The organism is Chromobacterium indicum (assembly GCF_039708975.1).
Taxonomy (GTDB): domain Bacteria; phylum Pseudomonadota; class Gammaproteobacteria; order Burkholderiales; family Chromobacteriaceae; genus Chromobacterium; species Chromobacterium piscinae.
In genome coordinates, this window is record NZ_JAYFSJ010000004.1 from 56,344 (window position 1) to 112,672 (window position 56,329).

At 66.6% G+C, this 56,329-nt stretch carries 51 protein-coding genes (2 of these 51 running past the window's edge); 36 read left to right on the forward strand and 15 right to left on the reverse strand.

Annotation, left to right across the window (positions count from 1 at the left end; translation table 11 throughout):
* The 8 genes from VA599_RS06680 to glmS all read left to right on the forward strand — a co-directional run.
* Positions 1-482: the 3' portion of a F0F1 ATP synthase subunit delta gene (locus tag VA599_RS06680; protein ID WP_021474887.1), read on the forward strand. Its footprint begins 55 nt before the window's first position; the window shows 482 of its 537 coding nt (coding positions 56-537); its start codon lies off the left edge, out of view; the stop codon is at positions 480-482.
* A gap of 8 nt (positions 483-490) precedes the next feature.
* Positions 491-2,035 (forward strand): F0F1 ATP synthase subunit alpha, encoded by a 1,545-nt coding sequence (atpA, locus tag VA599_RS06685; RefSeq protein ID WP_021474888.1) that lies wholly within the window; start codon positions 491-493, stop codon positions 2,033-2,035.
* A 39-nt stretch (positions 2,036-2,074) separates the two neighbouring features.
* The gene (gene atpG, locus VA599_RS06690) at positions 2,075-2,941 is read left to right on the forward strand and encodes a F0F1 ATP synthase subunit gamma (protein WP_104945492.1); all 867 of its coding nucleotides are present in this window, start codon (positions 2,075-2,077) and stop codon (positions 2,939-2,941) included.
* Positions 2,942-2,981: 40 nt separating this feature from the next.
* Positions 2,982-4,379 carry a F0F1 ATP synthase subunit beta gene (gene atpD / locus VA599_RS06695; protein ID WP_021474890.1) on the forward strand — a complete coding sequence of 466 codons (1,398 nt, stop codon included), beginning with the start codon at positions 2,982-2,984 and terminating at the stop codon, positions 4,377-4,379.
* A gap of 11 nt (positions 4,380-4,390) precedes the next feature.
* Positions 4,391-4,813 (forward strand): F0F1 ATP synthase subunit epsilon, encoded by a 423-nt coding sequence (locus tag VA599_RS06700; RefSeq protein WP_021474891.1) that lies wholly within the window; start codon positions 4,391-4,393, stop codon positions 4,811-4,813.
* An 81-nt stretch (positions 4,814-4,894) separates the two neighbouring features.
* Positions 4,895-6,259 (forward strand): bifunctional UDP-N-acetylglucosamine diphosphorylase/glucosamine-1-phosphate N-acetyltransferase GlmU, encoded by a 1,365-nt coding sequence (glmU, locus tag VA599_RS06705; protein WP_346788032.1) that lies wholly within the window; start codon positions 4,895-4,897, stop codon positions 6,257-6,259.
* 167 nt (positions 6,260-6,426) lie between these two features.
* Positions 6,427-7,221, forward strand: a complete 795-nt coding sequence (locus tag VA599_RS06710) for a DeoR/GlpR family DNA-binding transcription regulator (RefSeq protein WP_021474893.1) — start codon at positions 6,427-6,429, stop codon at positions 7,219-7,221.
* Positions 7,221-9,050 carry a glutamine--fructose-6-phosphate transaminase (isomerizing) gene (gene glmS / locus VA599_RS06715; RefSeq protein WP_346788033.1) on the forward strand — a complete coding sequence of 610 codons (1,830 nt, stop codon included), beginning with the start codon at positions 7,221-7,223 and terminating at the stop codon, positions 9,048-9,050. The genes VA599_RS06710 and glmS overlap by 1 nt, the downstream gene beginning before the upstream one ends.
* 346 nt (positions 9,051-9,396) lie before the next feature.
* Here the strand turns inward: glmS and VA599_RS06720 are convergent, their stop codons facing one another.
* Together VA599_RS06720 and VA599_RS06725 are read right to left on the reverse strand one after the other, a co-directional pair.
* Positions 9,397-10,179 (reverse strand): TIR domain-containing protein, encoded by a 783-nt coding sequence (locus tag VA599_RS06720; protein ID WP_225548283.1) that lies wholly within the window; start codon positions 10,177-10,179, stop codon positions 9,397-9,399.
* 307 nt (positions 10,180-10,486) lie between these two features.
* Positions 10,487-11,041, reverse strand: coding sequence for a TetR/AcrR family transcriptional regulator (locus tag VA599_RS06725; protein WP_346788034.1), 555 nt, complete (start codon positions 11,039-11,041; stop codon positions 10,487-10,489).
* 303 nt (positions 11,042-11,344) lie between these two features.
* On the opposite strand from VA599_RS06725, the gene VA599_RS06730 reads away from it, so the two are divergent.
* Positions 11,345-11,860, forward strand: a complete 516-nt coding sequence (locus VA599_RS06730; RefSeq protein ID WP_346788191.1) for a DUF2867 domain-containing protein — start codon at positions 11,345-11,347, stop codon at positions 11,858-11,860.
* 128 nt (positions 11,861-11,988) lie between these two features.
* Here the strand turns inward: VA599_RS06730 and VA599_RS06735 are convergent, their stop codons facing one another.
* Positions 11,989-12,555: a TetR/AcrR family transcriptional regulator gene (locus VA599_RS06735; protein ID WP_346788035.1), complete on the reverse strand. Its 567-nt coding sequence runs from the start codon at positions 12,553-12,555 to the stop codon at positions 11,989-11,991.
* Positions 12,556-12,716: 161 nt separating this feature from the next.
* On the opposite strand from VA599_RS06735, the gene VA599_RS06740 reads away from it, so the two are divergent.
* From VA599_RS06740 to VA599_RS06790, 11 genes are all read left to right on the forward strand, one after another.
* Positions 12,717-13,772: a sugar phosphate isomerase/epimerase family protein gene (locus tag VA599_RS06740; RefSeq protein WP_346788036.1), complete on the forward strand. Its 1,056-nt coding sequence runs from the start codon at positions 12,717-12,719 to the stop codon at positions 13,770-13,772.
* A gap of 18 nt (positions 13,773-13,790) precedes the next feature.
* Positions 13,791-14,669, forward strand: a complete 879-nt coding sequence (locus VA599_RS06745; protein WP_346788037.1) for an alpha/beta hydrolase — start codon at positions 13,791-13,793, stop codon at positions 14,667-14,669.
* Positions 14,670-14,671: 2 nt separating this feature from the next.
* On the forward strand, positions 14,672-15,610 hold the full coding sequence (locus VA599_RS06750; protein ID WP_346788038.1) for an alpha/beta hydrolase: 939 nt from the start codon (positions 14,672-14,674) through the stop codon (positions 15,608-15,610).
* 234 nt (positions 15,611-15,844) lie between these two features.
* Positions 15,845-16,315, forward strand: coding sequence for a chemotaxis protein CheW (locus VA599_RS06755; protein WP_346788039.1), 471 nt, complete (start codon positions 15,845-15,847; stop codon positions 16,313-16,315).
* A complete protein-coding gene (locus VA599_RS06760) occupies positions 16,312-17,811 on the forward strand; it encodes a CheR family methyltransferase (RefSeq protein WP_346788040.1) in 1,500 nt (499 codons plus the stop codon). The genes VA599_RS06755 and VA599_RS06760 overlap by 4 nt, the downstream gene beginning before the upstream one ends.
* Complete coding sequence (locus VA599_RS06765; RefSeq protein WP_346788041.1) at positions 17,808-18,344, forward strand: chemotaxis protein CheW; 537 nt, start codon at positions 17,808-17,810, stop codon at positions 18,342-18,344. The genes VA599_RS06760 and VA599_RS06765 overlap by 4 nt, the downstream gene beginning before the upstream one ends.
* 42 nt (positions 18,345-18,386) lie before the next feature.
* On the forward strand, positions 18,387-20,387 hold the full coding sequence (locus tag VA599_RS06770) for a response regulator (protein WP_021474908.1): 2,001 nt from the start codon (positions 18,387-18,389) through the stop codon (positions 20,385-20,387).
* Positions 20,384-21,427, forward strand: coding sequence for a chemotaxis-specific protein-glutamate methyltransferase CheB (gene cheB / locus VA599_RS06775; protein ID WP_346788042.1), 1,044 nt, complete (start codon positions 20,384-20,386; stop codon positions 21,425-21,427). Before VA599_RS06770 ends, cheB begins: the two co-directional genes overlap by 4 nt.
* A complete protein-coding gene (locus VA599_RS06780; RefSeq protein ID WP_346788043.1) occupies positions 21,424-24,327 on the forward strand; it encodes a response regulator in 2,904 nt (967 codons plus the stop codon). The genes cheB and VA599_RS06780 overlap by 4 nt, the downstream gene beginning before the upstream one ends.
* Positions 24,299-24,688 (forward strand): response regulator, encoded by a 390-nt coding sequence (locus tag VA599_RS06785; RefSeq protein ID WP_031295646.1) that lies wholly within the window; start codon positions 24,299-24,301, stop codon positions 24,686-24,688. Before VA599_RS06780 ends, VA599_RS06785 begins: the two co-directional genes overlap by 29 nt.
* Before the next feature lie 47 nt (positions 24,689-24,735).
* The gene (locus VA599_RS06790) at positions 24,736-26,205 is read left to right on the forward strand and encodes a CHASE3 domain-containing protein (RefSeq protein WP_346788044.1); all 1,470 of its coding nucleotides are present in this window, start codon (positions 24,736-24,738) and stop codon (positions 26,203-26,205) included.
* A gap of 102 nt (positions 26,206-26,307) precedes the next feature.
* Here the strand turns inward: VA599_RS06790 and VA599_RS06795 are convergent, their stop codons facing one another.
* Positions 26,308-26,961: a TetR/AcrR family transcriptional regulator gene (locus VA599_RS06795; RefSeq protein WP_199776207.1), complete on the reverse strand. Its 654-nt coding sequence runs from the start codon at positions 26,959-26,961 to the stop codon at positions 26,308-26,310.
* A gap of 75 nt (positions 26,962-27,036) precedes the next feature.
* Between VA599_RS06795 and VA599_RS06800 the strand changes: the two genes are divergently transcribed.
* On the forward strand, positions 27,037-28,410 hold the full coding sequence (locus tag VA599_RS06800) for a TCR/Tet family MFS transporter (protein WP_346788045.1): 1,374 nt from the start codon (positions 27,037-27,039) through the stop codon (positions 28,408-28,410).
* 366 nt (positions 28,411-28,776) lie between these two features.
* Entirely contained in the window at positions 28,777-29,661 is an 885-nt protein-coding gene (gene bla, locus VA599_RS06805; RefSeq protein ID WP_346788046.1) for a class A beta-lactamase, read from the forward strand.
* A 34-nt stretch (positions 29,662-29,695) separates the two neighbouring features.
* Here bla and VA599_RS06810 read toward each other — a convergent pair whose 3' ends face one another.
* Positions 29,696-30,784, reverse strand: a complete 1,089-nt coding sequence (locus VA599_RS06810) for an HPP family protein (RefSeq protein ID WP_346788047.1) — start codon at positions 30,782-30,784, stop codon at positions 29,696-29,698.
* 130 nt (positions 30,785-30,914) lie between these two features.
* Here VA599_RS06810 and VA599_RS06815 point away from each other — a divergent pair, with 130 nt between their 5' ends.
* Genes VA599_RS06815 through VA599_RS06825 form a run of 3 tightly spaced genes read left to right on the forward strand, consistent with a single transcriptional unit; the run spans position 30,915 to position 33,369 of the window.
* Entirely contained in the window at positions 30,915-31,364 is a 450-nt protein-coding gene (locus VA599_RS06815; protein ID WP_346788048.1) for a MarR family winged helix-turn-helix transcriptional regulator, read from the forward strand.
* Entirely contained in the window at positions 31,361-33,082 is a 1,722-nt protein-coding gene (locus VA599_RS06820) for a chloride channel protein (protein ID WP_346788049.1), read from the forward strand. Before VA599_RS06815 ends, VA599_RS06820 begins: the two co-directional genes overlap by 4 nt.
* The gene (locus tag VA599_RS06825; RefSeq protein WP_104945475.1) at positions 33,079-33,369 is read left to right on the forward strand and encodes a hypothetical protein; all 291 of its coding nucleotides are present in this window, start codon (positions 33,079-33,081) and stop codon (positions 33,367-33,369) included. The genes VA599_RS06820 and VA599_RS06825 overlap by 4 nt, the downstream gene beginning before the upstream one ends.
* Positions 33,370-33,417: 48 nt before the next feature.
* Here VA599_RS06825 and VA599_RS06830 read toward each other — a convergent pair whose 3' ends face one another.
* Positions 33,418-34,812: an MFS transporter gene (locus VA599_RS06830; protein WP_346788050.1), complete on the reverse strand. Its 1,395-nt coding sequence runs from the start codon at positions 34,810-34,812 to the stop codon at positions 33,418-33,420.
* A 160-nt stretch (positions 34,813-34,972) separates the two neighbouring features.
* On the opposite strand from VA599_RS06830, the gene VA599_RS06835 reads away from it, so the two are divergent.
* Entirely contained in the window at positions 34,973-35,899 is a 927-nt protein-coding gene (locus VA599_RS06835; RefSeq protein WP_346788051.1) for a LysR family transcriptional regulator, read from the forward strand.
* A gap of 32 nt (positions 35,900-35,931) precedes the next feature.
* Here the strand turns inward: VA599_RS06835 and VA599_RS06840 are convergent, their stop codons facing one another.
* The 3 genes from VA599_RS06840 to gcvA all read right to left on the reverse strand — a co-directional run bounded on the left by VA599_RS06840 (position 35,932) and on the right by gcvA (position 39,011).
* Positions 35,932-37,131, reverse strand: coding sequence for a patatin-like phospholipase family protein (locus tag VA599_RS06840; protein WP_346788052.1), 1,200 nt, complete (start codon positions 37,129-37,131; stop codon positions 35,932-35,934).
* Positions 37,132-37,140: 9 nt separating this feature from the next.
* Entirely contained in the window at positions 37,141-37,923 is a 783-nt protein-coding gene (locus VA599_RS06845) for a 3-hydroxybutyrate dehydrogenase (RefSeq protein WP_021478003.1), read from the reverse strand.
* A 209-nt stretch (positions 37,924-38,132) separates the two neighbouring features.
* Complete coding sequence (gcvA, locus tag VA599_RS06850) at positions 38,133-39,011, reverse strand: transcriptional regulator GcvA (protein ID WP_021478002.1); 879 nt, start codon at positions 39,009-39,011, stop codon at positions 38,133-38,135.
* A gap of 111 nt (positions 39,012-39,122) precedes the next feature.
* On the opposite strand from gcvA, the gene VA599_RS06855 reads away from it, so the two are divergent.
* A complete protein-coding gene (locus VA599_RS06855; RefSeq protein ID WP_346788053.1) occupies positions 39,123-40,415 on the forward strand; it encodes an adenylosuccinate synthase in 1,293 nt (430 codons plus the stop codon).
* 153 nt (positions 40,416-40,568) lie between these two features.
* Here the strand turns inward: VA599_RS06855 and VA599_RS06860 are convergent, their stop codons facing one another.
* Positions 40,569-41,339: a substrate-binding periplasmic protein gene (locus VA599_RS06860; RefSeq protein WP_346788054.1), complete on the reverse strand. Its 771-nt coding sequence runs from the start codon at positions 41,337-41,339 to the stop codon at positions 40,569-40,571.
* A gap of 189 nt (positions 41,340-41,528) precedes the next feature.
* On the opposite strand from VA599_RS06860, the gene dkgB reads away from it, so the two are divergent.
* The 5 genes from dkgB (at position 41,529) to VA599_RS06885 (ending at position 44,794) form a co-directional block, all read left to right on the forward strand.
* Entirely contained in the window at positions 41,529-42,326 is a 798-nt protein-coding gene (gene dkgB / locus VA599_RS06865; RefSeq protein ID WP_346788192.1) for a 2,5-didehydrogluconate reductase DkgB, read from the forward strand.
* Positions 42,327-42,431: 105 nt separating this feature from the next.
* Complete coding sequence (locus tag VA599_RS06870) at positions 42,432-43,268, forward strand: AraC family transcriptional regulator (RefSeq protein ID WP_031296653.1); 837 nt, start codon at positions 42,432-42,434, stop codon at positions 43,266-43,268.
* Positions 43,269-43,373: 105 nt separating this feature from the next.
* On the forward strand, positions 43,374-44,087 hold the full coding sequence (locus VA599_RS06875; protein ID WP_346788055.1) for an AzlC family ABC transporter permease: 714 nt from the start codon (positions 43,374-43,376) through the stop codon (positions 44,085-44,087).
* Positions 44,084-44,395: an AzlD domain-containing protein gene (locus VA599_RS06880; protein ID WP_021477996.1), complete on the forward strand. Its 312-nt coding sequence runs from the start codon at positions 44,084-44,086 to the stop codon at positions 44,393-44,395. Before VA599_RS06875 ends, VA599_RS06880 begins: the two co-directional genes overlap by 4 nt.
* 57 nt (positions 44,396-44,452) lie before the next feature.
* Positions 44,453-44,794, forward strand: coding sequence for an FKBP-type peptidyl-prolyl cis-trans isomerase (locus VA599_RS06885; RefSeq protein WP_021477995.1), 342 nt, complete (start codon positions 44,453-44,455; stop codon positions 44,792-44,794).
* A 375-nt stretch (positions 44,795-45,169) separates the two neighbouring features.
* Here VA599_RS06885 and VA599_RS06890 read toward each other — a convergent pair whose 3' ends face one another.
* The 4 genes from VA599_RS06890 to VA599_RS06905 all read right to left on the reverse strand — a co-directional run bounded on the left by VA599_RS06890 (position 45,170) and on the right by VA599_RS06905 (position 51,186).
* The gene (locus VA599_RS06890) at positions 45,170-46,804 is read right to left on the reverse strand and encodes a hypothetical protein (RefSeq protein WP_346788056.1); all 1,635 of its coding nucleotides are present in this window, start codon (positions 46,802-46,804) and stop codon (positions 45,170-45,172) included.
* A 205-nt stretch (positions 46,805-47,009) separates the two neighbouring features.
* Positions 47,010-48,554: a DHA2 family efflux MFS transporter permease subunit gene (locus VA599_RS06895; RefSeq protein ID WP_346788057.1), complete on the reverse strand. Its 1,545-nt coding sequence runs from the start codon at positions 48,552-48,554 to the stop codon at positions 47,010-47,012.
* 7 nt (positions 48,555-48,561) lie between these two features.
* Complete coding sequence (locus tag VA599_RS06900; protein ID WP_346788058.1) at positions 48,562-49,704, reverse strand: HlyD family secretion protein; 1,143 nt, start codon at positions 49,702-49,704, stop codon at positions 48,562-48,564.
* Between the two features lie 36 nt (positions 49,705-49,740).
* Complete coding sequence (locus VA599_RS06905) at positions 49,741-51,186, reverse strand: efflux transporter outer membrane subunit (RefSeq protein ID WP_346788059.1); 1,446 nt, start codon at positions 51,184-51,186, stop codon at positions 49,741-49,743.
* Between the two features lie 113 nt (positions 51,187-51,299).
* Here VA599_RS06905 and VA599_RS06910 point away from each other — a divergent pair, with 113 nt between their 5' ends.
* The 3 genes from VA599_RS06910 (at position 51,300) to VA599_RS06920 (ending at position 54,645) form a co-directional block, all read left to right on the forward strand.
* Positions 51,300-51,902, forward strand: a complete 603-nt coding sequence (locus VA599_RS06910; RefSeq protein ID WP_031296649.1) for a TetR/AcrR family transcriptional regulator — start codon at positions 51,300-51,302, stop codon at positions 51,900-51,902.
* A 16-nt stretch (positions 51,903-51,918) separates the two neighbouring features.
* The gene (locus VA599_RS06915; protein WP_021477989.1) at positions 51,919-52,485 is read left to right on the forward strand and encodes a DinB family protein; all 567 of its coding nucleotides are present in this window, start codon (positions 51,919-51,921) and stop codon (positions 52,483-52,485) included.
* Positions 52,486-52,710: 225 nt separating this feature from the next.
* A complete protein-coding gene (locus tag VA599_RS06920; RefSeq protein ID WP_346788060.1) occupies positions 52,711-54,645 on the forward strand; it encodes a methyl-accepting chemotaxis protein in 1,935 nt (644 codons plus the stop codon).
* Between the two features lie 522 nt (positions 54,646-55,167).
* Here VA599_RS06920 and VA599_RS06925 read toward each other — a convergent pair.
* A complete protein-coding gene (locus VA599_RS06925) occupies positions 55,168-56,073 on the reverse strand; it encodes a LysR family transcriptional regulator (RefSeq protein WP_346788061.1) in 906 nt (301 codons plus the stop codon).
* A 114-nt stretch (positions 56,074-56,187) separates the two neighbouring features.
* Between VA599_RS06925 and VA599_RS06930 the strand changes: the two genes are divergently transcribed.
* A protein-coding gene (locus VA599_RS06930) for an MFS transporter (RefSeq protein WP_346788062.1) crosses the window boundary here: on the forward strand, positions 56,188-56,329 show its beginning. It continues 1,280 nt past the right edge of the window; the window shows 142 of its 1,422 coding nt (coding positions 1-142); the start codon lies at positions 56,188-56,190; its stop codon lies beyond the right edge, outside the window.

Genomic DNA, 56,329 nt, shown 5'->3' on the forward strand with positions numbered 1-56,329 from the left:
CCACGGAACAGGGCAAGCTCGACCAGTGGTCGGACGCGCTGTCGTGGCTGGCTGCCATGGTGAACAACCCGGATCTGGCCCAAGTCGTCACCAATCCGAAACATACCGCACAAGAGGTTGAGGCGCTGATGCTGGATGTGCTCGGCTCGCGCGGCAACGATGACGTGAAACGCTTCATCGCCGCGCTGATCGAGAACGCCCGTTTGACGCTGCTGCCTGAAATCGCCGCGCAGTTTGAATTGCTGAAGGCGCAATCGGAAAACATCGTGGACGCCCTGGTGGAGTCCGCTTTTGCTTTGTCCGGTGAACAGAAAGCCGAACTGACCAACACGCTTTCCAAGAAGTACGGCAAAGCCGTGCGTCTTGACGTGCGTGAGAACGCCGACCTGATCGGCGGCGTTCGCGTGTCGGTGGGCGACGATGTCATCGACGCTTCCGTGCGCGGCAAACTGCAGGCAATGGCAGTAAGCCTCAAGAATTAGGAGAGATCATGCAGTTGAACCCCTCTGAAATCAGCGATCTGATCAAGGCCAAGATCCAGAATCTGGCTGAAGGCGCTGAAGTTCGCACCAAGGGCACGGTTATCTCCGTGACCGACGGTATCGTCCGCATCCACGGCCTGGCCGATGTGATGCAGGGCGAAATGCTCGAATTCCCGGGCAACACCTTTGGCCTCGCAATGAACCTGGAGCGCGACTCTGTCGGCGCCGTGGTTCTGGGCGAGTACGAGCACATCTCCGAAGGCGACGAAGTCAAGTGCACCGGTCGCATTCTGGAAGTGCCGGTTGGTCCGGAGCTGATTGGCCGCGTGGTCAACGCCCTGGGTCAGCCGATCGACGGCAAAGGCCCGGTCAACGCCAAGAAATCGTCCCCGATCGAAAAGATCGCTCCGGGCGTGATCGCGCGTCAATCGGTATCGCAGCCGATGCAGACCGGCCTGAAGTCGATCGACTCCATGGTCCCGGTTGGCCGCGGCCAGCGTGAGCTGATCATCGGCGACCGTCAGACCGGCAAGACCGCCGTGGCTCTGGACGCCATCATCAACCAGAAGGGCAATGGCGTCATCTGCATCTACGTAGCCGTAGGTCAGAAGGCTTCCTCCATCGCCAACGTGGTTCGCAAGCTGGAAGAGCACGGCGCGATGGGTCACACCATCATCGTGGCCGCCACCGCTTCCGAAGCCGCCGCCCTGCAGTTCATCGCCCCGTACTCCGGCTGCGCGATGGGCGAATACTTCCGCGACATCGGCGAAGACGCGCTGATCGTATACGACGACCTGTCCAAGCAAGCCGTCGCCTACCGTCAGATCTCGCTGCTGCTGCGCCGTCCGCCGGGCCGCGAAGCCTATCCGGGCGACGTGTTCTATCTCCACTCCCGTCTGCTGGAGCGCGCCGCGCGCATCAACGAAGACGAAGTGGAAAAGCTGACTGGCGGCGCCGTGAAGGGCAAAACCGGTTCGCTGACCGCTCTGCCGATCATCGAAACCCAGGCCGGCGACGTATCCGCGTTCGTTCCGACCAACGTGATTTCGATTACCGACGGCCAGATCTTCCTGGAAACCGACCTGTTCAACGCGGGCATCCGTCCGGCCATCAACGCCGGTATCTCGGTATCTCGCGTGGGCGGCGCCGCTCAGACCAAGGTGATCAAGAAGCTCGGCGGCGGTATCCGTCTGGCTCTGGCCCAGTACCGCGAGCTGGCTGCGTTCGCGCAGTTCGCCTCCGACCTGGACGAAGCCACCCGCAAGCAGCTGTCCCATGGTGAAGTGGTGACCGAACTGATGAAGCAGAAGCAGTTCTCCACCCTGTCCACCGCGGAAATGGCGCTGACCCTGTGGGCGGTGAACAAGGGCAGCTACGAAGACGTTCCGGTGAAGAAAGCCCTGGCTTTCGAAGCCGAGTTCCTGGCCAACGTGCGTGCCAACCACGCCGAAGTGCTGCAGGCCGTGAACGCCTCCGGTGATCTGTCTGCCGACAACGAGAAGGTACTGGCCAAGGCGATGGAATCGTTCAAGGCCGGCTACAGCTTCAACTGAGCCTTCGACTCAAGTCGTAGCTAGAGAAAGGTTCAGGATATGGCAGTCGGTAAAGAGATTCTCACCAAGATCCGAAGCGTGCAGAACACGCAGAAGATCACCCGCGCTATGCAGATGGTGTCGACCTCGAAGATGCGCAAAACGCAAGAGCGTATGCGCGCTGCCCGTCCTTACGCCGAGAAGGTGCGCACAGTCATGGCGCACCTCGCTCAGGCGAACGCGGAACTTGGTCACCCGCTGCTTGCCCGTCGCGAGACGATCAAGCGCGCCGGCATCATCCTGGTTTCCTCCGACAAGGGCCTGTGCGGCGGCTTGAACGTGAACTCGTTCAAGCGCTTCTTCGCCAAGGTCAAGGAACTGCAGGACGAGGGCGTCGAAGTCGACGTCTGCTGCCTGGGCCAGAAAGGCCTGGGAGCTGCCCAGCGCGCCCGTCTCAACGTGGTGGCAAGCGCGGTACATCTCGGCGATACGCCGAAGATGGAAAAACTGATTGGCCCGCTTACGGTTCTGTTCAAGCAGTACGCCGAAGGCGAACTGGATGCGGTCTACATCGTGTACTCCAGCTTCGTGAATACCATGAAGCAGGAGCCGGCACTTGAACAGCTGCTTCCGCTGACCCCGCACCACATGGTGGTGGAGCATTCGCACTCGTGGGATTACCTGTACGAGCCGGATGCGCCGACGCTGATGGAATTCCTGGTGCGCCGTTATCTGGAATCGGTGGTGTATCAGGCTCTGGCCGAGAACATGGCTTCCGAGCAGGCCGCGCGGATGGTGGCGATGAAAGCCGCCACCGACAACGCGGGCAACACCATCAAGCAGCTGCGCCTGGTGTACAACAAGGCGCGTCAAGCGGCGATTACGACCGAGCTGTCGGAAATCGTGGCCGGCGCCGCCGCGGTGTAGCCCACTTGCGGAACACAAAGTTTATTTTTAGGAAGCGATAATGAGCCAAGGCAAAATCGTACAAATCATTGGCGCGGTGATCGACGTGGAGTTTCCGCGCGACGCCATGCCGAAGGTTTATGATGCCCTGAAGCTGGTGGACGCCGACCTGACGCTGGAAGTTCAGCAACAGCTGGGCGACGGCGTGGTCCGTACCATTGCTATGGGTAGCTCCGATGGTCTGAAGCGTGGCATGGCCGTAGCCAACACCGGCGCACCGATTTCGGTGCCGGTTGGCGCCGCCACCCTCGGCCGCATCATGGACGTACTGGGCAACCCGGTTGACGAAGCTGGCCCGGTGGCTACCGACGCACGTCGCGCCATCCACCAGCCGGCGCCGAAGTTCGACGAACTGTCCGCAGCCTCCGACATCCTGGAAACCGGCATTAAGGTGATCGACCTGCTGTGCCCGTTCGCCAAGGGCGGCAAGGTGGGTCTGTTCGGCGGCGCCGGTGTGGGCAAGACCGTGAACATGATGGAGTTGATCAACAACATCGCCAAGGCCCACTCGGGTCTGTCCGTGTTCGCTGGCGTGGGTGAGCGTACCCGTGAAGGCAACGACTTCTACCACGAAATGAAGGACTCCAACGTCCTGGACAAAGTGGCGATGGTTTACGGTCAGATGAACGAGCCGCCGGGCAACCGTCTGCGCGTGGCGCTGACCGGCCTGACCATGGCGGAGCACTTCCGCGACGAGAAGGACGAAAACGGCAAGGGCCGCGACGTTCTGCTGTTCGTGGACAACATCTACCGCTACACCCTGGCCGGTACCGAAGTGTCCGCTCTGCTGGGCCGTATGCCGTCCGCGGTGGGCTACCAGCCGACGCTGGCCGAGGAAATGGGCCGTCTGCAAGAGCGTATTACGTCGACCAAGGATGGTTCCATTACCTCCATCCAGGCCGTATACGTCCCTGCGGATGACTTGACCGACCCGTCCCCGGCGACCACCTTCGCCCACTTGGACGCTACCGTGGTACTGTCGCGCGACATCGCCTCGCTGGGTATCTACCCGGCCGTGGACCCGCTCGACTCCACCTCGCGCCAGCTGGATCCGCTGGTGGTTGGCGACGAGCACTACTCGGTTGCCCGCGGCGTGCAGTCCACCCTGCAGCGCTACAAGGAACTGCGCGACATCATCGCGATTCTGGGTATGGACGAACTGTCCGAGGAAGACAAACTGGTCGTGGCTCGCGCCCGTAAGATCCAGCGCTTCCTGTCCCAGCCGTTCCACGTGGCCGAAGTGTTTACCGGTTCCCCGGGCAAATACGTGCCGCTGCGCGAAACCATCAAGGGCTTCAAGGCCATTCTCGCTGGCGAATACGACCACCTGCCGGAACAAGCGTTCTACATGGTTGGCGCGATCGACGAAGCTGCCGAGAAAGCCAAGACCCTTAACTAAGGAGAGGGCGGATGTCCAAGATGCGTGTGGAAGTGGTTAGCACCGAGCAACTCATCTTCTCCGGCGAGGCGGAATTCGTCGTCGCGCCGGCTACCGAAGGCGAGATCGGCGTCTACCCGCAACACGTGCCGCTCCTGACCCGTATCAAGCCCGGCGTGCTTCGTCTGAAGGTGCCGGGCACCAAGGAAGAAGTACTGGTGGCGGTGTCCGGCGGCATGATGGAAGTGCAGCCGAGCCTGATCACCGTGCTCGCCGATACGGCGATCCGCGGCGAGGATCTCGATGAGGCCCGCGCCAATGAGGCGAAACGCGCTGCCGAGGATGCCCTCAAGCGCGCGACCGACGACCTGAGCACGGCCAAGGCCCACGCCGCACTGGCGGTGGCGATTGCCGAGCTCAAGACGCTGGACTACCTCAAGAAGCGCGCTCACTGATTGCGCGAGACGTAATCGTGTATAGTGCTAGGCTGCCACGCAAGTGGCAGCCTTTTTCCGTTCTGGTGAAGCAAAAAGATCATGGATAGTCTGAGTATCGTCATTCTGGCTGCCGGCAAAGGCAAGCGCATGTATTCCTCCCAGCCCAAAGTCCTGCATCCGATCGGCGGCGAGCCGATGCTGGCGCGGGTGATCCGCACCGCGCGCGGCTTGAATCCGTCCCGCCTGGTGGTGGTGTACGGCCACGGCGGCGAGCAGGTGCGCGCCAGAATCCAGGATGCGGACATCGTATGGGCCGAGCAGGCGGAGCAGCTGGGCACCGGCCACGCGCTGAAGATGGCGCTGCCGCACCTGCCGGCGGACGGCAAGACGCTGGTGCTGTACGGCGACGTGCCGCTGACCAAGGTTTCCACGTTGCAAAGGCTGGAACAGGCCGCCGGCGAGGGCATGGCGGTGCTGACCGACGTGCTGGCCGACGCCAGCGGCTACGGCCGCATGGTGCGCGGCGCCGACGGCAAGCTGAAAGCCATTGTCGAGCACAAGGATTGCACGTCGGAGCAGTTGAATATCCGCGAGATCAACACCGGCATGATGGCGCTGCCGAATACGCGCCTGGCGGGATGGCTGAACGCGCTGAACAACGGCAACGCCCAGGGCGAATACTATCTGACCGACGTGCTGGCGCTGGCGGTGCGCGACGGCGTGGCGGTGGAAAGCGCTAGCGTCGACGCCAGTTGGGAAGCCGCCGGCGTCAACAACAAGCTGCAACTCTCGGAGTTGGAGCGCATTCTGCAAGCCAACCAGGCGCGCGCGTTGCTGGAAGCCGGCGTCACGCTGGCCGACCCGGCGCGCATCGACATCCGCGGCGAACTCAAGCATGGCATGGACGTCAGCATCGACGTCGGCTGCGTGTTCGAGGGCGCGGTGGAGTTGGGCGACAACGTGGAAATCGGCGCGCACTGCGTGTTGAAGAACGTGAAGGTCGCCGCCGGCACCCGGATCGCGCCGTTCTCGCACTTGGAAGACGCGGTGGTGGGCGAGGAATGCCGGATCGGGCCGTACGCGCGCTTGCGTCCGGGCGCGGAGCTGGCCGGACACGTGCACATCGGCAACTTCGTCGAGGTGAAGAAGAGCAAGATCGGCGACGGCTCCAAGGTCAACCACCTGAGCTATATCGGCGACGCCGAGATCGGCCGCAAGGTCAACGTCGGCGCCGGCTCGGTCACCTGCAACTACGACGGCATCAACAAGTTCAAGACCCTGATCGGCGACAACGTCTTCGTCGGCTCGGGCACGCTGATGGTGGCGCCGGTGCGTCTGGAGCGAGACTCCACGATCGGCGCCGGCTCGGTGATCAGCAAGGACACCCCGGCTGGCGAACTGACCGTGGCGCGCGCGCGCCAGGTGACGGTGCCAGGCTGGAAGCGGCCGCAGAAAAAGAGCTGATTCCGCTCGCGCGCAGGACTCGCGCCCGGCGTTTCTCCAATGGAGATCGCCGGGCGTTTTTCATGTGTTTCGGCTGGAGCCGGCAGCGCCGCTTTCTTTCGAAATAGGCCTTGCCAAGGCAAAACTTGCGCTGATATCATTCAAAAACTTTCGAAACGAAACTTGTGATGACAAAACGAAACACTCAGCAGCGCCGCCATGCGATTGCCGCGCTGGTGCAGGAGCGGGGCGAAGTCAGCGTGGAAGAGCTGACCCAGCGCTTCGCCACGTCCGAAGTCACCATCCGCAAAGACCTGGCCCTGCTGGAAACCGGCGGTCTGTTGCTGCGACGCTACGGCGGCGCGGTGTCGCTGCCCAGCGAAATGGCGGCCGAGCCGGATGTCGGCCAAGTTTCGAAACGAAAGCAGGCGATCGCCCGCGCGGCGGCGGAGCGCATCCGCGATCATAACCGCGTGATCATCGACAGCGGCACCACCACCAGCGCGATGATCCCGATGCTGGGCAACAAGCGCGGGCTGGTGGTGATGACCAACTCGCTGAACGTGGCCGGACAGCTGCGCGAGCTGGAAAACGAACCCATCCTGCTGATGACCGGCGGCACCTGGGACCCGCATTCGGAATCGTTCCAGGGCCAGATCGCCGAACAGGCGTTGCGTTCCTACGACTTCGACCAGCTGTTCATCGGCGCCGACGGCATAGACCTGGAGCGCGGCACCACCACCTTCAACGAGCTGGTGGGCTTGTCGCGAGTGATGGCGGAGGTGGCGCGCGAGGTGATCGTGATGGTGGAGTCGGAAAAGATCGGCCGCCGCATCCCCAATCTGGAGTTGCCGTGGGACAAGATCCACACCCTGGTGACCGATGACGGCTTGGCGCAAGACGCCAGAGACAAGATTCAAGCGAAGGGCGTGACGCTGATTTGCGCGCCCGCAGTTCAAGACAGCAGTGCAAGGAGAAAATAATGTGCGGCATCGTTGGCGCCATCGCCAAGCGTAATATCGTTCCCATCCTGGTGGATGGCCTGAAGCGTCTGGAATACCGCGGCTATGACTCGGCCGGCGTGGCCGTGCTGGTCGGCGACGAAATCCGCCGCGTGCGCCGCGTTGGCCGCGTCGCTGAAATGGAAAGCGCCGCCGCCGAGGAAAGCCTGCAAGGCCAGCTCGGCATCGGCCACACCCGCTGGGCCACCCACGGCGGCGTGACCGAATACAACGCCCATCCGCACATCTCCTTCGGCAAGATCGCCGTGGTGCACAACGGCATCATCGAAAACCACGAACAGCAGCGCCAGCGCCTGAAAGGCCTGGGCTACGCCTTCGAATCGCAAACCGACACCGAAGTGATCGCCCACCTAGTGCATCACTACTACCAGGCCGGCGACAGCCTGTTCGACGCGGTGAAGAAAGCCACCCGGGAGCTGACTGGCGCCTACGCCATCGGCGTGATCGCGTTGGATCGCCCGGATGAACTGGTGTGCGCCCGCATGGGTTGCCCGCTGTTGGTGGGCCTGGGCGAAGGCGAAAACTTCATCGCCTCCGACGTCTCCGCCATCCTGTCCGCCACCCGCCGCGTGATCTTCCTGGAAGAGGGCGACATCGGCCACCTCACCCGCGACGGCGTCAAGCTGATCGACAAAAACGACCAGGCCATCGAGCGCCCGGTGCATCTGTCCGACGTGTCGCTGGCATCGCTTGAATTGGGCCCGTACAGCCACTTCATGCAGAAGGAAATCCACGAACAGCCCAAGGCGCTGGCCGACACCATCGAAGCGGTGCAGGACGCCGGCTTCAATCCGGAACTGTTCGGCCAAGCCGCCGCCGCCATTCTGCCGCAGCTGGAAGGCGTGAAGATTCTGGCCTGCGGCACCAGCTACTACGCCGGCATGACCGCCAAGTACTGGATAGAAAGCATCGCAGGCCTGCCGTGCGACGTGGAAATCGCCAGCGAATACCGCTACCGCGACGCCTTCGCCAACCCCAAGCACCTGATCGTCACCATCTCCCAGTCCGGCGAAACGCTGGATACCATGGAGGCGCTGAAGTACGCCAAGGAGCTGGGCCACCAGTACGCGCTGTCCATCTGTAACGTGCGCGAATCCGCCATCCCGCGCGCCAGCGACCTGGTGTTCTACACCCGCGCCGGCGCTGAGATCGGCGTGGCCTCCACCAAGGCCTTCACCACCCAGCTGGTAGGCTTGTTCGCGCTGGCCGTGACCCTGGGCAAGACCCGCGGCCGCGTGTCCGCCGCGATGGAAGCGCAATACCTGGACGAGCTGCGCCACCTGCCGGGCAGCGTGCAACACGCGCTGAACCTGGAGCCGCAGATCAAGGCCTGGTCCGAGCGCTTCGCCGCCAAGGACGACGCGCTGTTCCTCGGCCGCGGCCTGCATTACCCGATCGCGCTGGAAGGCGCGCTGAAGCTGAAGGAAATCTCCTACATCCACGCCGAGGCCTACCCGGCTGGCGAGCTGAAGCACGGCCCGCTGGCGCTGGTGGACGAGAACATGCCGGTGGTGGTGATCGCCCCCAACGACGCGCTGCTGGAGAAGGTGAAGTCGAACATGCAGGAAGTGCGCGCCCGCGGCGGCGAGCTGTTCGTGTTCGCCGATGCCGACAGCCACTTCAGCGAATCCGACGGCGTGCACGTGATCCGCACCCCGCGCCATGTCGGCGTCCTCAGCCCCATCGTCCACACCATCCCGGTGCAGATGCTGGCCTACCATGTCGCGCTGTCGCGCGGCACCGACGTCGACAAGCCGCGGAACCTCGCAAAATCGGTTACGGTGGAGTGATGGACGCTAGCTAGGTTGACTAGAGCGAATAAAGTCCGTCGGATCTGAATAAAGTTCGTCGAAGTCTGACAAGAGTGAAGGGGCCGCTGGCCCCTTCTCTCTTTGTTATGTCGTATCAATTCTTTAGATGCCCGCTTTTCGGCCAAAGCGGACGGTTGATCTCGCCCTGATGGATGGCTGCTTCCGACCCACAGTTGACACCCGACAGTGAACATTGGTGTCGGCAAATCAGTCGTTCAAGGTTCTAGATGTCCGGTAAAGCACGGGGCGGCTGAGCTGGTTTCGCTGATCGGTGGGCTAGGGGGAGTAGATCACCTCCGTACCTCTGGGCATTCGAAACGGAGACTCAACCGTTATACATCGCCTTCAGTTCACGCAGCAGCAAGTGAAACGATGCTTCAATGCGACCCTTGGGGAACGAGCTATAGACGACACCACTCAGGTTGGTTGGGATGTTCACACCCTCCTCATGCAACAGGACAACTCGATCGCGACCATAGCGGCCTTGAAAGAATCCGATCTCGTGAAGCACGTTTTCTCTGGCGCGAACCTCTTCGCCCGCCGTGTCGTCTCCCGTCATCACTATCACCGCAGAGTCGCAGTTACCAGCGCTGTCGAATAACTTCTCAATGATTGTGCGACCAATGTTTGGCTGCTGCGCCAGCTCAATGGTTGGGAGCTGTACATCCTTCTCGACGTATTCCTGCACTGCGCGCCAATCATGAGACTTGCCGTGTGTGATAAATACGCACTTGGGTGCTGCTCGCACCGGCTGCTGTAGCTGGCTGTTCGCGCGTATCTCAAACACTTGATCGATGTCGCGGCTCAGCCGTTCAAGCTGCTGTCGGCCAAAGTAGTTCGGCTTAGGATCATTCGCGCTCAGCGCCATCTTCACGGCGGCCTCAGTGTCAATGGCCTGGAAATCACCGTACAGCTCAGGCAACAGTGTCTTCAGCTTGTTCACGTAGTCGTTTGCCTGGGCAAAGTAATGTCCGACCAAGTCCGGCTCATACTGCGCTCGCAGCCGTGTTTCTCCTTGGCTTCGATTGCGTGAGACGTTCTCGTTGAGCACGTCCTCCACAGCCTTCCTGATTCCAGCCAGTTTCGCCATCAAGGTTGCAGCGTTCATGGTTCCCTCCGCATTTGCTGAAATTGTGCGCCTCGACAGCCGTCGTGCGAAGCGGGTGCTATCGACGCCCTGAGCCGGCACTTGCAAGCCATTCGGCTACTATCCAAATCAGTAGAAATTTGCTGCCCGAAAGCCGACTGTCGCGAATGACAGGTCCTGGCCGTTAGCAGCCATGCTGGCACATAGGCATGGCCGTCAGCAAAGGCCGAGAACCAGTCGTCTGTCTTTACTTGGCTATCCGCCTTGTGCGAGGGGTATGTCGTTGATCTATCGCTAGCAGCGGCAGTTCGAACTTTCATCGCACACATCACGCGCGCCGGAGAAAATGCATTTTTTCAACGAAGGAAAGTGCGCGCTGCACGAAGTGGTTGAACCGTTCGGCATCGCGCCTCAGTCCGGCCTGTTGGCCGCCGATGAGGCATAGGTGCGCAGCCAGGCCCACCATTTCGGCTTCGCCAGGTAAGAGAGCCAATCGGCGTGACGTCTCAATTGCAAACGCCAGACGCTTTGCATCGACGCGCTGCTGGAACTCCGCAACTAGCGGGTCGTGCAACGCCCAGGCACGGATCGCCACTTCGCATCCGGTTTTTTTCTTTGCCGCGATGCTCAAATAGCGCTTCAGGGTCTCGCCCACGCCATGACCGTTGGCTGCGCAGGAAAGCATGCGATCCGTATACTCGTCTTCCCAGGTGGCCAATAGCGTTCGGACGAAGTCTTCCCGGTTGCGGAAGTGGTGATAGAACGATCCCCGCGTCACGTTCAGCCGACGCGCGAGGCTCTCTGCGGAAATGCCCCCATAACCGACTTTGTCGAGGGTATCGAAGCCCGCTTCGATCCAGTCGTGTCTATTCAGCGTGCGCATCGGCGTGCTCCATACAGGCTGTGTATGCCATGGGATAAGTTGATACGATGAATCACTTGGCATGTTATGTCATGTGAGAAACGGACGGTACTGATTCTCACGGAGATCGCCGTGAAAGAGGCCATCGCCACTGAACGCGACGGGATCATGTCGATGCTCGCATCCCGGGAGCGCCTGAATCGCGATCCGGCCGCGCTGTCGAAGCAATGATTGCTTATTCCGGCTCGTGCCGAATCGACGGGCGCAGAGCAACAAGGTCTAACGCAGGCTTACGCCAAGCCCAAATCATGGAGAGATTGCTTGATGATCAATGCCCATAAAGCTTATGCGATACCCGTGCCATCCGACAGCATCCTGGCGCCGCTTTATAGGGGTGCGGATCTGCTGGATGCTTATGCGGTGCAGTTACCGGCGGGAGCCGGCGACGATCTTGAAATGCTGGTGCGCGCGGGATTCGAGCCTCAGGCGTGGTGGGTTCGCGCGCTGACGCGGGTACGAGACATGATTATGGCGACAGTCGGCGTCAAATCGTCTCGCGCGGTGGGTATGGCGGCGGCGGCGCGGGGGCCGGTGATCGGTTTCTTTCCACTGTTGTCGAAGAGCGCGGGAGAACTGGTGATGGGCGAGGACGATCGACATCTCGACTTCCGGCTGGCGATCCAGCAGCGCGCCGGCGCGGCAGGCGGCAGGGAGCTCGTCATCGTCTCTGTGGTGCATTGCCATAACTTGCTGGGGCGGACCTACCTCGCGGTCATCACGCCATTCCACCGCGTAATCGCGCGGGCTAGCCTGGAGCGGGTGGCAAGACGGGCGGTTTGAGCGCAACGTGGACTTGACCCCGGCTGATGATGGGCCGGAGCGGCATGCGTAAGATCTGAAGCCCGCCGTTGCCGCGGGCTTTCTCAATGGCGCGCTTTCGAGCCGCTAATCAAACCGATCGACGCGGGCTACGCTTGGCCATCGTCGATGGGGAGCAGCGCCGCATCCAGCGCGGCCATGGTGGGAACCAGCATGGCCCGCAAGCGTTCGGCGCCGACGCCGTCGCGCGCCTGGACCGAAACGCCATGCAACAGCACCGCGTAGAAGTCGCCCAGGGCGGCCACGTCGGCATCTGGCTTCAATTCGCCGCGCCGCTGCGCGTCAGCCAGCAGATCGATGATCGATTGCGTGCGCTGGCGCCGGCGTGACGCCAGCCAGGCGATGACTTGGTCGTTTTCCAGCGCGCCGCTGGCGGCGGCGGACACCACCAGACAACCTTGCGGCTGGCCGGTTTGCGTGTAGGTTTCTATCGCATCGACGAACATGCGCTCGATCGCGGCCCTGACCGATTTTTCCTGCAGCATCGCCCGCTCGGCGAAGCCCCCCTGGCCGGACTCGTACAAGGCCACCGCCTCGCGGAACAGCGCTTCCTTGCTGCCGAAAGCGGCGTAGATGCGCGCCGACGCGATGCCTAGCGCATCGACCAGATTCGCCATCGACGTGCCTTCGTAGCCTCGGGCCCAGAAGGCTCGCATCGCTTTTTCCAGGGCCTGGTCTCGATCAAATTCTCTGGGCCGTCCGGCCATAGTTTGCTCACGGTTTGCTGTCGTGCGGTGGATTCTAGCGCATCCGCCTATTGACGCAAGCCATCTTCATCTCTATTCTTTGTCGATCGACAAATAATTGGAGTGGAAGAATGAAAACAATCAAGGGCCCGAGTCTGCACCTCGCTCAATTCAGCGATGCCGCCGCGCCATTCAACAGCCTGCCGGCGATTGCGGAATGGGCGGCGCAAACCGGCTTCAAGGCGCTGCAGATCCCGGCGTGGGACGAGCGGCTGTTCGATGTCGGCCTCGCGGCGGAAAGCCAGGCCTACTGCGACGACATTCAGGGCGCGCTGTCGGAGCATGGACTCGTCGTCAGCGAACTGACCACGCACATCTTCGGCCAACTGGTCGCGGTGCACCCGGCCTATGACAGCATGTGCGACAACTTCGCCCCGATGGCGCTGCGCGGCAAGCCGCAGGCGCGGACCGCATGGGCGCTGGAGAAGCTCGAACAAGCGGCCAGGGCATCGCGCCGGCTTGGGCTGACCGAGATGGGCACCTTCTCCGGCTCGTTCGCCTGGCCGTATTTGTTCCCGTTTCCGCAGCGTCCCGATGGGCTGATCGAAGCCGCCTTCGATGAATTGGCCAGGCGCTGGCTGCCGGTTCTCAATGTTTGCGACGAGCAGGACGTCAATCTTTGCTATGAGATCCATCCGAGCGAAGACCTGCACGATGGCGCGAGTTTCGAGCGCTTCCACGCGCTGGTCGGCGAGCACCCGCGCTGCAACATCCTGTTCGATCCGAGCCACTTCGTGCTGCAACAGCTCGACTATCTCGACTACCTGGACATCTATAAGGAGCAAATCCGGATGTTCCACGTCAAGGATGCCGAGTTCAATCCGAGCGGCCGGCAGGGCATCTATGGCGGCTACACCTCGTGGCTGGAGCGCGCCGGCCGCTTCCGCTCGCTGGGCGATGGCCAGGTGGACTTCAAGGCGATTTTCTCCAAGCTCGCGCAGAACGACTACGCCGGCTGGGCCGCGCTCGAATGGGAGTGCTGCCTGAAGGATCAGGAAGACGGCGCGCGCGAAGGCGTCGAGTTCATCAACCGCCACATCATCAACGTGACAAGCAAGGTCTTCGACGATTTCGCCGGCGCGGCAGTCGACCGGGCCCAGATCCACGCCATGCTGGGCATCGCCTGATAGCCACCGGAGAACATCATGAAACCATCCATTGAACGACACGATCACGACGACTATATCCACCGCTATGTCCGCATCGACGGCCAGCGCATCCATTGCGTCTCCGCCGGTAGCGGGCAGCCGGTGTTGCTGATCCCCGGCTGGCCGCAGACCTGGTTCGCCTGGCGTCATGTCATGCAAGCGCTGGCGGAAAAAGGCTTCATGGCGATTGCCGTGGACCCGCCCGGCACCGGCCATTCTGACCGCCCGCTGGACGGTTACGACACCGGCGCCGCCGCCGCCAAGCTGCACCGCGCGATGGCGGAGCTTGGCCACGAGCAATACCAGGTTGTCGGGCACGATGTCGGCATGTGGATCGCCTACGCGCTGGCCAGCGACTATCCGGATGCGGTCCGCCGGCTGGCGCTCGCCGAGGCGGTGATTCCCGGACTGGCGCCGGCGCCGGACATCTTCGCGCCGCCGGAACAGAATATTTTCCTGTGGCACTTCATGTTCAACCAGCTGACCGACTTGCCCGAGGCGCTGATTACCGGCCGCGAGAAGGCTTATCTCGATTTCATGTTCGACCGCTGGTCCCATCGCCGCGACCGCGTGGCCGTCGATGTCTATGTCGCGGCCTATGCGGCGCCCGGCGGGCTGCGGGGCGGATTCGCCTATTACCGCGCGATTCCCGAGACGATCAGGCAGAACCGCGAACGCGCGAAACGCAAGCTGGCGATGCCGGTGCTGGCCATCGGCGCCGAGCATGCGACCAACGATGCGCCGCTGGCGACCATGCGCGACAACGCTACGGATCTGCGCGGCATCGTGGTGCCGGATTGCGGCCACTTCATCATGGAAGAGGTGCCCGAGGCATTCATCGCGCATCTGGTGCCCTTCCTCGAAGGGAGGGCCTGAGCATGCCGCTGGATCCTCACATCGCCGACTTCCTCGCCGCGCTGCCGGCCGGGGGAGATAGCGTGTCGCTCGACGACATCCGCCGCGCCACGGAGCGGGACCTGTCGGCGTTGCACGGCCCCTTGCAGCCGGTCGCCAGGGTGGAAACCTTCACCGTGGCCGCCGGCGACGGGCATCCGCTTCGGGTGCGGGCGTACTGGCCGGAGCGCGCTGTTCAATCGGCGGCGCCGCAGCCGGCCATCGTGTTCGCCCATGGCGGCGGCTGGTGCCTGTGCTCGCTGGAACTCTACGACAACCCTTGCCGCGCGCTGGCCAACGCCAGCCAGTGCGTGGTGCTGTCGGTCGACTACCGGCTCGCTCCCGAGCACTGCTTCCCGGTTCCGCTGGAAGACTTCTACAGCGGCGTGGCCTGGGTTTTCGCGCAGGCGGAGCGACTGGGAATCGATCCCGCGCGGATCGCCGTGGGCGGGGACAGCGCCGGCGGCAATCTCGCCGCCGCGGCGTGCCTGTTGGCGCGCGACCGAGACGGCCCGGCGATTGCGCATCAGCTTCTGCTCTACCCGGCGCTGGACGATAGGCTGGCGATGGATTCGCATGCCGCCTATGCCGACGGCTACTACCTGACCCGGGACATCATGGCTTTCTGCTGGGAGACGTATCTCGCCGAAACCGGCGAGGGCAGGCCTGCCTACGCCGCCCCGATGCGGGCCGCGACGCTGGAGCGCTTGCCGCCCGCCACGATCCTGGCGTGCGAGTACGATCCGCTGCGGGACGAAGGCGAGGCCTATGCGAGGCGGCTGCGGGCCGCAGCGGTGCCGGCGCATGACGCACGGCTGGACGGCATGGTGCATGGCTGCATCCACATGCTCGGGCTGACGCCTGCCGCCGAGGCCTTGTTCAGGCGCTCGGGCATGCTGATCCGGGCAGCCCTGTCCGTCTGAGCGGCGCCGGATGCGCGGATCGGCCCGGCCGCGCGGCCCCGTCATCGGTAGCCGCAGGGGGGGCTTGCCTCCCGGCGGCTTCAACTGCGGAGTTATGCAATAAAGCTGATCTTCGGCAGGAATTTTGTGTAATCTTCATAAAGACGTCGGCCATTCTCTCATCATGCGAAAGGGAGTCCGGCCAGCATTGCGTGATGCGGGTAATCGTTCTGCTTGTCAGTGAAATGGATCCCCATGGCATTCGATGGCAAATCATTGCTTTCCGTATTGTTGTGCCGGAGCGGCTCCCGCCTGTGCGCGCTGCCGTTGACGCATGTGCGCGAAATCATGCGCGCCTTGCCGGTCGACCCGGTGCCCGCCATGTCTGATTTCCTGCTGGGGCTGGCGCTGATACGCGGCGTTCCGGTGCCTGTGCTCGATTGCGCGCGCCTGGTGGGCTCGGCGCTGTCGACGCGGGTATCGCGTTTCGTCACGTTGACGCTGGGCGAGCGCCAGCTGGCGCTGGCGGTGGATGGCGTCATCGGCGTGAGGCAACTCCCAGCCGCCGCGCTGGCCGACATCGCCCCGTTGCTGGACGGGAGCGACGATGGCCTGGTGCAATCGATCGCGACGCTCGACGCGGAGCTGCTGCTGGTGCTGCGCGCCGGCCGCATGGTTCCGGAAGACATGTGGGAAGCCCTGGCGGCTGGGGATGGCGAGCCATGAGCATCGAGCCATCGGCCGCCCAGGTGGCGCAATTCCGAGATCTGATCGTCGAGCGCCTTGGCTTGCAGTTCGACGAAACCAAGCTGGGCAATCTGGCGCGGGTGCTGGCCCGGCATGGGGGCCGAGACAACGCGGCCTATCTGGCGATGCTGGAGGCGGAGCCCGAGCCGTCCGAGGCTCTGCACCGGCTCGCGGTCGACCTGACCGTCACCGAAACGTACTTCTACCGGAATGGCGAGCAAATCCAGGCCTTTGCCGAGGTGGCGATGCCGGCCTGCCTGCAGGCGCGCCAAGGCCTGCCGGTGCGCGTGCTGTCGGCCGGCTGCGCCTCGGGCGAAGAGCCGTACACGCTGGCGATCGCCGCGAGAGAGACCATGGGCCTTGGCGCGGGCAGCGTGCAGATACGCGCCGTCGACGCCAATCCGGCCATGCTGGCCAAAGCGAGAGCGGCGCGCTATTCGGTCTGGTCGCTGCGCGAGGTGAACCCCGCGATGCGGACGCGCTGGTTCGAGCGCGATGGCGATCTCTACGCGTTGAGCGACGGCGTGCGCCGGTCGGTGCGGTTCGAGCAGCGCAATCTGGCGCGGGAGGACGCCGAATTGTGGGCGCCCGGCAGTTACGACATCGTCTTCTGCCGCAATGTGCTGATGTATTTCAGTCCGGAGCAGGCCGAGGCCGCCGTGGCGCGGATCGCGGAGGCCATCGCCCCCGGCGGCTATTTGTTCCTGGGGCATGCGGAAACCCTGCGCGGCCTGTCCAGCGATTTCCATCTTTGCCACACCCACGCCACCTTCTATTACCGGCGCAAATCGCAAGCCGGCGAGCCGGCGCCGGCGATGAAATTCAGCCTGCCGGCATGGGAAGGGGCGCCATTCCAGCCATTGCTGCTGAATGATCCCGCGTGGGCCAATGTGATCGCGCGCGCGGCCCAGCGCATCGATTCGCTGGCGGTGGCGGCGCCGCCAGCGGATTACGGCCAGTCCGCGCCGGCGCAGCCGGATTTGCACCATGCCTTGTCGTGCCTGCACAAGGAGCAGTTCGAGCAAAGCCTGGCCCTGATCGAGAAGCTGCCGCAACAGCATGCCGACGATCCGGACGTGTTGTTGCTGAAGGCCGTCTCGCTCAGCCAGAGCGGCGCGCTGGCGGAGGCGCAGAACATCTGCCGCGCATTGCTGGCGCGCGACGAGCTCAATGCCGGCGCGCATTATGTGCTGGCATTGTGCCGCGAAGAGGAGGGCGACAATCCGGCGGCGCTGACCCACTATCGCAGCGCCGCCTACCTGGATCCGGGCTTTGCGTTGGCGCGTCTGCATATCGGCGTGCTGGAGCGGCGGATGGCCGAGCTGGACGCGGCGCGGCGCGATCTGGCCCAGGCCCTGGTCCTGCTGCAGCATGAGGATCCATCCCGGCTGCTGCTGTTTGGCGGCGGCTTCCCGCGCAGCGCGCTGATCGACCTTTGCCGCGCCGAACTGACTGCCCTTGGAGGTCCGCGATGAGTCCCGTTCCGGCGCTGGCCGACAGCGCGGCCAGCTTGCGCGAAGAGTTCGACCGCTCGTTTTCGTTGGCGCCCGCGTCGCCGGCCGCCGGCCGCGTCAATTTGCTGACGATACGGATAGGGGGCGATCCGTATGCGATCCGGCTGGCCGATATCCGCGGTCTGCATGCCGATCGCCGCATTCTGGAGCTGCCTGGTCCGCTGCCCGAGCTGTTGGGCGTGACCAACTTCCGCGGCCAGATCGTGCCGGTGTACCAATTGGCCGCGCTGTTGGGCAAAGCCGCCGGCGCCGCGCCGCGATGGATGGTGCTGGCGCAGGCCAGCGCGCCGCTGGCGCTGGCCTTCGAAGCCTTCGAGTCGCACATCTGCGCCGACGCCGGGCAGTTGATCGCATCGGCCGACTCAGCCGGCCAGGGACGGCCGCGCGAGGGGGTGCGCACCGGGGCCGGCGTGGTGCCGGTGCTGGACATCGGCGCGCTGGCCGCGCAGATCGAAGCGCGCGCAGCCCATGCGTCGCAGGGAGCGCAGCCATGAGCGCGCGCCGCATCTCCATTCCGCGCAGTCCGGGAGCCCGCCATGGCTAAAGATCCCTACCGCTATTTCAGAATCGAGGCGCGAGAACTGGTCGGGCAGCTGAGCAAGGGCGTGCTGGCGCTTGAGCAAAGCGGAGGGGACGAGGAGCAGATCGCGCTGCTGCTGCGCTGGGCCCATACGCTGAAAGGCGCGGCGCGGGTGGTGAGGCAGGCGCAGATCGCCGACCTGCTGCATGGCGTGGAAGCGTTGCTGGCCCCGCTGCGTTCGGCCGGCGCGTCGCTGCCGCGCAGCATGATCGATCAGTTGCTGGCCGCCTGCGACCAAGTGAATGCGCTGCTAGCCCAATTGCCGTCGGCCGAAGCCAATGACGCCGGCGCCGCCGATCAGGCTGGAGCCGGCGACGAGAGCGGAGCCCTGCCGGCGCAGGACGCGCCGCAGCGCATCGTCCGGGCCGATGTGCTGGAGGTGGATGCATTGCTGGAGGGCTTGGGCGAAATCGGCGCCGAACTGGCCGGCATGCGGCGCGCCATCGGCGCGCTGGAGGCCTTGCGCGAGCTGGCGCTGGCGGGCGAGGCGGCGTCTCAGGGCGCGCTGGCGGCGCAACTCGACGCGTTGGAGCGGAGGATGGCCGGCGGAGCCGAGCGGATCGACCGCGAGCTGCGCCAAACCCGCGACGCCGCCGAACGGCTGCGGCTGGTCCCGGTCGACAGTATTTTCACCACGCTGGAGCGCTGCGCGCGCGACGCCGCCCACAGCTGCGGCAAGCAAGTCGCGTTCGATGCCAGAGGCGGGCAGCTGCGCATCGACGGCGAGGTGCTCGACGTGATGCTGGGCGCCTTGCTGCAGCTGGTGCGCAACGCGGTGGCGCACGGCATCGAGACGCCGGAGCAGCGCGCCGCCTCGGGCAAGGACGCGTCCGGCCGCATCGCGCTGGAGGTGTCGCGGCGCGGATACATGGTGTGGTTCCGCTTCCGCGATGATGGCCGCGGCATTGACCGGGACGCGTTGAGAGCGGCGCTCGCCAAGCGCGGCCAGCACGCGCCGGCCGACGATGCCGCCTTGCTGGCCAGGCTGCTGGAAGGCGGAGTGAGCACCAGCGGCTCGGTGACGGAACTGTCCGGGCGCGGCATCGGCATGGACGTGGTGCGCGCCGCGATGGGCAAGCTGGGCGGCAATGCCCGCGTCAGCAGCGATGCCGGCGGCACGACGTTCGAGCTGTGCGTGCCGTTGTCGCTGGCGGCGATGGAGGTGTTGCTGGTCGAAGCCGACGGCCGCGCCATGGCGTTGCCGCTGGATGCGGTGCGGGGCACGCTGCGGGTGCCGCGGGAGCAGGTGGTGCATTCGGAGGATGGCGGCGCCATCGTGTATGAAGGCCAACTGCTGCCTTTATTGCCGCTGGCCATCGGCGCGGCGGGGCGGGCCGCGCACCAGTGGTCGCCGCGCGCGATGACGGCGGTGGTCATCCGCAGCCGGGGCGCGTTGCTGGCGGTGGCGGCCAGCCGCCTGGGCGGGGTGGATAGCGTGGTGCTGCGCGCGCTTCCGCCGCTGATGACGGCCGATCCGATGGTGCTGGGACTGTATCTGGACATCGAGGGCGAGCCGCGCATGGTGCTTGACCCCGAGGAACTGGGCGGGGCGCTGACCCGCCGCAGCGACAGAGAGGCGGCGACGCCGCGCCCGCCTATCCTGATCGTCGACGATTCTCTGACCACCCGCATGCTGGAAAGCAGCATTCTGGAGTCGGCCGGCTACCAGGTGGAGTTGGCGGCTTCCGCCGAGGAGGGCCTGGAACTGGCGCGGCAGAACCGCTACGGCTTGTTCCTGGTCGATGTCGAGATGCCGGGCATGGATGGTTTCGGCTTCATCACGGAGGTGCGCGCCGACCCGCAGCTGTGCGATATCCCGGCGCTGCTGGTGACTTCGCTCGACACGGCGGAGCACAAGCGGCGCGGCAGCGATGCCGGCGCCAACGGTTATATTGTCAAGAACGAATTCGATCAGACGGCGTTTCTGGCGCAGATCGGGGAGCTGGTGCTGCGATGACGAAATTGCGGGTGCTGGTGGTGGAGGATTCGCTGACGGTGCGCATGTACCTGTGCGAGTTGCTGGAGTCCGACCCGGCTTTCGAGCTGGTCGGCCAGGCCGAGGACGGCAAGCAGGCCATCGAGCTGTGCCTAGCCTTGCGCCCGGATGTCATCTCGCTGGACATGATGATGCCCGTCATGACCGGGCTGGCCGCCACCGAATACATCATGGCTTATTGTCCGACCCCGATTCTGGTGGTTTCGTCCTCGGTCAACCGCGGCGAGTTGTTCCGCACTTACGAGGCGCTGGCCGCCGGGGCGCTGGACGTGATCGAGAAGCCGATGCCCGGGCAGGACCATTGGGGCGAGCACTATCTGGCCATGCTCAAGTTGGTGGCGAAGATCAAGGTGGTCACGCATTTGCGCGGACGCCGCGCCGCCCAGGAGGCGCCGCCGGCGGCGCCTTGCGCGCCGGCATCGCCGCGGCAGTCCATGCGGCTGGTGGCGCTGGGGGCGTCGACCGGAGGGCCGAGCGCCCTGGTCGAGGTGCTGGGCGGCCTGCCCGCCGATTTCCCGTTGCCGCTGCTGGTGGTCATCCATATCGCCGAGCCCTTCGGCCATGCCTTCGTCGACTGGCTGGACGACCATTGCGCGCTGGACGTGCGGCTGGCGCGGCATGGCCAGCCGCTGCCGGCGCGCGGCGTGGCGCTGGCCGCGCCCGGGCTGCATTTGCAAGTGCGCGGCGGCAAGATGGTTTGCGAGGCGGGGCCGGAGCGCCTGTCGTGCCGGCCGTCGGTCGACGTGCTGTTCGAATCGGTGGCGCAGGAATACGGCGCCGCCGCCGCCGCCGTGCTGCTGACCGGCATGGGGCAGGACGGCGCGCGCGGGCTGCTGGCGGTGCGCGCCGCCGGCGGGTTGACGATCGCGCAGGACGAAGCCAGCTGCGTGGTGTACGGCATGCCGCGAGAGGCGGCGTTGCTGAACGCCGCGCAGCGCATCCTGCCGCTGGCCGACATCGGCCCGGCGCTGGCCGCGCTGGCCGGGAGGCGCGCGTCATGACGGCCCCGGTGCTGATCGTCGACGACAGCCTGACGGTCCGGGCCGATCTCGAGGAGGCGTTCGCGGAGCGCGGGATGGCCGCCATCGCCTGCGCCTCGCTGGCGGAGGCGCGCGCCGCGATGGCGCGGCAGGCTGTCGGCCTGATGGTGCTGGATGTCATGCTGCCCGACGGCGATGGCATCGACCTGTTGCGGGAGGTGCGCGCCACGGCCGAGGGCGCCAGCCTGCCGGTTCTGGTGCTGTCTAGCGAGGCCCAGGTCAGCGACCGCATCCGCGGCATGCTGACCGGGTCAAACGATTATGTCGGCAAGCCCTATGACCGCGACCGCCTGGTGGCGCGCGCGGTGCAGCTGCTGGAGGCGGCGGGGACGCCGGTCGACGCCGCGCCGCTGGTGCAGGTGATAGACGACAGCCTGACTTACCGCGAGCAACTGGCAAGCTTGCTGCGCGAGCAGGGCTATCAGGTGGCGCTGGCCCATAGCGGGGAGGAGGGCTTGCGCGCGATGGCGTCGCGCCGGCCCGCGGCGCTGCTGGTGGACCGCATGCTGCCCGGCATCGACGGCGCCGCCGTGGTGCGCAAGCTGCGCCTCGATCCGGCCTTGCGCACCGTGCCGTGCATTCTGCTGACCGGGGCCGACGAAGAGGGCGCCGAGCTGTACGCTCTGGACGCCGGCGCCGACGCCTTCGTGCAAAAGGATGGCGACGCCGGCATATTGCTGGCGCGGCTGGCGGCGGTGCTGCGCAATGTCGACGGCGCAAGCGGCATGGCGCCGCAGCAGGCCGGACGGCGCATTCTGGCGGTAGACGACAGCGTGACCTATTTGCACCAGCTGGCCGAGGTGCTCGGCGACGAGGGCTACGACATGATCCTGGCCGAATCGGGCGAGCAGGCGCTGGCGCTGCTGAAGGTGCAAACCGTCGACTGCGTGCTGCTGGACCGCCTGATGCCCGGACTATCGGGCACCGAGACCTGTTCCCGCCTGAAGGGCGACCCGGCCACGCGCGACATTCCGCTGATCATGCTGACCGCGATGGAGGACAGGGCGGAAATGATCGAGGGCCTGTCGACCGGCGCCGACGATTATGTGCTGAAGTCGAGCGAATTCGACGTGCTCAAGGCGCGCGTGCGGGCGCAGCTGCGGCGCAAGCAGTTCGAGGACGAGAGCCGGCGCATCCGCGCCGAGCTGATGGACAAGAAACTGGAGGCGGCGGAGGTGCGCGCGGCGCGCGCGCTGGCGGAAAGCCGCGCCATCCTCCTGGCCGAGCTGGAGCAAAAGAACCGCGATCTGGAGCAGGCCAGCCGGCTCAAGTCCGAGTTTCTGTCCAATATGTCGCATGAGCTGCGCACCCCGCTCAACGCCATCATAGGCTTTTCCGACTTGCTGTCGCGCGGCGTCATCGGCCCGCTCAGTCCCAAGCAGAGCACTTGCGTCGGCCATGTGCTCGCCAGCGGCCGCCACCTGCTGGGTCTCATCAACGACATCCTGGACCTGTCCAAGGTGGAGGCGGGCAAGATGGAGCTGGCGCTGGAATCGATCGACGCCAACGCCGTGCTGCGCGGCTGCCTGTCCATCGTGCAGGACAGTGCGGCGCGGCGCGGCATCGGGCTGGAGTTTCTGCCTTGCGAGCCGCTGCAGCCGGTGAGGGTCGATTTGCGGAAATTTCGGCAGATGACCTACAACCTGCTGTCGAACGCCGTCAAATTCAGCCTCGACGGCGGCCGGGTGGTGCTGTCGCTGCATCGCGCGCGGCGCTGCGACATCGGCTACGGCGAGGATGAAATCTGGGCGAGCCGCCTGCTGCCGCTGCCTGAGGGGCCCGATCAGGAATTTCTGGAAGTGCGTGTGAGGGACAGCGGCAACGGGATCGCGGCCGCCGACCTGCCGGCGCTGTTCCAAACCTTCAGCCAGCTCGACTCTTCCAGCTCGCGCCAGCATGAAGGCAGCGGCCTCGGGCTGGCGCTGGTCAGCCGGCTGGCTGAGCTGCATGGCGGCACGGTCGGCGTCAGCAGCGCGCCCGGCCTCGGGGCGCAGTTCTCGATCTGGCTGCCGCTGCGCAGCGACGCGCAGGCGCCGCCGCCGACAGGCTCGGCGCGCCGGGTGCTGGTGATCGAGGACAACGCGCAAGCCGCCGAGCTGCTCCAGGTTCACCTGGAGAGCATCGGCTTCGCGGTGAGCATCGCAGGCGACGCCGGGACGGCGCTGGCCATGGCGCGCAGCGAAGTCCCGGATCTGATCACGCTCGACCTGCTGCTGCCTGACGCCAGCGGCTGGGTGGTGCTGGACGAGATCAAGAGCAATCCGCGGCTGGAAAGCGTGCCGGTGGTGATCGTCTCGATCGTGGCGGAAGAGATGAAGGCCTGCGCGATGGGCGCCGCGCAGCTGCTGCAAAAACCGGTGTCGTACCAGAGCCTGCGCGACGCGGTGTATGCGTTGGGACTGGGCCATGAGCGCGCGCTGGCTCCGACCGTGATGATCATCGACGATGCGATCACCTGCGCGCGGCTGAGCGCCGATCTGGCCGCGCTGAATTACAAAGTGCAGTGCCACACCGACGGCGCCGGCGCGCTGGCGGCTTTGCGGGATGCCCGGCCAGACCTGCTGATCGTCGGCCTCGTGCTGTCCGATATCAGCGGCTTCGAAGTGCTCGCGGCGCTGCGCAGCCCGCCCGCCGCGGACGTTCCCGTGCTGGTGTTGTGCGATGGCAGCGTCAGCGCGGACGACAGGCGGCGTCTGAGCGGGCAAGCGCTGCGGATTATGGAAAAAGGCAGTTTCGACCGGAGGCAGTTTTTGTTCGAGGTTGGCCGCGCGCTGCAGAAATCAGCGCGTCCTCCGGCTGCCGTGACGCCGACCGACCCGATACGCGAGGTGGATGATGGCACGCATACTGATAGTCGATGACACCCCGGGCAATATGGTGCTCACCAGCATCATGCTGGAAAGCGAAGGCCACACGCTGTTTTGCGCCGAGCGCGCGCTTCTCGGCATAGACATCGCCCGGCGGGAATTGCCGGACCTGGTGTTGATGGATGTCCAGATGCCGGAAATGGACGGCATCGCGGCGGTCGCCATCCTTAAGGACGATCCGCGGACGCGGGCGATACCGGTGGTGGCCCTGACCGCCTACGTGATGAAGGGCGACCGCGAGCGCATGCTGGCGGCCGGCTTCGACGGTTATATCGAAAAGCCAATCGATTATGTCAGTTTCATGGCGGAAATCAGGCGCCTGGTCGGACCGCAGCAGACTTCCGGGCAGGAATAATGCAAGGGCAGGCGGACCGATCCGCCGGTAATGGGAGTGGCTCAATCATGAATAAAAACCGGACCTTTGGCCAAAAGCTGGCATTCGGCTTCGCGGTATCGTCGGCTTTCCTGGTCGTGATCGGCATCGTGGCGTATTGGAGCATCTACGTGCTGATTGCCACCGCCAATTCGGTCACTCATACGCAAAAGGTGCTGGAGCATGTGTCCAGCCTGGTCAGCCTGATGAAGGACGCCGAGACCGGCCAGCGCGGCTATCTGCTCACCGGCGATCCCGCCTATCTGGAGCCGTTCCGCGCATCCGCCGCCGGCGTGCCGACGGTGTTGTCCGAGCTGCGCGCCCTGAGCGCGGACAATGCCGGCCAGCAGGCCAGGATAGGCCAGGCCGAGGCGCTGGTGAACAGCAAGTTCAGCGAGCTCAAGCGCACCATCGATCTGCGCAAGGCCGGCCATGGCAATGAAGCGCTGAAAATCGTTCTGAGCGGGGAGGGCAAGAAGTACATGGACGCGTTGCGCGCCGTGTGCGACCAGATCAACCGCGAGGAGCGCGAGCTATTGAGAAAGCGCGAGGAGGATTCGGACGCCACCTCCGGCGGCGCCAAGATGACCATCGTCGCCGGCACCGTTTTATGCCTGCTGTTCGTGATCGGCGCCGGTTTTTCCATCACCCGTTCTCTGACGGAACGGCTGGGAGCCGCGGTGGGGCATGTGCAGAGCTCATCGGCGGAGTTGCAGGCCGCCGCCACCCAGCAGGCGTCCGGGGCCAGGGAGCAGGCCAGCGCGATGAGCGAGATCAGCACCACCATCAGCGAGCTGGGCGTGACCTCGCGCCAGATCGCCGAAAGCGCCCAGCGGGTGGCGCAGATCGCCGAGCAGACCGCGGCGGCGGCGCGCAGCGGCGTGGGCACTGTGGAAAGAGGCCAGGAAGCCATAGGCGGCATCCGCCGCCAGACCGATCTGGTGGTCAGCCACATGCTTGATCTCGGACGAAAGTCGCAGGAGATAGGCGCGGTGCTCGACATCGTGTCCGAGCTGGCGGAGCAGACCAATATCCTGGCCATCAACGCCACCATCGAAGCTACCGGCGCCGGCGAGGCGGGGCGCCGCTTCGCCGTGGTGGCGGAGGAGATCCGCAAGCTGGCTGACCGGGTCGCGGCGTCCACCAAGGGCATCCGCACCCAGATCGACGATGTGCGCGGCGCGGTCAACACCACGGTGATGGCCACCGAGAGCGGCGCCAAAGCCGTCGATCTCGGGGCGCGCCAGTTTGCCGAAGTGGCCACGGCCTTCAAGCAGATTGCCGATCTGGTCAGCACCACCACCGAGGCGGTGCGCGAGATCGAACTGTCGACCAAGCAGCAGGCCACCGCGGCCGACCAGGTACGGACCGCCGTGTCCGAGGTGGCGCAGGCGACGCAAGAGACTGAAACCAGCTCGACCCAGACCCTGCAAACGGCGTCGCAGCTGGCCGGGTTGTCGATGGATCTGAGGCGTCTGGTTCACCCCCAGGCGGTCTGAGCGAGCAAGGGCCGGGCAGTCCTGTTCCGGCATCGGCGTGACTCAACGGAAAGGGGCCATTGGCCCCTTTGTTCTTTATCGCGGATAGCCCATGGCGCGGGCTCAGGCGTAAGGCGTGCCGGCCATCGCTGCGTTCAGGCCAATCGTCCCTTGGTCAATGATGGCGAGGAAAACGGCGTTGGCTTCCTCCGAGTCCTGTTTGTCTCTAAAGGTCCGGTGCGCCTGGATCAGGGCCACGGTCCACATCGCCAGCAGGAGGTGGGCGGCCAGATCCGCCGCAGGGTCGGGAGCTTCCTGCCCCGCGCATTCGGCCAGCGTCGCGGCGACGGCTCGAGCGATTTCGTCGCGTATCGCGCGGGCCCGCGCCTTCAGCGTTTCGCTGGCCTCCACCGTCTTGATGAAGCCTTGGCTTTCCGCCGAGAACCTGAGGTAAGGGCTTTGCTCCGCAAGCAAGCGGTAGGCGAGCCGGCGCAAGGATTCTATCGGCGAAACGCCTGGGGCGCGCTCTCGCAGCGCTTGCGCCAGGATGGCGCGTCCCTCTTCGTCGCGGTCGAAAAACATGTCCTCTTTGCGCGGGAAGTGGTTGAACACCGTCATCCGTCCGACGTCGGCGGCTGCAGCGATCTCATCGATGGTTACATGCTCGAAGCCCCGTTCCAGAAACAGGCGCGTGGCGGCATTGGAGATGCTTTGCCGCGTGGCGAGGCGCTTGCGGGAGCGGAGCTTGGGTGATGGTGTTGACATGCAGCGCATCATAGCATAGCTTTTTGTGTACTGAGTATATATTGGTACTTGGTATTTCCGTCGTGTGGCTGTCTGTGGGCATGCGCCATGCCGCCGCGGATGCGCGATTTTCGGCGCGAGACCGCATTTTCTTGGCCGGCGCATCGCGCTGGACGGGGAGCGGCGCCCGCGTTTGGCGATGCGTTTCCGCCGGGCCTCGAGCCGGCGGTCGCCAAGCCTGTTTTCAGCCATCGAGAGATGGCTTTCCTAGCGATGCAATCAATTATGAACAGACCTCTTGCCGTCATTTACGCCGCGATCTGCCTTGACGCCGCGGGCATCAGCCTCGTTTTTCCCATTCTGCCGCGGCTGCTCGGCGAAGTGACGCAGAGTCAGAATATCGCGGCGTGCATCGGCGTCATGACTGCGCTTTACGCGGTCATGCAGTTTGTCTTCGCTCCCGTGCTGGGCGCTATGAGCGACAGCCTGGGGCGACGTCCGGTGCTGCTGATTTCCCTGGCGGGCGCGGCGGTCAACTACGCCGTCATGGCGTGCGCGCCGCAGTTGTGGATGCTGCTGCTTGGCCGCGCCATCGCGGGCCTGAGCAGCGCCAATGTCTCCGTCGCCACGGCGTACATCACGGACATTTCGTCCGAGGAGCAGCGGGCGCGCCGTTTCGGCCTGCTCAACGCCATGTTCGGCATCGGTTTCATTGTCGGGCCGGTTTTGGGCGGGTTGCTCGGCGACTACTGGCTGCGGCTGCCCTTCATCGCCGCCGCCGCTCTGAACGCCTGCAATCTGCTGCTGGCCTGTTTCATTCTGCCGGAGTCCCGCGCGTCGTCTCCCGGGCGGATGAGCCTCGCCGCGCTCAACCCGCTGCGGCCATTGCGTTGGGTCTGTTCGATGAAAGGGCTGCAGCCCGTCATCCTGGTGTTTTTCGTGCTGAGCGCCACCGGAGAGGCCTACGGCACTTGCTGGGCTTTGTGGGGCTTCGACGCGTTCAAGTGGAATGGTTTCTGGATCGGCCTGTCGCTGGGCGCGTTCGGCATCTGCCAGACACTGGTGCAGGCGTGCCTGGCGGGACCAGCCGCCAGACGGCTGGGTGAGCGCTGGGCCGTGCTCGCCGGAATCGCTTGCGCCTGCGCCGCGCTGGCCGTGATGGCTTTCGCCAGCGAGGGCTGGATGGTGTTCGCCGCGATGCCGGTTTTCGCGCTTGGCGGCATGGGCACCCCGGCATTTCAGGCCTACGCCACCCGTCTGGTGGATCCGGCCCGACAAGGCCAGCTTCAAGGCGTGCTGGCCTCCGCCGTGAGCCTGGCGTCCATTGTCAGCCCGCTGGCGTTCTCGGCATTCTATTTTTCCGTGCAGAGAGCATGGCCCGGCGCGGTCTGGCTTTCGGTCGCGGCCGTTTACGCCATCGCGATTCCGCTGGTGGTGCTTGGCACCCGGCGCGGCGCGCCTGCGCCGCTGGCTAAGGCGTAGAGCCAGCGCAAAGACATTTCGCGTGCGGCGCTGTTTCTCCGGGGAGTGGTTTGATCAACCGTGCTTGGCAGAGAATGGCGGCTGCAGAAAGATCAGGCCTATCGTTTTCGGCGCGGAGCGGATGCGGTTGGTTTTCGAGAGGAGGGCGGCGAGAGGCATGCCGAATATCCAGGCATTCCGGTTGGGGCGTGGGTGGGTTACGGGTGTTACGGCTGGGGGGTTTTACTGCGGGGTGGATTGTTTATAGATTGCATGGGGCGTGCCTAGGGGCCGGACAAGCCCTGTCGGGATGGCTTGCGGTTGCAAGATATCAGGCCGATCCCGCGGCTTATCGCTGATCAGTCTGTTTACTCCGGGAGAGTTGAAGTGGGAAAGGGTTTGGCATGGGGAAAGATCATCGGCGCGGCGTGCGTTCTGCCTTTCTGGGCGGTTTCCGCCGCGCATGCGTTTGACGCGGATGGCCTGAAAAAGGCCGTGCAGGCGGAGGAAAAGACATTGCGCGCCAGAATCGGCGTGGCGGCGCTGGACGGCGGCGGCGGAGAGGCCTGGAGTTATCGGGGGGATGAGCGTTTCCCGATAAACAGCACATTCAAGGCATTCGCGTGCGCGGCGCTGCTGGCGAAGGTGGATCGGAAAGAGGCGGCTCTGGAGCAGACGGCATCAATCGATCAATCCATGCTGGCGGGCTGGTCGCCGATCACGGAGAAAAGGCTGGCGCCGCAGCGCATGACTCTGGACGAAGTTTGCCAGGCGGCGGTGAGTTATAGCGACAACACGGCGGCCAATGTCGTGCTTGAGACGATTGGCAGTCCGGCGGGCTTCACTGCTTTCATGAGGCGCATCGGCGACGAGCAGACCCGCTTGGACCGCACCGAACCCGACTTGAATGAGGGGACCCCCGGCGATCCGAGGGACACCACCACGCCCAATGCCGTTGTCGTCAGCTTGAGAAAGGTCATGCTGGGCGATGCGTTGTCGGCGGCATCGAGGGAAAAGCTGGGCCGATGGATGCGGGAGGACAGGGTCGCCGACGAGCTGCTTCGCTCTTCGCTGCCGGCAGGCTGGGAGATCGCCGACAAAACCGGGGCGGGAGGTTACGGCTCGCGGAACATCATCGCGGTGATCTGGCCGCCGGGAAGAGCGCCATGGCTGCTCGGCGTCTACGTGACGCAGACCGAGGCCTCCATGCCTATGCGCAACCAGGCGATTGCGAGGATAGGCGCGGCGTTGACGCAAGCCATCGGCCGCTGAGGGCCTTGAGCGGCCTCTGCCCGGCGGCGGCCGCTCAGGCGGGCCGCTCCAGTTGCTCGCGGAACAGCGCCGCGATCAGGTCGCCCTGCGCCACCAGGCCCAGCAGGCGTCCCTCGCCGTCCACCACCATGCTGTGCGCCACGCCGCGGTCGGCGAACGGATGGATCAGCCTCTCGATCGGATCGTCCGGGCGCGAGGTGTGCGGGCTGGTGTCCATCAACTGGCCGACGAGCGGCGCAGGATGCATGCCCGCCGCGGCCAGCAGCTCGCGCAGGCTGATCTCGCCCAGCAGCCTGCCGTCGGATGAGGTGACCGGCAGGGCGTCGAAACGGTGGTCGCGCAGCAGGGCCAGCGCCTTTTCGCTGCTGGCGGCCGCGCCCACGCTCAACACCTCGCTCACCATGAAGTCGGCGCAGCGCAGCGCGCCGAAGCGGCGCTGGTGCGATCTTTCCTCGGCCCGCTGCAGAATGTCCTCCAGATCGTCCTCGCTGATGTCGACCACCTCGCCGCGCTCGGCCAGCGCGGCGTGCAGATCGGCGCGGCTGACGCCGATGCGCTCGCTCGGCGTGGGGGCGGGCGCGGCGGGCTGGCTGTGCGGATAGCGCCGCCCGGCCAGGCGGTTGAACAGCAGCGCCGCCGCCAATAGCAGCAGCGAGTTGAGCAGCACCGGATGCCAGACGAAGCCATAGCCCAATCGGGCCACGGCCGGCCCGCCCAGCACTGCGGTCAGCGCCACCGCGCCGCTGGGCGGGTGCAGGCAGCGCAGCGGAAACATCAGCGCGATGGCGATGGCCGCCGCGATGCCGGCGGCGAGGACCGGATTCCCTATCAACCGGGCGCAACTGACGCCGACCAGCGCGGCGCAAAGATTGCCGCCGATGAGGGAGCAGGGCTGGGCCAGCGGGCTGGCGGGCACGGCGAACAGCAGCACCGCGGAAGCGCCCATCGGCGCGATGAACCACGGGTTGGGCTCGCCCAGCGCGCGGTGGCAGACCCAGGCGGTGGCGATCAGGCCGAAAGCCGCGCCCAGGCTGCCGGCTAGCCGATCGCGTCGGCTGGTGACGATGGCCTGCGGCCAGAAGCCGTACAGCCAGGCGCGCAATTGTCGATGCGGGTTTTCCATTGCGTGGCTGCCGGGAGCGTCCCGGCGTGGTGGGGGTGGCCGAATATATATCATATTGTGATGTATATTGCCGAGCCCGCCGGGCTCAAGTATAAATATCATGTTGTGATATATATATTCGAGACCAGACATGATGGAGCAAGTCGCCGAGCCGGCCGCCGGCATGGACAAGCGGCAGTACGAAGCGTTGTCGGAATTCCGCTACCAGTTGCGGCGCTTCCTGCATTTCAGCGAGAACGCGGTCCGTGCGGAGGGACTGACCCCGCAGCAATACCTGCTGCTGCTGCACGTGCGCGGCGTGCCGGGCCGGGATTGGGCGACGGTGGGCGAACTGGCCGAGCGGCTGCAGATCCAGCATCACGGCGCGGTGGCGTTGCTGACCCGTTGCGAGGAGCAGGGCTTGGCGGCGCGGCGCAAGAGCGAGCATGACCGCCGCCAAGTGGAAGTGCATCTGACCGCGGCCGGCGAGCGCTTTCTCGCGCGGCTGGCGGCGCGGCACGAGGCGGAGCTGCGCTCGCTGCGCGACGTGTTCCGGGTGTCGCGCATCACCGCCTTCAATGACGGGGACGGCGGACGATGAACGCGGCGAAGCGCGATTACTCGGTGGACCGGCGGCTGTTGCCGATGTCTGGCATGGCCTTGCTGATCGGCGCGGTCAGCACCGCCGGCGCGGTGGTCCTGCTGGACCTGATCCGCCTGTGCACCAATCTGTTCTATTACCAGACCCTGTCGCTGGCCGAACGCGCGCCGGCCGGACACGCGCTGGGGCTGTGGGCGATCGCGGCGCCGGTGGTGGGCGGCCTGCTGGTGGGCCTGATCGCGCGTTACGGCAGCGACAAGATCCGCGGCCACGGCATTCCGGAAGCGATGGAGGCCATCCTGTTCGGCCAGAGCCGGATGTCGCCCAAGGTGGCGCTGCTCAAGCCCTTGTCGTCCGGCATCGTCATCGGCAGCGGCGGACCGTTCGGCGCGGAGGGCCCCATCATCATGACCGGCGGCTCGCTGGGCTCGCTGCTGGCGCAGCGCCTGCACCTGACCGCGGCGGAGCGCAAGACGCTGCTGGTGGCCGGCGCCTGCGCCGGGATGACCGCGGTGTTCGGCACGCCGGTGGCGGCGGTGCTGCTGGCGGTGGAGCTGCTGTTGTTCGAACTGCGTCCGCGCAGCCTGCTGCCGGTGGCGCTGGCTTGCGCTTGCGCCGGCTTCCTGCGCACGCTGTGTTTCGCCGCCGGGCCGCTGTTTCCGCTGCACACGCCGCCCGCCACGCTGGCGGCGCTGGGCTCCTGCCTGCTGGCCGGCCTGGCCTGCGGCGGCCTGGCGGCCTTGCTGACCTGGGGCTTGTACCGGGTGGAGGATGGCTTCGGCAAGCTGCGCCTGCACTGGATGTGGTGGCCGGCGCTGGGCGGATTGGTGGTCGGCATCGGCGGTTGGCTGCAGCCGCGCGCGCTGGGGGTGGGCTACGACGTGATCGGAGACCTGCTGAACAACCGGCTGCTGCTGGAGGCGGCGCTGGCCCTGCTGGCGGTGAAGGCCGCGATCTGGCTGCTGGCCCTGGGCTCCGGCACCTCGGGCGGGGTGCTGGCGCCGCTGCTGATGCTGGGGGCCGGCCTGGGCGCGGCGCTGGCGCCGGCGTTGCCGGGCGGCTCGCCGGAACTGTGGGCGCTGGCCTGCATGGCCGGGGTGTTGGGCAGCGTGCTCGGCGCGCCCATCACCGCCATCGTGTTCGCCTTCGGCCTGACCGGCGACGGCTCGGCGCTGCTGCCGCTGACGCTGACCACCGTGGTCGCCTGCGGCGTGACGGCGCTGACGCTGAAGCGGTCGATCATGACCGAGAAAATCGCCCGCCGGGGCCTGCACATCCACCGGGAATACGGCGTCGATCCGCTGGAGCGGCTGCATGTGGCGGACGTGATGACGCGTGAGGCGGTGGCGATAGACGGCGCGATGCCGGCGGCGGACGCCTGGGAATCATTCTTCGGCCCGCGCAGCCACAACGGCTATCCGGTGCTGCGCGACGGCAGGGTGGTGGGCTTGCTGCTGCGCAGAAGGCTGCAGGGGGCGGAGGCCAGCCGGCAGCCCTGCGTCATCTGGTCCGAGCCCTTGTCGCCGTTCCAGGTGTTGCTGGCCGGCATGAGCGCCCGCCACGCCGCCGGGCGGATGGCGCAGCTGGGGTTCAGCCGGTTGCCGGTGGTGGACGGCCCGGACAGCATGCGGCTGATCGGCGTGGTGTCGCTGCGCGATCTGCTGGCCAACAGCCATGTGCTGCTGCATGAGGAAACGGTCAGGGAGCGTCTGCGGTGAGCGGCGGCGAATGGTTTTCGCTGCCGCTGGGCGACGCGCTGTGCGCCCAGCCGCTGCTGGACGACCTGTTGGCGGACTTCGCCGCGCGGCCGGCCGTTGACGGGCAGGCGCTGTTGCTGCTCAGGGAGACGGACGGGCGGCTGCAGTGCGAGCTGACGGCGTATTTCACTCCTGCCGCGGCCTCACTCGCCCGTGCCTGGGGCGCGCGTCCCTGTCTTCGTCCCAGCCCCGACAATCTGGAGCGGCTGGCGGGCGATGCCGGCTGGCGCGCGCGCTGGTTCGGATAGCGCGGGCCGGATAATCAGAGGATGGAGCGGCGCCGGGATGGCCCGCGCTCAAGCGGCGCGCGCCGATGCGAGCCCGGCCCGGCGTCCCCGCCGCAACGCGAGGATGGCGGCGGCCATCAGCAGCGCGGACACGGCGAAGACCGCATGGGTGGCCCAGGCGACGGCTTCCGGCCGCGCGTCGGCGATCGGCCCGCCGGCCGCGGCGGCGAAGACGGCGCCCAGCGCCGCCGCGCCGGTCACCAGGCCGAGATTGCGTGCCAGATTGAGCAGGCCGGACGCCAGGCCGCGCCGGTCGGCCGGCTGCCCGGCCATGACCAGAGTGTTGTTGGCGGCCTGGAACAGCGCGTAGCCGATGGTCAATGCCGCCAGCGGCGCCAGATAGCCGGCGAGGCCCAGCGAGGCGGGCAGGGCGGCGAGCAGAGCGGCGCCGGCCAGCATCGCAGCCAGGCCGGCCAGGCTGACGCGGTCCGCGCCGAAGCGGTCGGCCAGACGTCCGGCCGGCACGCCCGCCAGCATGGAAATCGCCGGCCCCATCGACATGGCCAGGCCCGCGCCCATCGCGTCCAGCCCCAGCGCGCGCGACAGATGGAAGGGGCCGACCACCAGCGTGCCCATCATCACCGTGGCCACCAGCGCCGCGGCGATCAGCGGGCCGCCCAGCGCCGGATCGCGCAGCATGTCGATCCGCACCAGCGGGGCCGCGCCGCGCGCCTCCATCCGGAGGAAGGCGGCGACGCCGACGGCTGCCGCCAGCAGCCAGGCCAGGTTCTGCGGGCCGAAGCGGCCGCGCCCCAGCGTCATCGCCAGCGCGTAGGCGGACAGCGTCAGCGCCAGCAGCAGCGCGCCGGCGCAATCGAAACGGGATGCCCGCGCCGTCGGCGCGTCGGCCGGCAGGCTGCGCCGCGCGAGCAGGAAGACGGCGGCGCCCAGCGGCGCGTTGAACAGGAAGATCGCCGGCCAGCCCCAGGCGGCGATCAGCGCGCCGCCCAGCGAGGGGCCGAGCGCGGTGCCGACGGCCGACATGCTGCCCAGCCAGCCCATCGCGCGGCCGGTTTGCGCCTTGGGCGCGACGTCGGCGACGAAAGCCATCGCCAGCGCCAGCATCGCCGCGGCCCCCAGGCCCTGCAGCGCGCGCGCCGCCAGCAGCCCGCGGAAGGAGGCTAGCCCGGCGGCCAGCGAGGCGAGGCTGAACTGCAGGATGCCGGCCAGCAGCAGCCGGCGCTTGCCGATCAGATCGCCCAGCCGGCCGACGCCGACGACCAGCGAGGTGACGGCGAGCAAGTAGGCCAGCACCACCCATTGCACTTGCTGGAAGGAGACGCCGAAGGCGCGGGCCAGCTCCGGCAGGGCGACGTTGGCGATGCTGGTGCCCAGCGAGGACAGCAGCACGCACAGCGACAGGCAGGCCAGCGCGCCGCGCTGGCTGGAATGCGTGATGTTCAATCGAATGCTCCATGAGGTTTGCGATGGCGCGGGCGGCGGTTGGCCGTCCGCGCCTTGTCCATGTCTGCAGCCTAGGCCGGCGCGAGGTATGGCGGAAGACGCGCGTCATGCATTCGATAGCTGCATGTGACGCCATGCCTGGCCGTGCTATGGTGGACGGATGAGCACACCCGATCTGAACCTGCTGATCACCCTGAACGCGTTGCTGGCGGAGGGCAGCGTGGCCGGCGCCGCGCGCCGGCTGGGCCTGAGCCCGTCCGCGATGAGCCGCGCGCTGGCGCGGCTGCGCGCGACGATGGGCGATCCCTTGCTGGTCCGCGCCGGACGCGGCCTGGTGCCGACGCCGCGGGCCCTGGCGCTGCGCGGGCGGATAGGCCCGCTGCTGGGCGAGGCGGAAGCGGCCCTGACGCCGGCGCGGGAACTGGACCTGTCCGCGCTGGAGCGCACCTTTACCTTGCGCACCAGCGACGGCTTCGTCGAGAACTTCGGCCCCCGCCTGCTGGAGCGGGCGGCGCGGGAGGCGCCGGGCGCGCGCTTCCGCTTCGCGCTCAAGGCCGACAAGGACAGCGCGCCGCTGCGCGACGGCAGCGTGGATCTGGACACCGGCGTGGTGGGCGCGTCGGCTGGGCCGGAGCTGCGGGTGAGGATGCTGTTCCGCGACCGCTTCGTCGGCGTGGCGCGCGCCGGGCATCCGCTGCTGGACGGCGAGATCAGCGCTGAGCGCTACGCCGCGGCCCGGCATGTTTGCATGTCGCGCAGCGGCCAGGAGCGGGGGCCGATAGACGCGGCGTTGAAGGCGCTGGGTTTGCGGCGCAACGTCGCCACCCTGGTCGGCGGTTTCACCGCGGCGCTGGCGCTGGCGCGGGCCACCGATCTGGTGGCCTCGGTGCCGGAGCGGCATACCGGCTTTCTGCGCGACGGCATGCAGAGCTTTCCGCTGCCGGTGGCGGTGCCCGGCATCGTCATCTCCATGATCTGGCATCCGCGGCATGACGCCGATCCCGCCCACCGCTGGCTGCGAGGCTGCGTCAAAGTGGCATGCGGCGAAGAATGGGAGGAAACCGGGGACGGCGGCGCGGAGGAGTAGAGGCCGGAACGCCGCCAGCGCCCCGGCCGCCGTCAGCGAGAGGCTCGGCTGTGCACGTCGTGGGTGACGAAGGGCCGTTCCGGCGACGGCATGCTCAGCCATTCCGGATGGGCGAGGGTGGCGCGGATGTCGGCCAGGCCGCTAGCCCAGTGCTCGCGCATGGCGCGGGCGCCGAACTGGTAGTCCTTGTAGTGGCCTTCGCCGGGCTTGTCCTGGTAGATCAGGTGGATCACGTTGAACAGACGGTCGCAAGCCTGGCTGGCGGCATGGCGGTAGGCCGGGCTGCCGCGCGCCGCTTCCGGCACCAGCTCCATCACCTCGCGCAGCAGCTGGCGGTATTGCTGGCTCTCCCGCATGTAGTCGGTGATCATCCGCGTGCGGCTGGAGAACTGGATGTCCTTCTGCCGGAGCGCGACCAGGGACAGGTCGGACGGCAACTCGCCGCGCGCGCTCCACAGGTCCACCTGGAATACCAGCGAGTGCTTGCGCGGCCGCTCGCTCAGCACCGGCTGCAGCGGCGTGTTGGACACCATGCCGCCATCCCAGTAGTAATCGCCGTCTATCTCCACCGCAGGGAAGCCGGGTGGCAGCGCGCCGGAGGCCATGAAATGCTCGGCGCGCAGCCGCTGGCGGGTGTTGTCGAAATAGACGAAGTTGCCGCTTTTCACGTTCACCGCACCCACCGACACCCGCATCTCGCCGCTGTCGTTGATTCGGTCGAAGTCGGCCAGCCGCTCCAGCGTGGCCTTCAGAGGCGAGGTGTCGTAGAAGCTGGCAGTGCCGCCGTCATGGGGCGGCAGCGGCGGACGCGGCTGGAAGAAGCCATTCTGGCCTTCGATCAACGCGCGCCATGCTTCCAGGCCGTTCAGCCAGCCCAGCAGCGGCGGCGGCAGCGCCTGGGCGTCGTCCAGCAGATTGTGCGGCGTCGGCGGCAGCAGCGGCTGGCGGCTGATGGTGCGCCAGAACTGCTCCAGCCGCTCGGCGCGCTGGTGCGGCGGATTGCCGGCGATGATGGCGGCGTTCAGCGCGCCGATCGAGATGCCAGCCACCCAGTTGGGGTGCAGATCCGCCTCCGCCAGCCCTTGGTAGACGCCGGCCTGGTAGGCGCCGAGCGCGCCGCCGCCTTGCAGCACCAGCGCCACCACCTGATAGCGGTGGCCCGGCGGCAAGGCCGGGCTGCGGTAGGGCGCGGCGTCGACATGGCAGGCCGGATTGAGCTTGTCCTTCGCCATGCGCGCTCCTTATTGCATGAACCAGCCGTGGCTGACGACGAAGGACTGGCCGGTGAGGGCCGCGCTGGGGAAGGCGGCCAGGAACAGCGCGGTCTGGGCCACGTCGTCCACGGTGGTGAACACGCCGTCCACGGTATTGCCCAGCATCACCCGCTTCACCACTTCCTCTTCGCTGATGCCCAGCTCTTTCGCCTGTTCCGGAATCTGCTTGTCCACCAGCGGCGTGCGCACGAAGCCGGGGCAGATCACATGGGAGCGCACATTGTAGGGCGCGCCTTCCTTGGCCAGCACCCGGGCCAGGCCCAGCAGCGCGTGTTTGGCGGCGACATAGGCCGACTTCAGCGGCGAGGCCTCGTGCGAGTGCACCGAGCCCATGTAGATCACCACGCCGCCGCGCTTGTCCTTGTACATGTGCTGCAGCGCGGCCTTGGTGGTGAGGAAGGCGCCGTCGACGTGTATCGCCTGCATCTTCTTCCAGTCGGCGAAGCTGTAGTTGACGATGGGATTGACGATCTGGATGCCGGCGTTGGACACCAGGATGTCGAGATGGCCGAAGGCGTCGACTACTTGCTGGGTGCCCTGGTTGACCGCATCCTCGCTGGTGACGTCCATCGCCACGCCTAACGCCTTGCCGCCGGCGGAGGCGATCTCGTCGGCGGTCTTGCGCGCGGCGTCCAGGTTGATGTCGGCGATGGCCACCGCCGCGCCGGCGCGGGCGTAGACCAGCGCGATCTCCTTGCCTATGCCGCTGGCGGCGCCGGTGATCAGGGCGACTTTTCCGTTCAATTGCATGGCGCTTCTCCTGTCGTTTCTGGAAGGGGAACAACTGGCAAAACCGGGTCGGAGCGCGGCGTCTGGCCGCCCTCCGGGCAATCGAGGCTTACTGGTACGAGGCCGCTCGGCGGGATGAGTTCCCCCGCGGACCGGCGGAGGCTTTTAGATATAGCCGAAGCGGCGGACGGCGTCGAGCATGACAATGGACTTGTTGAGGATGGCCAAGTTCAGACTGGGTCCGCCTGTTCCAGCCAGCGGCAGAAGGCGGCGACGGCCGGGTGGCCGTCGCGCGTTTCCGGCACGTAGGCGAAGTAGCGCCAGTCTTCCAGCCGCGGTCCGGCAAACGGCTGCACCAGCCGGCCGCTGGCTAGATCGTCGGCGATCAGCCGGCTGGGGCCCAGCGCCACGCCCAATCCGTCCAGCGCCGCCTGCAGCGTCAGGTAGAAGTGCTCCAGCGTCAGGCTGGCCGCCGGCTGCAGGCCGGACGCGCCGGCGGCGTCCAGCCACTGCGGCCAGAACTCCGGGCTGCCGGCGGTGTGCAGCAGGGTATGGCGGGACAGGTCGGCCGGCGAGGCGATAGGCAGCCGTTCCAACAGGGCTGGGCTGCACACCGGCAGCCGGCTTTCCTGCAGGAACTCGTGGGCGATGAAGCCGGGCAAGGCCTGCGGGCCGCCGCGTATCGCCACCTCGAAGCTGTCGGCCAGTTGGGAGACGGGCTCGCTGGAGGTGGTCAGCTTCACCTCCACGTGCGGGTGCTGCAACTGGAAGCGGGACAGCCGCGGAATCAGCCAGCGCAGCGTGAAGGTGGCCGGCGCGTTCACCCGCAGCGGCATCGGGCCCCGCCGCAACCGGGCGCTGGCGGTCTCTATCCGCTCCAGCGCCGCGCGGACGTCGGCGAGGTAGTCGCGGCCGGCGTCGGTGAGCCGCACCTGGCGGTGCTGGCGCTCGAACAGCGGCGTTCCCAGCCATTCCTCCAATAACCGGATCTGCCGGCTGACCGCGCCGTGGGTGACGTGCAGCAGCTCGGCGGCCTCGCTGAAACTCTGGCGGACGGCGGCGGCCTCGAACGCGCGCAAGGCGTTCAGCGGCGGGAGGTCTCGTTTCATTCGTGTGAGTTTTTCTGACATGAAGAGCCAGAATAAGTCGTTTGTCGGCCTGCGGGCAAGTTGCGTAAGGTGTTGTCGCAACAGCATCAATTTTCAATTTTGGAGAAACGCATGAACAAGGTGATCGTGACGGGCGCGCAATGGGGCGACGAGGGCAAGGGGCGGATCGTCGATCTGCTGGCCGAGACGGCGGACTGCGTGGTGCGTTTCAACGGCGGCCACAACGCCGGCCACACGCTGGTGGTGGGCGGCAAGACCTGGAAGCTGGCGCTGCTGCCCTGCGGCCTCCTGCGCGGCAAGCTGGGCGTGATCGGCAATGGCGTGGTGGTGGACCCGCAGGCGCTGCTGGCCGAGATCGACCGCATCGCCGCCGAGGGGCTGGCGATCGGGCCGGACCAGCTGGCCATCGCCGACAACGCCACCTTGCTGCTGCCGTCCCACATCGCGCTGGATGCGGCGCAGGAGGCGGCGCGCACCCAAGCCATCGGCACCACCGGCCGCGGCATCGGGCCGGCTTTCGAGGACCGGGCCGGCCGGCGGGCGATCCGGCTGGCGGACCTGGCCGATCCGGCGGTCTTGCGCGGGCGGCTGGAGGAGACGCTGCGCTACCACAACGCGGTGCTGGCGGCGCTGGGCGGGCCGGTTTTCGAACTGGAGCCGATGCTGGCGGCGCTGCTGGAGCAGGCGCGCCGCATCCTGCCCTATCTGCGTCCGGCGTGGAAGCTGTTGAACGAGGCCGATGAGGCGGGCCGGCGCATTTTGTTTGAAGGCGCGCAGGCGATGCTGCTGGACGTCGAGCACGGCACCTATCCCTTCGTCACCTCGTCCGGCGCCGGACCGGCGCAGGCGGCCTCCGGCTCCGGCCTGGGCAGCGCCGCGCGCGGCCACGCGCTGGGCGTGTGCAAGGCCTATGCCACGCGGGTGGGCGGCGGGCCGTTCCCCACCGAACTGGACGACGCCGTCGGCGACGGCCTGCGCGAGCGCGGCGGCGAGTATGGCACCAACACCGGCCGGCCGCGCCGCTGCGGCTGGCTGGACGCGGCCTTGCTGCGCCAGAGCGTGCGGGTGGGCGGCATCGCCAGCCTGGCGCTGACCAAGCTGGACGTGCTGGACGGCATGGACGAACTGAAGATCTGCACCGGCTATCGGCTGGACGGCGTTCTGCGGGACGATTATCCGGCGGGGCTGGCCGAGCGCGGCCGGATCGAGCCGGTGTACGAGACGCTGCCGGGCTGGCAGGAAAGCACCCGCGGCGCGCGCAGCCTGGACGCGCTGCCGGAGCAGGCGCGCGCCTATGTGCGGCGGATAGCGGAATTGGCCGGCGCGCCGGTGTCGCTGATCTCAACCGGAGCCGAGCGCGACGACGTGATCCGTCTGGCGGATCCGTGGACGCTGGGCGCCTGATAACCTGTTCAAAGTCTCGGGAGCAAGAGCGAGACAAGGCGAAAACAAGCGAAAAAGCGGAATGTACAAGTGGTACATGAGCATTTTGAGCTTGTTTTCAACGCCGTATCGCCGAAGCGCAGCAGACTTTGAACAGGTTCTGAGCGCGGAGGCTCAGTCGCCGGTGTCCAGGTAGAAGCGGATGCGCCGCCGGGTCAACTCGTCGCGCTGGGCGGCGATGGCGCTCCACAGGCAATCCACCTGCCTGGGATGGCTGGCGGCGTAGCGGCGCGAGACTGGCAGGAAGTAGGGTTTGGTGCTGATGGGCAGCGCCAGCTTGCGCACCGGCAGCGTCGGATTGCGCGCCAGATAGGCGTCGCCCAGTGTTTCATGCACCGCGTAGGCGTCGATGCGTTTGCCTGCCAGCTTGTCGAAGTTCTGCGCCACGCTGTTGGCGGTTTCCGCCGGGATGCCCAGCCGCTGCAGATCGGTGTTGATCGACCAGCCGGCGTTGGCGCCGACGCTGCGCCGCAGATTGGACAGCTTCTTGCCGTCCCAGCCCACGTCGCTGTCGCGGCGCACGTAGAGCGCGTAACTGAGCGTGGCCAGCCGCCGCGCCTCGTCCGGTTTGCCGCCTTGCAGCGGAAAGGCTGCGTAGGCGGCGCGGTCGGCGGTGTAGGAAAGCATCATCACGGCGTCCAGCGAGCCGTGCTCCAGTTCCTTCAGCAGCCGCGCGCCGGGCAGCAGGCGAATATCGGTCTTCAGCCGGCAACTGCGCGCGGCCGCCTGCACCAGCTCCACAGATAGGCCGGGGCGGCGCGGGTCCAGCGTGTCGTTGCCCATCTTGTAGGGCGGAAAGGCCTGATCGCCTATGCCCACCGTCAGCGTTTCCGCGGCGGCGGCGGCGCTGAGGCCGCAGGCGAACAGCAGAATCAATGGTTTCATGCCGGGAAGCCTACTCTTCGGACATTATCGTCAATGTAACGTTTTGGGTCTTGTTAGGATAGTCCGCCAGGCTGGAGGGCATGGCGGCTGGCTTGCGGCGGCTTGCTCGGGTAGGCTGGACGCTTTCCATGCTGAGGGCATGAGCGCATGCCTCCGGCCTTAATTCAAATAAGGAAACGCATCGTGCAAATGCCGAAACTGGGAGTGGGCACCTTCCGCCTGAAAGAACAGCAGGCCGAGGAGTCGGTGACGATGGGCCTGGAGCTGGGCTACCGCCACATCGACACCGCGCAGATCTACCGCAACGAGGCCGATGTCGGCCGCGCCATCGCCAAGGGCGGCGTGCCGCGCGGCGAGCTGTACGTCACCACCAAGATCTGGACCGACAAGTTCGGCCCTGGCCTGCTGATTCCCAGCCTGCGCGAGAGCCTGGACAAGCTGGGCCTGGACCGCGTGGACATGACGCTGATCCACTGGCCCTCGCCCAAGGACGAAGTGCCGATGGCGGTGTACATGGAGCAGCTGGCGGAGGCCAAACAGCTGGGCCTGACCCGCGAGATCGGCGTGTCCAACTTCACCATCGCTCATCTCAAACAAGCCATAGACGTCGTCGGCGCAAGCGCTATCGGCACTCATCAGCTGGAAGTGCATCCCTATCTGCAGAACCTCAATGTCCGCGCCTTCTGCCGCGAGCGCGGCATCGCGCTGACCGGCTACATGCCGCTGGCCTACGGCCGCGTGGTCGGCGATCCGGTCTTGCAGGGCATAGGCCGGAAGCACGGCGCGACTGCGGCGCAGGTAGCCTTGGCCTGGCAGCTGCAGCAGGACATCGCGGTGATCCCGTCCTCCACCAAGCGCGCCAATCTGGCGGCCAACCTGGACGCGTTGAAGCTGCGCCTGGACGACGACGACATGGCGAGCATCGCCAAGCTGGAAGACGGCGGCCGCATCGCCAAGCCGGACTTCGCCCCGGCCTGGGACGCCTGATGGCGGTCCGGCGCGCCGCCGCGCTACACTGAAAACGCGCGGCGCGCCGGAATCCTCTGGCCGCGCGGCAATTTCGTGCAAAACGCGCGGCGGGAACGGCAAGACATGAAGGACGGGATGGGCGAGCAGGCCAGCTTCTATCATCTGGAAGCATTCGATGGCCTGGAAATGCTGGACGCGAAATACCACAGGCACCGGTTTTCGCGCCATGCGCACGAGAACTTTTGCGTAGGCGTGATCGAAGAGGGCGTGCAGCGCATCCAGTTCAACGGCCGCGACCGCCTGGTGCCCAAGGGCGGCATCTTCCTGGTCAACGCCGACGAGGTGCACGCCGGCTCCGCCGGCATCGCCAGCGGCTGGTCTTACCGCGCCATCTACCCGTCGCCGGACATGCTGCAATCGCTGTCGCGCGATCTGGTCCGGCCGCAGGGCGCGGTGCCGTGGTTTCCCGAGGCGATGATCCACGATCCCGGCCTGGCCGAGCAGCTGCGGCTGGCCTTCACGCTTTTGGCTGAAGACGGCAACGCGTTGTTCAAGGAGACGCTGCTGCTGTCGTCGCTGGCCTGGCTGATGGCGCGCCACGGCCAGAGCCGCTTCGAGCCAACCTTGCCGGCAGAAGCCGACAGCCGCATTCTGCGCGCCAAGGACTATATGGACAGCTTCCCCGAGCGCGACAGTTCGCTGGCCGAGCTGGCGGCGCTGGCCGAACTCAGCCCCTGGCATTTCCTGCGGCGCTTCAAGCAGCGCGTCGGCGTGCCGCCGCATGCCTATCTGGTGCTGGCGCGGCTGCGCAAGGCGCGCAATCTCTTGCTGGCCGGCTGCCCGATACCGGAAGCCGCCAGCGCTTGCGGTTTTTCCGACCAAAGCCACTTCCACCGCCATTTCAAGCGCGCGCTGGGCATCACGCCCGGCCAGTTCGCGCAGCGGCTGCCGCGCCGCTGAGCCGCGCAATTTCGTTCAAGACGCTCCCCCTGTCTTTTGCCTAATCTGCTTGGCGACGGCCGGTGCAGACCGGATCGGCCGCGAACGCAATCGAGAAGGCAAGGTATGGATCATTCGCAATCTTTGGTTTTGGAAAACCGGCCCGGGCGCGACTTCGCCGCCGGGGCCGCGCAGATGGTGCCGCTGTGCCTGCCGGTGCTGCCCTGGGGCGTGCTGGCCGGTTCGATGGCGGTGCAGGCCGGGCTGACTACGGCGCAAAGCGTGGGCATGTCGGCGCTGGTGTTCGCCGGCGCGGCGCAGCTGGTGTCGCTGGGCATGGCGATGGCCGGCTCGGGCGCGCTGGCCATCGCGCTGACGGTGTTCTTCATCACCGCCCAGCATTTCCTGTACGGCCTGTCGATGCGCGGCCGGGTGTCGGGCTGGCCGACGCGGCTGCGCCTGCCGCTGGGCTTTTTGCTGACCGACGAGTTGTTCGCGCTCAGCTGCGCCAAGGGCGGCGCGCAGAGCCCGGCCTATCTATTGGGCGCGGGCTTGATGTTCTACCTGAGCTGGCTGCTCAGCAGCATCGCCGGCATCGCGATGGCGAACACGGTGCCGGACCTGGGCCGGCTGCATCTGGACTTTTCCATCATCGCCACCTTTGTCGCCATCGTGGTGCCGATGGTGAAGCGGCGCAGCGCGCTGTGCGGGGCCTTGTTCTCGCTGCTGGCGGCGATGCTGCTGGGCCGGTTGGGCGTGGAGGGCGGCATCGTCATCGCCGGCGTGGCCGGCATGCTGGTTGCGGTGTTGGTTGCGCGTTTGGGAGGGGAGAAAGCATGAGCTGGGGATTGATTCTGCTGCTGGCGGCCATCGTGTTCTGCAACCGCTACGTTTTTCTGGAGCCCAGGGTGCCGGTGAAGCTGCCGGCCTTGCTGGAGCAGGCGCTGCAGTACGCGGCCCCCTGCCTGCTGACCGCGATCTGCGGACCCATCATCCTGCTGGATCAGGGCGCGGTGCGGCCGTTTCCGGACAATCCCTATCTGTGGGGCGCGCTGGCCAGCGTGGTTCTGGCCTGCCTGGTGCGCAATATGGTGCTGAGCGTGCTGGCCAGCCTGGCGGCGTTCTACGCGCTGTGCGCGTGGCTGTGAGCGGGCGGTTACAATAGGGTTTTGCCGCCCGCGCGGGCGCGTTTGGGATGAAAGAGCATGAGCGAAGAACTGAAGATCGAGGACCTGGTGGTGGGCGAGGGCAAGGAGGCGGTGCGCGGCGCGCTGATCACCAGCCACTACACCGGCTGGCTGGAGGATGGCACCAAGTTCGACTCCTCGCTGGACAAGGGCCGCCCGTTCCAGTGCGTGATCGGCACCGGCCGCGTGATCAAGGGCTGGGACCAGGGGATGATGGGCATGAGGGTGGGCGGCAAGCGCAAGCTGTGGGTGCCGGCGCATCTGGCCTACGGCGAGCGCCAGATCGGGGACCGTATTCCGGCCCACTCCAATCTGGTGTTCGAGATCGAGTTGCTGGAAGTGCTGACGCGGGATGATTGAGTGACATTTTTGCTCGGGATGTCGAGTCCGCTGCGCGGACGGATTGTGCATGGCGGTTCCGCCCGCCGGACGGGTCAGGGAGCTGCTTCGCCAGCCCCCTGACCACCCCAGGCGACCCCTACGGCCCGAGAAACCCCGACAAAACAGTCTGGCTCCAGGCTCCGCCGATTAAGAAAACGGCGGCTTAACGCCCCTGGAGCCAGACTGTTTTGCCGGCACGGTCCAAAGGGGAAGGGGTGGCTGCCGACGGACTATTCAAGCCGCGTAGCGCGGGTTCGCCTGCGGCGGGATGATGCGCGGTATCGGAAGTTGAAAGTGAAAAAGAGGCCCATCCGGGCCTCTTGTCGTTTCAGACGTAGCGTAGGCAAGTGGCTATCAATAGCCGATGTTCTTCACGGCCTGCGGGCCCAGCCGCTGGCACAGCTGCATCAGGTACAGGCTGTCCGGGCCGACGCGGACGTTGGCCGAATCCACTGAGCCCAGCTTGGGCGGCACCGGCACGCCTTGGGCGTCCGGCACATTGGGCGTCAGCGCGCCGCTGCTGCCTATCGCCCAGTTGGTGGCGCCGGGAGGCGCGGCGATGGCCAGTTGGTCCGCCTTGGAGTTCCACGCCACGCCCCAGCCCATGCTCCAGCCGTGGCCGCTGCCGTCGGCGCCGCGGTTGCCCAGCGCGATCGCGCCGCTGACGTCGGCGTTGTCCACCAATAGACCGGTGGCCCAGCGCTGATGCGGCTCGATATTGCCGCAGGCCTCGGCGCGGCCGGTGAAGTTCAGCAGCACGTTGGGGCCGCCGGCCTGGGCCTGGGTGGCGTAGTAGAACGACTTTTTGCTGCCGGTGGACGCGCTGCGGTTCACCAGCACCTGGCTGCCGGCGATGCTGAATTCGAAGGCCTTGGCACCGGTGCAGTCGACATTGTTGTGGTCGTGGTTCAGCGCCACTTTTTCCAGCGTCAGCCGCCGGCCTTGCTTGCCGACCACCACGCCGTTGGTGAAGTTGCGGGCCTGGATGTCGTTGAGCCAGCCGTCGGTCAGATTGTCCAGATTCGCCACGCCGTAGTCGGCGCTGCTGCCGTTGGGCAGGCCTTCCAGCGCCAGGTGTTCGGCGCCGATCTGGCTGGCGATGCCGCTGGCGGCGTATTTCTGCACGCTGCCACCGTTGCCACCCAAGTAGCCGCTGTCGAAGGAATCGGACAGCGGGATGTCCAGCGTCAGCTGGTTGCCGCTGACGGCGGCGACGGTGCGCAGCCAGGTTTCGCTGTTGTTGCCGGCGTTGATCCAGGTTTGCGGTTTGCCGTCGCGGACCAGCTGGTCCATGTTCATGGAGTGGATCCACTCGGCGCTGGCGCGGCGGCGGATCATCACGGCGTCGCCGGGCTTGAAGCCGGGCGCGTTGGAAACATGGATGACGCTGCCGCCGGAGGGCGCATAGTTGTCGCTGATGGCGGCGGCCGATCCAACCGGCGTCAGGCTGGCGCTGGTGCCGCCCAGGCTCAGCATCGCGTGGCCGGAGCCTTGCGCCTTCAGCACGGTGCCGCCGGCGCCGGACCCGCTGCCGCGCAGCACCACGCCGTCGCTGGCCAGCTGGATCGGCGACTCGAGCAGGAAGACGCCAGGGGCGAGCAGCACCGCGCCGCGCACGCCGTTCACCGCCGGCAAGGCCGCCACCTTGGCGATGGCGGCCTGGATGTTGGCGAGGTCGCTGGAGGCATTGCCGCTGGGCTTGACCGTCGCCTTCACCGGCGCGGCCGGCAGCGCGACGCCGCCGCCCATATAGCCGGCGCTGGAGAAGTCCATGATGCGGTCGCCGTTGCCGTTCAGCGGCGCATAGGCGAGGCCGCCCTGGCCGTCGTCCTTCACCCAGCGGCTGCGCGCGGTTTCCTTGCCCCACAGCGCCTGGCAGGACTGGGCGAAGGCGTCATGGCGGATAGGCTGGAGCGGCGCGGCTGCAGCGGCCTGGCCGGCGAGCGCGGCGGCCATGGCCAGCGCCAGCCGCTTGATCGGATGGTTCATTGCTGAGGGTTTCCTGTCTGCGTTGAATGGAAAGCGGAGGCGCGGGTGGTCTTGGTTATTGTTACGGCATATTGATAGCACACGGCATATGTAAAGGTCTGTTACGAGATGGTGGCTGTATGTAAAGGCTGTCCTTGAATACAGGACGAAAAAAGGCCCCGGCCACAAGGGCGCGGGGCAAGTGGTGAAACACGGGTTGAGAAACTCAGTGGGCTTGGCTGGTGTCGGCGACGCGGCTGGGCCGGGGCGCCAGCCAGATGGCGCAGGCGGCCACGACGAAGGACAGGCCGGCCAGCCAGAAGATCTGGTTGGTGGACAGCATGATGCTCTGCGCCTGCAGCGTCTGTTCTATGGTGCCCCAGGCCACGCTGTCGGACAGTCCGCCGCCGGTCAGCGCGCGCAGCGCGTCGCCGCCGCCATCCACCATGCCGACCAGCTCGGCATGGTTGTAATTGGCCTTGTCGTCCCAGGCGGTGGTGACCAGCGAGGTGGCGAAGGCGCTGGACAGCGTGCGCATGAAGCTCATCAGGCCGGCCGCGGACGCCACTTCCGCCGGCTCCACGCTGGCCAGCGCCAGCCCGGTCAGCGGCACGAAGAAGAAGGGCATGCCCAGACCCTGGAACAGCAGCGGCAGCGCTACCTGCCAGAAGCCCATGTCGGTGGTGGAGAAGCTGCGGTACAGGGTGACGCAGCCCAGCCACATCACGCCGCAGAACACCAGCTTGCGCGGGTCCATCCGGGTGGATAGCTGGGCGGCGATCGGCGCCACCATCACCGCCAGCACCCCGCTCATCGCGGTGGCGTAGCCGGCCTGGGTGGCGGTGTAGCCCATATAGGCCTGCAGCCATTGCGGCGTCAGCACGGTGGCGCCGAAGAACGATCCGAACGCCACCGAGATGGTCAGCACGCTGGCCCAGAAGCCGCGGTGGCGGAACACCCGAAGGTTGACGATGGGCTGGGCCTCGGTCAGCTCCCAGATCAGGAAGGCGGCGAAGCCCACCAGCGCGGCGATGGCCATGCCGACGATGACCGGCGAGCCGAACCAATCCAGCTCCTTGCCCTTGTCCAGCATCAGCTGCAGCGAAGCCACCCACAGCATCAGCAGCGCTAGGCCGACGACATCGATGCGCAGCTTGGCCGTTTGGCTCTGATAACGCTTGAGCAAGTTCCAGCCCAGGAAGCCGCAACCGAGGGCGATGGGCACGTTGATGTAGAAAATCCACGGCCAGCTGGCCTGATCGCACAGCGTGCCGCCCAGAATCGGCCCCATGATGGGCGCCACCAGCGTGGTCATGCTCCATAGTCCTATCGCCGCGCCGGCTTTCTGCTTGGGGAAGATCTGCAGCAGCAGGGTCTGCGACATCGGCATCAGCGGGCCGCCGGCCAGGCCTTGCAGCACGCGGAACAGCACCAGGGTTTCCAGCGAGCCGGCCAGGCCGCACAGCATGGAGAACAGGCCGAACAGCAGCATGGAGCCGACGAACAGCCGCACGGTGCCGAAGCGCGCCGCCAGCCAGCCGGTCAGCGGCACGATGATGGCCTCGGCCACCGCGTAGGAGGTGATGACATAGGTGCCCTGGCTGGACGACACCGCCAGCCCGCCGGCGATATTGGGCACCGACACGTTGGCGATGGTGGTGTCCAGCACCACCATGAAGTTGGCGGCGGCCAGCACCAGCGCCGCCAGCCACAGCATATTGCCGGTCAGCGGCCGCTGGATTTCTCCGGCCGCCGGATTCGCGCTAGACATGATGGCCTCACTCGCTGACGTCTATGGTGGCTTCCATCGACAGCCCCACCTGCAGCGGATGGGCCTTCAGTTCGGCCGGGTCCAGCGCGACGCGCACCGGCAGCCGCTGCACCACCTTGATCCAGTTGCCGGTGGCGTTCTGCGCCGGAATCATCGCGAAGGCGGAGCCGGAGCCGCCGGACAGGCCGGCCACCTTGCCGTGGTAGACCACCTTGTTGCCGTAGAGGTCGGCGGTCAGCTTCACCGGCTGGCCGACGCGCACCTTGTTCAACTGCACTTCCTTGAAGTTGGCGTCGACGTGGGCGTTCTGCAGCGGCACCACCGACATCAGCGGCGTGCCGGACTGCACGCGCTGGCCCACCTGCGCCTGGCGCTTGGCCACCACGCCGTCCACCTGGGCGCGGATCACCGTGCGTTCCAGGTCCAGCCTGGCCTGGTCGCGCTTGGCGCGGGCCAGCGCCACTTCGGGATTGTCGTCCACCGTGGTATCGGCGGTCAGCGTCTGGTTGGCTTTCAGGCTGCCGACGGCGGCGCGGTAGTTGGCTTCGCTCTGGCGGCTGGCGGCCTCGGCGGCTTTCAAGCTGGCCGAGGCGGTGGCGTAGGCGTTCTGCGCGTTGCTCAGCTCTTCGCCGGACACCGAGCCGCTTTTCGCCAGCGCCTGGCGGCGCTGCAGGTCCAGCCGGGCGCGCTCCAGGTCGGCGCGGGCCGAGGCCAGCTGCGCGGCGGAGCGGGCTTCGTCGGCGCTGCGCGCCTGGGCCTGGGCCGACAGGCCCTCGTCGTTGGCGAAGTAGCCCTTCACCCGGCGCTCGGCGCGGGCGAGGTCGGCTTCGGCCTGGGCCAGCGCCAGCTTGGCGTCGCTGTCGTTCAGCACCACCAATACGTCGCCGGCCTTCACCGGCTGGGTGTCCACCACTTTGACTTGTTTGATGGTGCCGGCCACCTCGGGCGTCACCTGGGCGATCTCGGCGGCGACATAGGCGTTGTCGGTGCTGACATGATGGGAGCCGATCAGCGTCCAGTAGCCGGCATAGCCGGCGGCGGCCGCGGCCACGACGCCGAACAGCAGGGTGAACAGCTTCTTGCGCTGCAGGGGATTGCCGGCGGCGGCGGGCGCCGCGGAGGCCGGCAGGGCTTGTGCGTTTTCGCTCATGGCGGGTGTTCCTTGCGTGTATGTTCCCCGGCCGCCTCAGCGGGCGGCCTGTTGTTCGGTTTGCTGGTAGCCGCCGCCCAATGCCTTGACCAGGGCGATATCCAGCGAGAAGCGGCGGGCTTGCAGCGCGGCCAGGCTGCGGCGGGCGCTGATCACGCTGTCTTCGGCGGTCAGCACGTCCAGGTAATTGGCCAGGCCGCCGTCGAAGCGGTTTTGGCTGACCCGGTAGGCCTCGTCGGCGGCTGTCAGCGCCTCCTGGCGCTGGGCCAATTGCGGCGTCAGCGCGGCCTGGCTGGAGACTGCGTCGGCCACTTCGCGCAGCGCCTGGCTCAGCGTGGCGTCGTAGCTGGCGACGGCGGCGTCGTAGTCGCCGCGCGCGGCGCGGTACTGGCCCTGCAGCTGGCCGCCGCGGAAGATGGGCAGGTTGATCGCCGGGCCGACGCCGGCCATGCCGGAACCGGCCTTGTCGAACAGGCCCAGCCCCAGCGACTGGGCGCCGACGAAGGCGGTGAGGTTGACGTTGGGGTAGAACTGGGCCTCGGCGACGTCGATGCGCTTGGCCGCGGCTTCGGCGCGGAGCCGGGCGGCGGCCAGATCCGGTCGGCGGCCCAGCAGTTCGGCCGCCAGCGCGGCCGGGAGCTTCTGCTCGCGAAACAGGCCGGAGCCGGGACGGGCGATGGCCAGGCCGCGGTCCGGTCCGGCGCCGATCAGCGCCGCCAGGCTGTGGCGTTGCAGGACGATGCTTTCGTCGGCGGCGGCCAGGTCGGCGCGGGCGGCGGCTTCGCGCGATTCCGCCTGGCGCAGCACGCCGCGGGTATCCATGCCTTGCTGCCAGCGCTGCAGCATCAGCTTGGCAGTGTGTTCGCGCACATCCAGCGCCTGGGCGGCGGCGTCGCGCTCGGAAAACAGCCGCGCCAGCTCGGCGTAGCCGGCGGCCAGCGAGGCGGTCAGCAGCAGCCTGGCCTGGGCGGCGTCGGCACGGGCGGCGGTCAGGTCGGAAGTCGCGGCGGCCAGCGACGCGCGGTTCTTGCCCCAGAAGTCCAGCTCGTAGCTGAAATCCAGCGTGCCGCGGGCGCTGGTGTTGAAGCCGGCCGGCGCCGGCATCCCGTTGTTGTAGCTTTGCTTGTCGCGGTTCAGCGAGGCGTTCAGGTCCACGCCGGGCAGCCTGGCGGCGCCGGCTTGTTGCGCCAGGCCTTCGGCGCGCTCGATGCGGGCGCGGGCGGCGGCGAGGTCCGGCGCCTGGCTCAGCGCCTCGTCCATCAGCGCGTTCAACTGCGCGTCGCCGTATTTTTTCCACCATTGCTCATTGGCCCAGACGCCGTCCGAGGCGGGCAGGCTTTGCGTATTCTGGTATTGTTGCAGCGGTTTGATCTGCGGCGCCGGGCCCATGTCCGGCACCATCGCGCAGCCTCCCAGCAGCGTCAGCGCTGCGGAGAGGCCGGCTGCTGGCAGCGGCCGCCAGCGAAAATATGCGGTTCTCATCGTCTCTGTCCGGTAATGGTTTGATTTAACTGTACGGTACGGTATAGTTATATGGCGGAGCGAGATTTCTTGTCAAGAAAATTGAACCGTACGGTTCAGTTTTAAGGATGGATATGCGCACAAAAAGCGAAAACAAGCGCCAGGGCTTGGTGGCGGCAGCGACCGAAGTCTTCGTCGAACGCGGCTACGAGGCGGCGTCGATGTCCGAGATATCGGCCCGGGCCGGCGGCTCCAAGGCCACGCTGTACAACTATTTCCCGTCCAAGGAGGCATTGTTCCTGGACGTGATGCGCTCGCTGACGGCGGAGCTGTCGTCGGCCTATGTCAAGCTGCAGCCGGGCGGCGATCTGGAGGAGATGCTGCGTACTTTCGGCATCGCCTTCCTCGACAGCCTGTTCAGTCCCCAGCTGCGCGCGCTGCACGCGATCGTGATGGGCAGCGGCAGCCGCAGCGAGGTGGGGCGGCTGTTTTACGAGAACGGGCCGAAGACCGGCTGGACCCGGCTGTCGGAATTCATGGCCGCGGAGATGAAGGCCGGCCGGCTGCGCGAGGCGTCGCCGTGGACCGCCGCCATGCATTTCCACGGGCTGCTGCAGTCGGAATGCCAGGCGGCGATGATGACCGGCCTGATCGACGAGCTGGCGCCGGCATCGGAGCGGCCGGGCAGGGTGGCGGACGCGGTCAAGGTGTTCCTGGCGGCCTATGGCGTGAAATGACATCGGAAAGTCAGCCGTGAGACAATGGGAAACTTATCCCACGCAGGCGCCGTCCGGCGCGAAAGGCCGCAAGATGAGTCTTCCCGATCTGTTTCCCTCGCTGTTCCGCTACAAGGCCTGGGCCGATGAAGAGCTGCACGCGCTGACGGCCCAGCTGGATGGCGAAGCCCACCCGGACAAGCGCCATCTCGTCGTCCGCATCCTCAACCACATCCACGTGGTGGATCGCATCTTCGCCGGCAATCTGACTGGCCGGCCGCATGGCTACGCCGGCACCAATACGCCGGACACGCCGGCATTGGCCGACCTGCTGGCCGCGGCGCGCGAAACCGACGCCTGGTACATCGGCTACGCCAGCGGCCTGAGCGATGCCGAACTCGCCGAGAACGTCGACTTCACCTTCACCGACGGCGGCCATGGCCGGATGAGCCGCGCCGAGATGCTGATGCAGGTGATCACCCACGGCGGCTATCACCGCGGCGCGGCGGGGCGCGTGCTGGCCGAATGCGGCCTGCAGCCGCCGCGCGACCTCTACACCCGTTTTCTGCACGACACCCAGCCGGCGCGTCGGCAGCCCGGCTGAGCTGTGGCAATTACTCCACATGAAGATGTGTCGCTGAAAATATTCTTCATGGCGAAAACATAAGGGCTTGTTACAATTGCCGCCGCCATTACGGCGGCATGCTTTTCAGATAGAGACGGAATCCGCTCCGGCTCGCGCTGCCGTCGTTTGGCGGGCGCAGCGTGCGCGGATATGCGGTCCGGCGGCGCCGGACATTTTTCGTCTCTTCCTGGAAAGCCAGCAAGCATGTTCAAGAACTGGTCGGTCAAACAGAAAATCCTGGTCAGCGTCGCGCTGATCCTGCTCATCGCGCTGGCCATCGCCGGCACGGTGTCCACCCGCATGTTCCAGTCGGCGCTGACCGAGCGCCTGGAGCAGCATGAACTGAAGGCGACGGTGGAGGGCATACGCAACGAGCTGGACGCCTCCATCGCGCTGCCGCTGAGCCAGACCCGCCAGCTGGCCGCCAACACCTATCTGTTGGACTGGACCGCCGCCGGCGAGCCCGAGTCCGGCGTCGGCCCCTGGCAGCGCTACGCCAAGGCGCTGATGCAGACCTCGGGCGCGTCCATCATCTCCTGGACTTCCGAGGCCACGCTCAACATCTACATCGATCACACTACCGTCAAGGCCGATCCCAAGGGCAACGACAAGTGGCTGGCCGACTTCCTGGCCTCCGGCCGCGACAGCCAGTTCACGCTGGGCTCGGAAACCGGCAAGCAGCAGGTGATGATGTTCGTCAACGTGCTGGCCAACAAGGGCCAGGCCGGCCACCGCGCGGTGGCGGCGCTGGGCTTCGACGTCACCCAGATGGCCGAGCGCGTGCGCAAGATGGCGGTGGGCGAGCGCGGCCAGGTCTACGTGGTGGACGCCTCCGGCCAGGTGAGGCTGCACCGCGATCCGGCGGCGATGCAGAAGAAAACCCTGCTGGCCGATCTGCCCGGCCTGTCGGCGATCGCGCCGCAGCTGCTGAACAAATCCGGCTTCAACCTGGCGCATTTCGACGGTCCCAACGGCCCGACCATCGCCGCCTCCAGCTATATGCCCAACGCCGACTGGTTCGTGGTGGTGGAGATGGACGCCAATGAGGTGTACGGCGCGGTGACGCGCACCATCTGGTGGGTGGCGGCGATTGACGCGGTGGTGCTGCTGCTGTCGCTGCTGGTGATCTGGCAGGTGTCCGGCTTCATCAGCCGGCCGCTGGTGCAGCTGCGCGACGCGATGCGCGCGCTCAGCTCCGGCCACGGCGACCTGACCATGCGGCTGCCGGCCGACAGCCGCGATGAAACCGGCCAGGTGGCGGCGGCGTTCAACCAGTTCATGGAGCAGCTGCGCGCCATGTTCCAGCAGGTGCGCGAACAAAGCGGCCAACTGCACCGCAGCGCCGGCGAGTTGGCGCGGATGACCGAGCGCTTGTCGGCCGGTTCGCGCCACAATGCCGACCTCAGCGAAACCACGGCGGCCACCATCGAGCAGTTGTCGGTCAGCGTCAGCCACATCGCCGGCAATTGCCACGGCACCGCCGAGGCGGTGCAGCAGGCCGGCGCGCTGTCGTCGCAAAGCGCCGAGGCGGTGGGCAAGGTCAGCGTGGAGATCGGTTCGGTCGCGTCGTCGATGGACGAGGTGAAGACGGTGATGGAGGAGCTGGAGCGCCGCTCGGCCCAGGTGGGCAGCATCGCCGGCGTGATCAAGGACATCGCCGATCAGACCAATCTGTTGGCGCTGAACGCGGCAATCGAGGCGGCGCGAGCCGGCGAGCAGGGCCGCGGCTTCGCGGTGGTGGCGGACGAGGTGAGGAAGCTCGCCGAGCGCACCAGCCAGGCCACGGTGGAGATCGACGACATGGTCGGCGGCATGCAGCAGGGCTCCGGCCAGGCGCGCGAGCGCGTGGCGAAGACCTATGGTGCGGTGCAGGGCGGCGTGGAACTGGCCGAGGAGGCGCAGCGCCAGATTTCCGAGATCCAGTCCAGCATGCAGCTGGTGGTGCGCCAGGCGGCGGAGATCCGCGACGCCGCCAGCGAGCAGTCCAAGGCCACCGAGGACATGGCGCGCACCGCCGAGCAGATGTCGTCGCAGGCGCTGCAGTCGGACGCCGAAATCGGCCGCGCCGGCCAGGTGGTGGCCGACCTGGAGCGTTTGTCGCAGTCGCTGGAGGGCGTGGTGTCGCGCTTCAAGCTGTAAGCGTGTTGCGCTTTCATATGCTCGTTCACGGTTTGTAGGTTTTGAATCCGCTGCGCGGATGATGATTTTCATAGCCGGGGCTGCCCGGCGAGCAGGGAGGGGATATTTGCTTGGCCAAATATCCCCTCCACCCCTAAAAGCCACCCTGCAAGCCTGGCCTGCGGCTTCCCTCCGGGGGCCGTCAGGCCCGAGGCGCGGCTGAACTCTCTGCGTGCGAATCTTCCAGATTCGCTCAGCGATGCGCGCTAGCGTCGAGGGGCTGAAACAGACAGCCGCTTAGAGCTGCTAACAAAACCGCGCAGTGTACCTGAGCCAAGGCGCGCCGACGCAGGCAGTACAAGTAGTACGACAAGGAGGCGCAACGCAGGATCAGGGTTTTGTTAGCGGGTCTTAAAACCTCGGGCCTGCCACCCGGCGGCAGGCTTGAAGGGATCCGGGCGCATCGGATGCGCGGCTTTTTGCCAGCGACTTTTAAAGCTGCCGCGAAAAGATCGCAAGCAGGTTCTGAGAGCCGCGGCTGGCTCAGTCCTCCCCTTGCCGCGCCGCGAGGTAGTCGGCGAAAAAGTCGATGAAGGCGCGTACTTTTTCCGGCAGGTGGCGGGTGTCCGGGTAGACCGCGTACACGCCTTGGCGCGGAAATTCCCAATCCGGCAGCAGGCGCGCCAGCGCGCCGGCGGCCACATCGTCTTTTACCTGCCAGTCCGGCAGCAGCGCCACGCCGCAGCCCTGGCGCGCGAAGTCCAGCAGCGCGCCCGAGGTGTCGGCGACGATGCGCGGCGCGTCGCCCGCGTCCAGCATCGCTTCCCCATCTTTTCCCGTCAGTTTCCAGCGCAGCGGCGCCGCCAGCCGGCTGTGCACCAGCCAGTCGGCGCGGGCGAGCGCGTCCACGCTTTCCACTTGCCTTCCCGGCTGCGCCAGATAGCCGGGCGAGGCCACTGGCCAGATGTCGAATTCCTCCAGCAGTCGCGCGCGGTAGCTGGAGTCGTTCAGCGAGCCCAGCCGGATCGCCACGTCCACCTGCTGAGAAATCAGGTCGGCATGCCGCGACGATGATTCCAGCCGCACCGCCAGCCGCGGATGCAGCCGGGAGAGGGCCGCCAGCGCCGGTATCACCCGTCGGCGGCCGTATTCCGGCGTGGTGCTCACGCTCAGCGTGCCCTGCAGGCCGCCGTGGCCGCGGCGCGCGTCGTCCATCGCCGCCTGCGCCATGCGCAGCACATGCAGGCAGTCCTGATAGAAGCGCCGGCCGGTTTCGGTCAGCTGCAGCCGGCGCGTGCTGCGGGTCAGCAGCGCCACGCCCAGCTCGGCCTCCAGCTGTTTCAAGTTGAAGCTGACTACCGCCTTGCTGTGGCCCAGCGCCTCGGCGGCGGCGGTCAGCGAACCGCTTTCCACGATGGCGGCGAAGATGCGGAAGCGTTGCAGGCTCATGTCCGGGTGGGCTTTATTGTCAAAATTATTTTGACAGTTTAATCGATTGCCGGTGGTTTTTCCGGCTATCGAGCGAGACTAAGCTGGCCTCCGTCAAGCAAGGAGGTTGGATGCATGGAGTATCGCAAACGCGTGGCCGCGGTGTACCTGTTGGGGTTTTTCATCGATCTGGCCAATCTTTTCGTCGGCAATGTCGCCTTTCCCGACATTGCCCGCACCTTTCATCGCGACGTGGCGGAGCTGGCCTGGGTGAGCA

Excerpts from the sequence above, each read along its gene's own strand:
- atpA (WP_021474888.1), top strand. The coding sequence starts at position 491 with ATGCAGTTGAACCCCTCTGAAATCAGCGATCTGATCAAGGCCAAGATC.
- atpG (WP_104945492.1), top strand. The coding sequence starts at position 2,075 with ATGGCAGTCGGTAAAGAGATTCTCACCAAGATCCGAAGCGTGCAGAAC.
- atpD (WP_021474890.1), top strand. The coding sequence starts at position 2,982 with ATGAGCCAAGGCAAAATCGTACAAATCATTGGCGCGGTGATCGACGTG.
- VA599_RS06700 (WP_021474891.1), top strand. The coding sequence starts at position 4,391 with ATGTCCAAGATGCGTGTGGAAGTGGTTAGCACCGAGCAACTCATCTTC.
- glmU (WP_346788032.1), top strand. The coding sequence starts at position 4,895 with ATGGATAGTCTGAGTATCGTCATTCTGGCTGCCGGCAAAGGCAAGCGC.
- VA599_RS06710 (WP_021474893.1), top strand. The coding sequence starts at position 6,427 with ATGACAAAACGAAACACTCAGCAGCGCCGCCATGCGATTGCCGCGCTG.
- glmS (WP_346788033.1), top strand. The coding sequence starts at position 7,221 with ATGTGCGGCATCGTTGGCGCCATCGCCAAGCGTAATATCGTTCCCATC.
- VA599_RS06720 (WP_225548283.1), bottom strand. The coding sequence starts at position 10,179 with ATGAACGCTGCAACCTTGATGGCGAAACTGGCTGGAATCAGGAAGGCT.
- VA599_RS06725 (WP_346788034.1), bottom strand. The coding sequence starts at position 11,041 with ATGCGCACGCTGAATAGACACGACTGGATCGAAGCGGGCTTCGATACC.
- VA599_RS06730 (WP_346788191.1), top strand. The coding sequence starts at position 11,345 with ATGATCAATGCCCATAAAGCTTATGCGATACCCGTGCCATCCGACAGC.
- VA599_RS06735 (WP_346788035.1), bottom strand. The coding sequence starts at position 12,555 with ATGCGAGCCTTCTGGGCCCGAGGCTACGAAGGCACGTCGATGGCGAAT.
- VA599_RS06740 (WP_346788036.1), top strand. The coding sequence starts at position 12,717 with ATGAAAACAATCAAGGGCCCGAGTCTGCACCTCGCTCAATTCAGCGAT.
- VA599_RS06745 (WP_346788037.1), top strand. The coding sequence starts at position 13,791 with ATGAAACCATCCATTGAACGACACGATCACGACGACTATATCCACCGC.
- VA599_RS06750 (WP_346788038.1), top strand. The coding sequence starts at position 14,672 with ATGCCGCTGGATCCTCACATCGCCGACTTCCTCGCCGCGCTGCCGGCC.
- VA599_RS06755 (WP_346788039.1), top strand. The coding sequence starts at position 15,845 with ATGGCATTCGATGGCAAATCATTGCTTTCCGTATTGTTGTGCCGGAGC.
- VA599_RS06760 (WP_346788040.1), top strand. The coding sequence starts at position 16,312 with ATGAGCATCGAGCCATCGGCCGCCCAGGTGGCGCAATTCCGAGATCTG.
- VA599_RS06765 (WP_346788041.1), top strand. The coding sequence starts at position 17,808 with ATGAGTCCCGTTCCGGCGCTGGCCGACAGCGCGGCCAGCTTGCGCGAA.
- VA599_RS06770 (WP_021474908.1), top strand. The coding sequence starts at position 18,387 with ATGGCTAAAGATCCCTACCGCTATTTCAGAATCGAGGCGCGAGAACTG.
- cheB (WP_346788042.1), top strand. The coding sequence starts at position 20,384 with ATGACGAAATTGCGGGTGCTGGTGGTGGAGGATTCGCTGACGGTGCGC.
- VA599_RS06780 (WP_346788043.1), top strand. The coding sequence starts at position 21,424 with ATGACGGCCCCGGTGCTGATCGTCGACGACAGCCTGACGGTCCGGGCC.
- VA599_RS06785 (WP_031295646.1), top strand. The coding sequence starts at position 24,299 with ATGATGGCACGCATACTGATAGTCGATGACACCCCGGGCAATATGGTG.
- VA599_RS06790 (WP_346788044.1), top strand. The coding sequence starts at position 24,736 with ATGAATAAAAACCGGACCTTTGGCCAAAAGCTGGCATTCGGCTTCGCG.
- VA599_RS06795 (WP_199776207.1), bottom strand. The coding sequence starts at position 26,961 with ATGATGCGCTGCATGTCAACACCATCACCCAAGCTCCGCTCCCGCAAG.
- VA599_RS06800 (WP_346788045.1), top strand. The coding sequence starts at position 27,037 with ATGCCGCCGCGGATGCGCGATTTTCGGCGCGAGACCGCATTTTCTTGG.
- VA599_RS06810 (WP_346788047.1), bottom strand. The coding sequence starts at position 30,784 with ATGGAAAACCCGCATCGACAATTGCGCGCCTGGCTGTACGGCTTCTGG.
- VA599_RS06815 (WP_346788048.1), top strand. The coding sequence starts at position 30,915 with ATGATGGAGCAAGTCGCCGAGCCGGCCGCCGGCATGGACAAGCGGCAG.
- VA599_RS06820 (WP_346788049.1), top strand. The coding sequence starts at position 31,361 with ATGAACGCGGCGAAGCGCGATTACTCGGTGGACCGGCGGCTGTTGCCG.
- VA599_RS06835 (WP_346788051.1), top strand. The coding sequence starts at position 34,973 with ATGAGCACACCCGATCTGAACCTGCTGATCACCCTGAACGCGTTGCTG.
- VA599_RS06840 (WP_346788052.1), bottom strand. The coding sequence starts at position 37,131 with ATGGCGAAGGACAAGCTCAATCCGGCCTGCCATGTCGACGCCGCGCCC.
- VA599_RS06845 (WP_021478003.1), bottom strand. The coding sequence starts at position 37,923 with ATGCAATTGAACGGAAAAGTCGCCCTGATCACCGGCGCCGCCAGCGGC.
- gcvA (WP_021478002.1), bottom strand. The coding sequence starts at position 39,011 with ATGAAACGAGACCTCCCGCCGCTGAACGCCTTGCGCGCGTTCGAGGCC.
- VA599_RS06855 (WP_346788053.1), top strand. The coding sequence starts at position 39,123 with ATGAACAAGGTGATCGTGACGGGCGCGCAATGGGGCGACGAGGGCAAG.
- VA599_RS06860 (WP_346788054.1), bottom strand. The coding sequence starts at position 41,339 with ATGAAACCATTGATTCTGCTGTTCGCCTGCGGCCTCAGCGCCGCCGCC.
- dkgB (WP_346788192.1), top strand. The coding sequence starts at position 41,529 with ATGCCGAAACTGGGAGTGGGCACCTTCCGCCTGAAAGAACAGCAGGCC.
- VA599_RS06870 (WP_031296653.1), top strand. The coding sequence starts at position 42,432 with ATGAAGGACGGGATGGGCGAGCAGGCCAGCTTCTATCATCTGGAAGCA.
- VA599_RS06875 (WP_346788055.1), top strand. The coding sequence starts at position 43,374 with ATGGATCATTCGCAATCTTTGGTTTTGGAAAACCGGCCCGGGCGCGAC.
- VA599_RS06880 (WP_021477996.1), top strand. The coding sequence starts at position 44,084 with ATGAGCTGGGGATTGATTCTGCTGCTGGCGGCCATCGTGTTCTGCAAC.
- VA599_RS06885 (WP_021477995.1), top strand. The coding sequence starts at position 44,453 with ATGAGCGAAGAACTGAAGATCGAGGACCTGGTGGTGGGCGAGGGCAAG.
- VA599_RS06890 (WP_346788056.1), bottom strand. The coding sequence starts at position 46,804 with ATGAACCATCCGATCAAGCGGCTGGCGCTGGCCATGGCCGCCGCGCTC.
- VA599_RS06895 (WP_346788057.1), bottom strand. The coding sequence starts at position 48,554 with ATGTCTAGCGCGAATCCGGCGGCCGGAGAAATCCAGCGGCCGCTGACC.
- VA599_RS06900 (WP_346788058.1), bottom strand. The coding sequence starts at position 49,704 with ATGAGCGAAAACGCACAAGCCCTGCCGGCCTCCGCGGCGCCCGCCGCC.
- VA599_RS06905 (WP_346788059.1), bottom strand. The coding sequence starts at position 51,186 with ATGAGAACCGCATATTTTCGCTGGCGGCCGCTGCCAGCAGCCGGCCTC.
- VA599_RS06910 (WP_031296649.1), top strand. The coding sequence starts at position 51,300 with ATGCGCACAAAAAGCGAAAACAAGCGCCAGGGCTTGGTGGCGGCAGCG.
- VA599_RS06920 (WP_346788060.1), top strand. The coding sequence starts at position 52,711 with ATGTTCAAGAACTGGTCGGTCAAACAGAAAATCCTGGTCAGCGTCGCG.
- VA599_RS06925 (WP_346788061.1), bottom strand. The coding sequence starts at position 56,073 with ATGAGCCTGCAACGCTTCCGCATCTTCGCCGCCATCGTGGAAAGCGGT.